The sequence below is a fragment of the Apilactobacillus quenuiae genome, from assembly GCF_002994005.1.
Classification (GTDB): Bacteria; Bacillota; Bacilli; order Lactobacillales; family Lactobacillaceae; genus Apilactobacillus; species Apilactobacillus quenuiae.
This window is the reverse complement of sequence record NZ_POSN01000003.1, coordinates 1-57,671: the sequence shown is the minus strand read 5'-3', so window position 1 is coordinate 57,671 and position 57,671 is coordinate 1. Positions and strand designations below refer to the sequence as shown.

The following is a 57,671-nucleotide window of genomic DNA, read 5'->3' as shown; positions in this document are numbered from 1 at the left end:
AATATGGCTAAAAAAAATACACTATACCAATATGGAACTTTAGCATTATTAGTTCCTGGATTATTTGACGGAACTTTAAAATTAAGTGAACTTTTAAAACATGGAGATACTGGAATTGGGACAGGAGATGGTCTCGATGGCGAATTAGTTGTTAAAGAAGGTGTACCATATCAAATTGACGGGGACGGAAACGTTAATCAATTAGATGGTGATTTTACGGTTCCATTTGCTGATGTGCATTTTGCTGATTATAAAAAGTTATTTGATATTGAATCTACAATGACGCCTGAAAAGTTGGAAGAAAAGGTTATGGAGATGAAAGATTGGCAAAATACTTTTTTCTCAATTAAGCTTCATGGAACTTTTGATGAGATTAAAACTAGATCAATTAATAGACAAGCAAAACCATATCCTAATTTAGTGAGTTGTGCTCATAAACAACATGAATTTAGTGATCAAAATGTGACTGGAACAGTTATGGGATACTATTCACCACAATTATTTAACGGTTCAGCAGTAGGTGGTTTTCATCTACATTTTATTGCTGATGATTTATCGATGGGTGGTCATTTATTAGACTTTTCCACTAATAATGGTGAAGTTTCAGCACAAGTGTTGGATCAATTAGAACAACAATTACCAGTTAATAATGAAGCATTTATGAAACATGATTTTTCTAAAGATGATATTGCTGGAGCTATTGGTGAAGCTGAATAAAAAAATAAGGACCTGCATAATTGCAGGTCCTTATTTTTTATAATTTTTTTTATAATTATTGTTTAGTATTAAATGTTCCCATATCAATCCAACCGTTCTTTTGAGCTGAGTATGAGAAAATCTTCATTTGATTATTTGGTAGGATTTGACGCCATTGACTATTGTCCTTAGGTTGATAATCCTTTGTAACCACGGCATTAGAGTCATCTGGTGCATAAAATGAACCAACATTACCATTTTGGAACGTGTATACATTATTTTGAGTAGCAAATTGATTATCTTTTACTTTAAGTGAATATTCTTTATCATTAACTTTGATTGCTTCAGTATTATCGTCGATTTTTTTAGCTTGAATCTTTTGTCCAGCTTGAGCAATTACTTGTTGATCATTACCAGATAAAGAACTAGATAGATATGCATCAGTATAATCGTTACCAATTTCACTACTATTTACAGTTTGGTAATTAGACTTAACAGTTTTTGGTTCTTGCATCCATTTTTGACCTTTGGTATAAGTTACCCAAACACCGTTATCTTTACCCTTAGGCATATTATTTCCGTAAACTAACCATTCATCATTATAAATACTTAATGGCTTTACTGATACTAACATGCCAGATTTAAGTTTATTTTTACTAATGATATTGTTTTGAATGGTATTGTTTTTAACACCTTTTTCAACAATGTTAATATTTTTAGTTAAATTAACTAACTTACTTTGTGCTTGTTTAGGAACATAGTTTTTCATCCATTTAGTACCTTTATTGTTAGTTATCCAAGCACCATTTTTACTAGTTTTAGGCATGTAACGTCCATAAACTAGCCATTCATTACCACCAAAACTTTTTACGTAAACAATTGATCCCTTCTTCAGTGTCGCTTTTTTCAATGTTTTATTTTGAATTTGATGATTCTTAGTTGCTTTTTCAGTAATATTTATTTTTTTAGTTAGAGTTACTAATTTAGATTGATCATTCTTAGGATTCATAGCTTTAGGTTGAGTATATTTACCCATCCAACTAGTATTCTTTTGATTTGTAGTCCAGATAGCATTTTTACTGCTCTTTAGACCTTGTAAAATCCATTCACCATGGTTATTTTTAATACGACTAACAGCTAGAACAGTACCTTTTTTGACATTCATTTTTTTAACTGCTTTTGGTTGAATTGAGTTATTCTTTACTTGTCTTTCAGTAGCAGCAATCTTTTTAGTAACTTTTACATATCTTGTTTGATTCCAATAATTAGCATTTTTATTAGGTAAACCACTAGCACTAGCAGTAGTTAATGGAAGTGAAGCTAATGTTAAACCAGCTAGCATGGTTACCATACCTTTTTTAATGTTCATCAAAAAGCTCCTTTTTTCTTATTATTTTGTTTACATTGTAACGTAAACCATTAATGATTTCTATTAATAAACATTTCAAATGATTGTTAAGCAAATATTAAGTAAATTTGAAATTTATATGCTACAGTTTGATATCAAGTAAGACTATATCTTACCAAATATATTTTTAGGGAGTCTTTATAATGAAAGCATCAAAATTATTGGCTACAACTTCAATGGCAGCATTGTCATTATCTTTATTTGGCGGAGTAAGTGCTAATGCATCAATGAATAATATGCATCACGCTGATAAATCATCAATGAAAATGATGCATAATAAAGGTAAAAATAAATCTATGCACATGATGAAAATGGATGGATTAGTTATGAATATGAATTCAGCTATGCCTAAAGGACTTAAAAAAGATACACATGCTAAATTTCATGTAGGTGAAAAGGTTATCTTAAAAGCTGATCATATGAAGGGCATGAAGAATGCTAAAGCAACGGTAGCGGGTGTTTATAAGACTAAATTATATAAAATAGATTTTAAGCCTACTAATGGTGGTAAAGAAGTTAAAAATCATAAATGGGTAGTTGCTAGTGAATTAAGTGCTAAGGGCGCATTAAAAGCTGGCGAATCAGTGACTGTCAAAGCTGACCATATGTATGGGATGAAAGGTGCCAAAGGTAAGATTGTTTCTACAAATAAGGGACCTGCTTACACTGTAAACTTTAAAGATAAACAAACTGGAATGAACATTAAAAATCATAAATGGTTGGTTCAATCGGAATTAGAAGCTGAATAAAAGATATTTCAAAAGAAGTTTATATTAATATAAACTTCTTTTTGTTTTACAATGAAATTATGCAAATGTATTTAAATTTTTAGCAAAAAGGTCTATATTTGTTATCATTAGGTTATAAAATAGATTCGAAAGGATACATAATTATAATGAATAAAATTATAAATTGGATAAGACATTGGTATCGTTATAAAACCGATGAACCATATATAATTGCGTTATCTTTTATTGCAGCATTCTGCTTATATGGTTCTATTTATTTGGATCACAAAAATAAATTAATGATATATGTTTTAGTATTAATCTTATTAGGACTTTGGACATTATTTAGAACGGTTACTTTTAAGAAAAACTATATTAATCAGTTTGTGGATAATCATGATTTGTCTACTGCAAAAAAAGGACTAGATTTAGGAACTGGAACTGGTTATGCGTTAGTTAAAATGGCTAAAGATAATCATTTAAAAGAGGTGTATGGAATTGAAGACATCTACCAATATAGTATTCAACGATTAGAAAAGAATTCTACATTGGAAAATGTAAAAGAAAAGGTCCAATTGAAAGATCATGATATTACTGCCATTCCATATGATGATAATAGTTTTGATGTAGCAACTGCGATTCATGGGCGTGATGATCAATTAAGCGATCGCAAAAAATCAGTTTATCAACCAATATCTGAAGAGCTTAATCGCGTTGTTAAATCAGGTGGAGTTATTTTTATGTTAAATACTCCGGGAATGATTAGACGTTTTAAAAAAGAATTTGAAGCAAAGGGTGCATCCGTTAAATATATGCACCGGAGATTTGAATTGTTCTTTAATGTAAGAGCAATTGTTATCACTGTTAAATAAAAAAACTCGAACTGTTAAAGTTCGAGTTTTTTATTATTTTAATTCATTTTTCTTTTGCGAAAGCCACGAGTTAAGAAGTAGAATGGCAATGCAATGACTAGAGCACCAAAACCAAATATTAATAAGTTAACCTTAGTATTAAAGATTAACCATAATGAGATTGCTAAAGCAATGATTGGAATGGTGTAACCTAAAGGTAATTTAAAGGCTCTAGGCTGATTTTTCATTGTCTTTCTAAATACCATAACAGCAATAATAGTAGGAATAAATTGAGCAAATCTTGAAATGGCACTAATTTGTGCTAAGTAAGTAAATGTTCCTGAATATGATAAAGCTAAAATTAAAATAGCATTTACAATAATTGAAATATAAGGAGCATTTTTTCTATTTTTCTTACTGAATGCTTTTGGCAAAATTCCATTATCTGCAAGGGCTTCAGTTGAGCGTGGTGTGATGAATGATGATGCAATACAAATTCCGCCAATTGATAGTACTGAGCCTGCAACTACGATGTAACTACCAACTTTACCAATCATAGCAGTTAAAGCAGCCTGTAATGGAACTGATGTTTGTGTTAGTTTAGTTCCTAACACACCAATACATACAGCCATAATTAAGATATAAATAATAGTTACCACTGATAATACGACCATAATTGCACGTGGTAAATTTTTCTTAACATTACTCATTTCACCAGCAGTTACCACTAGTCCTTCAACTCCAGTAAAAATATAAAACATTGTTAATGTAGCATCAGAAAAATTTGATACATGGGTTAATGATGGCACAAAAAATGGGGTAAAATTACTAGGATGAATAAAGAAGAGACCAATAATGATTATTAAAAAGATTGGTAATAATTTTCCGACAGTAATAATATTACTGAAAACTGATGCAGCTTCAATTCCTGATAAGTTTAAAATCATTAAGCCAATTGCCATGATTGTAACAATAATATTTTTAGCTAATGATGTATTTAAGGCAGGAAAGAAACCGCCCAAAGCAGTTGCAAATGCGACATACATAGTTGCTTCAGCAATAATTCTAACGGCCCAAGCAGCAATTCCCACTTCATAACCAATAAAATTACCAAAAGCATGTTTAGCATAAATATATGCACCACCGGATTCATCAAATAACCCGGAACATTCAGCAAAACAAAGGCCAATCATGAATGCTAAGAATGCATCAAAAACTAAAACTAAAATACTAGCTGGACCAAATATTTTCATTCCAGCTGTAGGTAATAAAAATATTCCAGAACCAATAATTGCATTGATTCCTAAAAGTACAATACTAAAGAAACTAAGTTTCTTTTTCGTGTGAGGCATTAAATATCACTCCTTATTTTGTATGAATACGATTAAAGAAATCTATAAATAATTGATTTTCATCTTTATAGTGGTCCCACATATTTTCTGGATGCCATTGAACACATTGAATAGATTTATCATCATTTTCAAGGCCTTCAATCATACCATCATCAGCTCTAGCTACAACTTTTAAACTAGGAGCAACGTCTTTAGCTGCTTCATGATGGAATGAATTAACAAATGCACGCTTACCAAAAGTTTTTTCTAATGATGAATCATTATCAATGTTAATATGATGAATAGGAGCATATCCAATTGCTTTTTGGGAATGTTGTAAAATTCTCATATTATCTTTGGGTGTAAATTGTGTATCAATATCTTGATATAAAGTTCCACCCAAGGCAACATTAACAATTTGTAGTCCACGACAAATAGCCAAAATGGGTTTCTTCATTTGAACAGCCTGTTTTACTAAAGCTAATTCAAATTGATCACGAGGTTCATATGTAGTGCCAATTTCTTTAATTGGTTCTTCACCATAGAAGGCTGGTAATACATCTGGACCGCCCGTTAAGATCACTCCGTCAACAGTTTCTAATAAGTCGGCTGCCATTTCTGGTTTAGCAACTGGCAAAATAACGGGAGTGATATTATTAGCCAAAAGGCAATTCATTAATGTGCGTTGTGCAAAATGGCCTTCACGTTGTCTGAAGGTTTGATTTTGACTTAAAATAATATCTGCGGTAACTCCGATTCGCATTTAAATCATTCCTTTTCGATTTTTTGTATAAAAATACATCGTACAATACACATTCTAACTATTTTTTAGATAAAGGTATAGTCAATTAGCTTAATGCTTTATTATTTCTTTAAAATTTAGATTCTTAATAAATGATTACTGGATATGAATTTGTAAAAGTTGTAAAATTGTGAAATATAATAAACGAGTTTGAAATAGGGGTATTTTATGGATCTGCGATTATGGAAGCAAAGGCCTGAATTAGAAAAAAGGTTAAAAAATATAGAAAGAATCATGAAACAGCAAGTTCAAATTGATGACGATGATTTCAAGAAAAGCATTAATGAATTAATTAATGGTAGTGGTAAAATGTTGCGAGCTGCTTTTTTGATGTTATTTACTGAATTTGGCACTCAAAAAGATGAAGATGATTACTTCGAAAAAGTTGCTGCATCAGTAGAATTAATTCATTTAGCATCACTAGTTCATGATGATGTTATTGATAAGTCTGACTTGCGCCGTGGGGTTACTAGTTTGAATTACAAATTTGGTGAACGCACTTCCATTTATTTAGGTGATTATTTATTCGTTAAATATTTTCATTTGGTATTAGACACGCTACCTAGTAAAAGCGACATTAAATATAATGTTAGTGGGATTGAAGGAATTATTGATGGTGAGTTGCGTCAGAATGAAACTAAATTTAATCCTAAAAGAACTGAAGAACAATATTTGGCAGCTGTGCAAGGCAAAACTGCAGATTTATTTAAAATAGCAGCTGGTAATGGAGCAATTATTTCAAAAGCAGATAAAAAAATTATTCAGTTATCTGAACAAATCGGTTCAGAATTTGGGATTGCCTTTCAATTGCGTGATGATTTAATTGACTTTGAAGACACTGAAGAAGAAGCCGGTAAACCAATTTTAAATGATATCTTAGATGGTGTTTATACTTTACCGGTGATTTATGCAATGCAAACGGTTTATCATGATGAACTTTTTGCAATTCTAAATAAAAAAGACCAACTCAAAAGAGCTGATCTAATTCAAGTTAAAGTTATTGTAAAAGAAAGTGGATCTTTGAATAAAACACATGCCAAGATGGATGAGTATCATCGGTCGATTGAAAAAATGATTAATCAATTACCAAATAACAATGCTAGAAAAGTATTATTAAAATTGGTTAATAAGTTGTTCAATTAATTTTCAATGCCTTGATCCATTTGATAAAGTTTACGGTATTTTTCATTATTCTTATATAACTCATCAGGGGAGCCATCCATTTGGATGGTTCCTTTTTGTAAGAAAATAACTTCATCCATGGTTGATAATCCTTGTAAATGATGAGTTACCCAAATAATGGTTTTATTTTTTAACACTCGATTCAAAGTATTAATCAAATTATTTTCAGTGATTGGATCTAATCCAACAGTGGGTTCGTCTAACAAAACAATCGGATTGTCTTGTAGCAAGATCCTAGCAATGGCTAAACGTTGACGTTGACCACCGGACAATTTAATACCACTTTCATCAATATCGGTATCATATTGTTTTGGCAGAGTTTCAATATAATCTGCCAATCCAACTTCAGCTAATGCTTGCTTAGCTTCTGCAAAAGTAGCTTGTTCGTTACCAATCATTACATTATTAATGATGGTGGTATCGAATAAGAAAGGTTTCTGATCTAAAACACTAAAAATATTAGAACGATTATTTTTGAGAGTAGTGACCTTAACATTATTTAACTTTACTTCACCTTTGGTTGGATTAATACTACCTAGCAATAATTGAAGCAATGTTGTTTTACCAACCCCACTAGGACCAATAATTGCTAATTTTTGCCCCTGTTTAACATTCAGAGAAATGTTATTTAAAATGGCTGAATTATCATCAGCATATTTAAATGAAACGTCATTCATGCTAATGCTGTTAATATTATTATCAAAATTGGCTTCGTTATCATTATTTTCTGCTTTATCCAATTTATTAGATAAACCATTTAAACGATTGACTGATTCTTTATAAATCGGCCAGTTTTCCATAGCCTGTGATACAGGAATAAATGTATCTAATAATGGGAAAACTCCTAAAACAAAGGCAGCAATGTAATTAGAAATCGATTGAGAATCATTTAGATAAAGATTACCCCAAATAATCGATCCAACAATGATAATTCCAATCATGCCACGTAACGCAAAGTCACGATTCCATTCAAAATGATCAACCTTATTTCTAGATTTAGCTAATTTTTGATCATTCTTAGTGCCTTCGCCAATAAAATCAGTTTTACGTCCTGAAATCATCCAATCGGTAACCCCTAAGGTAGCATCAGTTAAATTTTGATAATTATTAGCGACTAAATTTTTTTCATATTTTTTAGCTTTACCAAAAATAATGACTGAAATGATTGGCATTACTAAGAGGATGACTGCAAAGCAAACAAACATAAATAATGCGTATGGAATACTAACAATCCCTAATAAAATAATGATAATAATTCCAGTTACATATGAAGTGATAATGGGGAAAATAGTTTTTAAATATAGATCTTCTAGATGTTCTAAGTCATCTGATAAGACACCCAGTAAATTTCCTAATTTAAAACGCTCACCAACAAAGTCAGCCCCTTTTTCTAAAGTTATATATAAACGCTGACGTAGTTTAGAAACTACTCCTAACACCCAGTTATGGGATGTAAGTTGTTCTAAATATTGAAATACTGGACGACCAGTTCCAAATGCTTGCGCTAAAATGACTGGAATATAAACAATTAAAATATTGTATGGCCTAGTAGCCGAACGACTGATTAAATAGCCAGCCACAAACATTAGTCCAATTGAACAAATAATTGTAACAATTCCAAGACTAAAAGCAGTGAACAATAATTTTTTGTCCTTTTTTAAATATGGTTTAATCCATGTATCCTTATTAAAAAAATTACGCATTATTATTTTCACCTCCGATTTCATCAACTAATTGGCGATATTTACCTGATTGTTTCAATAAGTCTTTAGGCTTACCTTGTTCAACTAATTTACCATTTTCCATTACTAAAATATAATCCATTTCGTTCATCCAGTGGAGACGATGAGTAGCGAAGATTACTAAATGATTTTTAAAAATTGGTAACATCGTTTGTTTTAACTCGTATTCCGTTTCAATATCTAAATGCGCAGTAGGCTCATCTAGCAGTATAATTTCACGTTTATCATCTAATAGGACTCTGGCTAATGCAATTCTTTGCGCTTGTCCTCCAGAAACTCCACGACCACCACGGCCAATAATAGTATCAAGACCATCTTTTAATGAATTAATAAATTCTGATAATCCAGCACTTTCAGCAGCTTTTTTAATATCATCTTTGCTGGCATTAGGGGTGTAAAAAGCAATGTTTTCAGCAATTGTTCCAGAAAACAAATATGGATTTTGTGGAATATAACTAAGATGTTTTTGCCAAGCAAATTGTGCTAAACTATCAGTTTTTTCACCATTAATCTTGAAGTTATCTTTATCTTCTGGTTGTAGCCAGCCACCTAACAAGTTCAACATGGTAGACTTACCGGAACCAGATTGTCCGACAATCCCAACTTTTAAATTACCAGTAAGATTAAATGAGACGTCTTTTACCCCTTGATTATTTTCCTTATCATATTTAAAAGACAAATGATCAGCTTTTAACGTCGATTGTTGATTCCAACTATTGAAATTATTCAATTGTTTTTGAGCTGCTGGTGAAGTAGTATTTAAAATGCTGGTTAGATGATCTAGGGCATTTTTACCATCTAAGGTGGCATGATAATCATTACCATAATCTCTTAATGGTAAGAAATAATCAGGAGCAGTAATTAATGCGAATAAAGCAGGGAATAGTAGTACTGAACCGTTAATTAATCTAACTCCCAATATTACAGCTACAATCGCAATTGAAATGGTAGTCATAAAGTCTAATGTAAAAGTAGATAATAAGGCTATCTTTAGAACTTCCATTGTAGATTTACGATAATTTTCAGAAACCCGAAAAATGTTTTTACCATAAATTTTACTTAATCCAAACAACTTTAAGGTTTTTAGGCCACGAAGCGTATTGATAAAGTTATTCGACATTTTAGAAAAGTTTAAATATTGTTGATCTGATTTTTTACGAGCAGCGATACCTAAAATAATCATAAAGTAAATTATAATAGGGAATACTAATAAAAGAACCAATCCAGACAAAGCATTTACGAAGAATACAGCTACTAAAATGATCCATGGAATAATTGCCAAATTTAATGTTTTCAAAATAATTAGATTTAAATAATTCTTGATTTGATCAATTCCCTCAAGTGCAATGGTAATGATTTGACCAGAACCTAATTTAGCAACCGATTGTGGACCTAACTCAAAGGTCTTTTCTAATAAAGCTCTTTTTAAATCATTACTAGCTTTGTCTGAAAAATTATCAGTGATTTGATTTTCAATTCTAGTAATCAAATATCTAATTATGAAAGCAATAAAAAAGAACAGCATTGGATAAATCGATGCTGTTACTTTTTTAAGCATCCATGCATTAACTAAAGCTCTTGATAAAAACCATGCTTCAGCAATAATTGATAATGCTTGAATGACTGCTAATATGCTAATTTTAATAATTAGTTTTTTGATACCGGGAATTGTCATTAATTTTTTATTAAACATATGAAGATTCCTCCCGATATGGAATTCTAGTAGGCACCTTTGTCAGTGTTTTCGAATTCTGATAAATCATGACGCTTCCATTGAATTACATAACTCCAGATGAAGTATGCAGTTAGAATTGGTAGTAAAATACATAAAACAATGGTAACTACAGTTAAAGTAAGTGGAGAAGAAGAAACGTTTTTAATTAATAGTGAGTTAACCGGATTTTGTGCAATTAATACATGTGGGAATAAGCCAACAAATATTAACATAACTACAAACGTAATGGTTAATGAGTTCGCAATGTATGCTTGGACTTCCTTGTGTAATCCAGTTGATAAATGTCCCCAAGCAGTTGTTAAGACGATTAGTACTAATAATAATAATGTTCCTAATAAATGGTCTTCGAAGAAATTAGTTTCAAAGAACAATGCAATTGCGAATAATACTTCGACAGGATAAGCAGCCCAATATAAGTTACCTGCTAAACTAGCAGCGCGGTATCTCATAATTCCATTTGCATGTAGGGTAAAGAAATGTAGTCCTTGATATAAGCATAATGCAGTAACTGCAATGCCACCTAAAATTGAAAGGGGATTAATAACGTTGAATAAGCCTACGAAAATATTTCCGTGATTATCCATTGGAACGGGTTGAATCATCGCTGTAAATAACATTCCAAGTAAGAATGGAGCAGTAGTACTACTAATAGCGGTTGCCCACATCCATGCATTTTTACCCTTAGGAGTTTCAGCAACATTGTTGAATTCAAATGCTACTCCTCTAAAGATTAATGATACTAGCACTAAGAATAATAATAGATAGAATCCAGAGAATAGACTAGCATACCAAAATGGCATTGTAGCAAACATTGATCCACCAGCTGCAACTAGAAATACTTCGTTTCCATCCCAATGGGGACTAATTGATCTAACAATCATATTACTTTCAGCAGGACGAAATGCTAATAACTTAGCTGCCATCCCAGCACCAAAATCAGCTCCATCGAGGACTAAAAACATAATAAATAGGAAACAAATTACTGCATACCATAAAAATTGTAAGAAACTCATTTGTTAAAGGCCTCCTTAGAAAATGGATCATCATTATCGTAATCGATGGTTTTATCGATACTTTCTGGTCCTTTGTATAAGGATTTTTTGGCATAGAATACCATGCAACTAGCGAGCGTTACGAATAGTAAGAAGTAAACAATAATCGTAAAGATGACTGAAGCAGTACTTGTACTTGGTGAGACCGCTTTTGCGATTGGTAGTAAACCATAAACAACCCAAGGATCACGACCAAGTTCGGTAAATAACCAACCACCAGTATTAATAACGAATGGAGCAAAAGTAGCTAAGAATAAGATAAATGTTAACCACTTTTGTTTTATAATCGTATTCTTTCTTCTTCTTGAGAACCATAGTCCTAGTAGTGCAATAAATGTTAGACCACCAAAGCCAGCAGCCATTAATCTAAATGCAAAGAATAGCACATTTACATTAAGTGAATAGTCCATATTTTTACCAAATTTACCATCATATTGCTTGTGTAAAGCTCGGTTAGCTTCATCCATCCCAGCAACAGATCCGCTAAATTTATGATAAGAAAGGAAACTTAACATGTATGGAACTTCAATTTTTCCATATGCTTTATGTTCCTTGGTATTAGTTAATTGGAACACAGACCAAGGAGCAGGATTTTCGGTATGATTATAAATACCTTCAGATGCAGCAAACTTCATTGGTTGATCTTTAATTAGATAACCTGATTGTAAGTCACCAGAAGTAACGGCACCTAAACAACCCACAATTCCAAGGACTAAGCCAAGACGCATCGACTTTCTGAAAAATCCAACTGACTTTTTACGGAAAATCATCCAAGCAGAAGTACCAGCAACAATGAATGAACCAGTAACAATACAACTTGAGATAACGTGAGGAAATTCATACCATAATTGTTGATTAGTAAGCAAAGCTTTAAAACTAGTCATTTCTACATGCCCAGAAGAGGCTAATTTATAGCCAACAGGATGTTGCATAAATGAGTTAGCGGTTAGAATCCATAAAGCAGATGCGGTTGAAGCTAGGAAAACTAACCAAATCATTAATGCATGCCATGCAGGTTTGAATTTGTCCCATGTGAACATCCATACTCCTAGGAATGTTGATTCTAGGAAGAATGCTAATAGGGCTTCAATTGCAAGTGGTGCACCAAAAATGTCACCCATAAACCTTGCATATTGTGACCAATTCATCCCAAATTGGAATTCTTGAATTAATCCAGTAACAACACCTACAGCGAAAGCAAGTAGAAAAATTCTTCCCCAAAATTTCGTCATAGTTTGATAAATTTTGTTTTTAGTGATTGCATACATTGTTTCCATAATACATACTGACAAACCAATTCCAATAGACATTGGAATAAAGAAATAATGGAAAATAGTTGTCATTGCAAATTGAAAACGTGCAAACGGTAGAACGTTTAATGCGAAATCAAACATTATTTATATTTTCCCCCTTAATTTTGAATTGCGGACTTAGCGCCAGCAATTTCAAAAGCAGTGTTCATTCTAACTAAATGTTTTAATAACGCTACTTTGTGTCCTTTTAATTTTATTGTTTTCTTACCTAAAGGTAATTCAGCAATTCCAGTTGTAGGACCTAATGAACAAACAGTTCCTAGTGATTTATAACTAAATGGAACTTTCTTTGTATTATTTAAACGAGCCTTTAAATTAGCAACTGCAATTGAAGCTTCTTGAATCGAAATTTGACCAGTAGTTGGGTATGGACGATTAGTTTCTTTATCCATAACTGCTGAAACATCACCGATAAGATATTCATCGGGATATTTATCTAATGCCATAGTGTCGTTAACAACTACTCGATTACGTTTTTGATCGTACCCAGCTTCTTTAATTACATCGCTACCTTTAACTCCGGTAGTCCAGAAGGTTGTTTTAGCAGGTACAAATTTATTATCTTCACCATAATAAACACCATCAGCGGTAACCTTCTTAGCTTTAGCACCTTTATCGATAATAAAGGTTACACCTTTAGAATGTAAGTAATCTAAAGCAAAGTCGACTAATTTTTTATCGAACATTGGAATGCAGCCTGGAGCAATACAAGTAATAGTGAAATCATTAGTATCACAATCACATTCTTTTGCCCATTTTGGTAATTGATATGCAAGTTCACCTAATAATTCGATACCGGTGAAACCACCACCAATGACTGCAAATGAAAGATAACTTTTATCTTTTGATTTACGGTATTCTTTCAGATTATCTTCAATCTTTTGAATATTTTGAATACCACTCTTCATATTCCAAATTTGTAATCCATTTTCATCAACACCAGGGGTGCCAAATGTTTCTGATTCAAAGCCTAGTGCATTAAATAGATAGTCAAATTTAATTTGACCATTGTCTTTCAATGAAACAACTTTATTATCATGATCAATATTATTAACTGTATCTTTTATAAAATGAACTTTAGAGCTAATACAGTTTTCAATTTTCATTGTGATTTGCTCTGGTGCACTAGTACCAGCGGAAACAGTATGTAATGCTGTTGAGTCATAATGATAATCATTATTATTAACTAAAGTAATATTAATATCTAATTTGCTTTTAGCTAGTAATCTGCAGGCACGAAGACCAGCAAATCCACCACCTAATACAACGACTTCTTTCATGTTATCCCCTTCTTTATATTATAATTATCTACATCAATACATTATATGATAAATCAACAGCTTTTGTATAACAATTGTTGTATAATTTATAATATTATTTGAAATTTTATATAGGAGATGATTCATATTAAGGAATATTTAAATTTAATAGTATTGGGACCGCTGTTAACAACTATTTTCGCATTTTTATTAGGTATAATTTTTGTACTAGGTAATTTTGGCTCCATTAATATTTGGCATTCATTATTATTTTTGATTGTGGCATTGCTTATGCATATGTTTACTAATGTTACTGATAACTTAGAAGATTATAAAAAAGCAGTAAAACATAGTGCTCATGGCTTTATTGAAAACACACGAGTTAAGGGCTTATCAATTACTAAGGCCACTCGCTTAGACATTGCTTTAGCAATTTTAATTGCTATTTTGGGCATCTATTTAGTGTTTATTACTACATATTGGTTATTATTGATTGGGCTTTGGGGCTTCTTAGTGGCTTTTTTCTATTCAGCTGGGAAAAATTCATTATCCACAACTCGATTTGGTGATCTTGCTTCTGGTGTCACGATGGGAATTGGTATTACCTTTGCTTGTATTTTGATTAACGTGCCATTAAATGAAATCAATATTGAATTATTATTAACGGCAATCGTTGCATCAGGACTAACAATTTTTTCAATTACTAATATGGTGCTAGCTAATAATATTTGTGATGAGAAAGATGATATTGATCTGCATCGGATTACGATTGTGGCAAGAATTGGGAAAGACAATGCTTTAAAGCTTTATGCCACTTACTACTTTTTGATGTATGCAAGTATCGTAATTTCAGTGATTTTTCAGTGGTTACCATGGACAATGTTGTTAGTTTTAATTAGCATTCCAAAAATTTGGAATAATACAAAGTTATTCTTTAAAAAACAAGTTAAAGAAGAAACTTTTGGTTTAACTGTGCAGAATATTAACTGGTTTTTAACCTTAACTACAATTGCGTTATTTATTTATGCAGCAATTCTATACTTATAATCAAAAAATCCATCCTATAATTTTAGGGTGGATTTTTTATACGCAATTTTTAACCACTTATCGTACATTAAATACTACTTAACTAATTTATTGATACATCAAGTAAATTCATTGTTAGGATAGTAACAATTTATCAAAGGGGATGCTTAATCATGAATTTATTGTCTACAAATGGACTCACTAAGAAATTTAAGAGTCATTTAGCAGTTGATCATCTTAATTTGAACATTAATAAAGGTCAACTAGTCGCATTGTTAGGTCATAATGGGGCTGGTAAATCAACTACAATTTCAATGTTAATTGGTTTAATGCAACCGACCAGTGGAAATATTGAAATTGAAGGATTAAAAGTTAATGAATCTAAGTATCGTCGAAAACTAGGTGTAGTTTTTCAAAACAGTGTTTTGGATGATGATCTAACGGTTAAACAAAATATGAATATCAGGTCTAATATGTATAAAAACTTAGATTCATCATTTAAAAATAAAATATTAAACGATCTGGAATTAAATAGTATCTTAAATCAAAAGTATAAAACATTATCTGGTGGTCAACGTAGAAGAGTTGATATTGCAAGGTCATTGTTAAATAAACCGGAAATATTATTTTTGGATGAGCCATCGACAGGTCTTGATATTCAAAGTAGAAATAAAATATGGAGTGTATTAAATGAACTACGAAAATCGATGAAATTAACAATTATTTTAACTACCCATTACTTGGAAGAAGTAGAAAATGCTGATTTTGTTTATGTAATAGATAAAGGAAAATTAGTCGAAGGTGATACAGTAAATAATCTGAAAAATAAATACGCTAAGGATACTCTTATCCTATATTCTAATCATTTGAAAAATATAAAGGACAATTTAAATCAAAAAATTATTGAAGAAACCAAAAATTCAATTTCAATTAATCCAAAAGATCATAATGAAGCAATTAACATTTTATCTAAATTTAAAACGCTAATAACTACATTTGAATATCAGCGTGGCAGTATGGATGATATCTTTATTGCTTTAACTGGAAAAGAGGTAGAATAATGATTAGTTTGATAAAAAGAAATTTAATGTTGTATTTTAACAATCGACAAAGAGTTTTTTTCTCTTTAATGGGAGCTATCATTTCTTTTATATTATATGTATTGTTTTTAAAGAATGGAATTCAATCTGATTGGAAATCAATTCATGAAGGGACCAAATTATTAGATCTATGGTTAATTGGTGGAACTATGACAGTTACTGCAATTACGACTACGCAAAATGCACTTAATCAGAAAATAATAGATAAAGAAAATAATCGAATTGATGACTTAATGCTTACAGATACCTCTAAATTAGGCATTAATGCAGGCTATGTTTTTAGTTCAGTTATTATTGGAACTATTATGCAAGTAGCTGTTTATATTATCATGTCTTTTTACTTTTTGTTTGCTGATAAATTGGATGTTAGTTATGGAAGTTTGATACCCATTGTTTTAATTGCTATTTTAAGCAGTTTAGTTTGGACAATGGTTAACATGATTATTGATTTATTCTTTGATAATCAAGCTTCAATTTCTGGCGTAAATTCAATTGTGGGTACTTGTTCAGGATTCTTTGCCGGGGTCTATATGCCATTGGGAACTTTACCTAATATTGGACAAAAAATTATGGAATTCATTCCTGCTTCGTATAATTCAGCATTATATCGTAATCTTTTGATGAAGAACCAAATTAATGTTAGCTTTAAAAATGTTCCAACTAAATTTATAACATCTTTTAATAAAAACATGGGATTAAATATTAATGACGTTTCTACAATTATGGGCCATACATTTACCTTATTAATTTTTATAGTTATTTTAACTATAATTTTTGCTTTAGTATCTCTATTAAAAAGAAAATTAGTATAAGAATATGCTGTGTTAATATTATTTAAAAAGGAGAGTGGTAATTTATGGAAATTGATTTTCATCAAGATAATGATTTATCAGATGATGAAATTAAAGTTTTAGTTAGTGCTAGTAAGTTATCACCCAAAGTTATGGACTTATTGAAACGTTTAAATAAATTGAATGAAGAATTTAATGATAACCAAATGTTACCTGTTGCGACTAATGATCGGATTATTATGGTTCCTTTTGATGATATTATTGGAGTTGAAGTATATGGTAATAAGTTAACAATTTATTCTGTAAAATCAACTTATACTACTATTGGTAAATTAAAGGACATTTTGAATAAATTAAGTGCATATCATTTTATACAAATTAGTCGTTCATCAATCATTAATATTGACCATTTAAAATCAATGGAAACTGCTTTTTCTGGTAGTATGACTGCTTTTTTAACTAATGATTTGAAATTAAATGTTAGTCGTAAATATTTACCAGAATTGAAACGTAGTTTGAAGTTGTGAGGTGAGCGCTTATGAAAATATTTAAGAGATTATGCATCGAATTCTTTTATGGAATGTTATTTGGATCGATGATATGGGTTTTAACAGGACTTTTTTCTGGAGATATCAATTATAGAATCATTTATTTAATAATATGTGGATTAATTGGTCCGTTATCTGAATTATTTAACATTGATGATTTAAAACCTATTTATGCTTTTATAATACACTTTATTGTATCTTTTGCTTTAATATCAATATTAAATATTATTAGTGAAAATTTTGAAATTTTTGAAATGCCATATTTATTAAATTATTTATTTAACTTTATAATTATTTATGTGATTTGTTGGATAATTAGTTTTGCAATATTTAGAAAAAAGACTTCTGAAATTAATGATGCAATAAAGAAAAGAAATGAAAAATAATAAAAAGATTCCTATATAGTATATAGGAATCTTTTTATTATTATATTTTTTTGTTCTTAGATGGGAAAAATAGAAACGATAGTGTAGATAAAGCTACAAAAATTATTGAATATCTATATAAATTAATAAAAGCATTGCTATGTTCATTTAATGCATAGTTCTTTATTTTTGATATTACATGATTGATTTGTTTATTTATTTTTTTAATTTTGTTGTTAACTTTTTGTTGAACTTCAATATATATTTTGGACTTTATATTTTGAGGAATATTATAATTATACTTTTTCATAGTTTTATTATAGTTTAATCTAATTAATTTATCTTTTTCAGCTTTTGAAAAATGATTAGTAACGTTTTTATTGCTTTTATTTGATGATAATTCTTTGGTAGCTTTATTAATTATAATTTGCTTTTTTGACTGTGGAATATCCATTTTAATTACATTTTGTTTTATATAATTTACTGAATTATTGTTGGCAACAGCAATGTTTGATGATAAACCTGTTACATAAATTGCTACGGCAATTGAAATCCCAACTTGTCTAAGAACTCCCGCAACACTTTGAGAAGATGTTAATAAATATCCTTTAAAATTAGATGCGGCCAGTACAGTTATAGGTCCAGCTATTATTCCGTATCCAGTTCCTAATATTAAACATGATATTACAATATAATAAATATTATCCATATTTATATTTGCAAATAGTATATAAGAAATAGTCATTAGAATAAAACCAGTGCTAATAATTAGTCTTGGACCAATTTTATTTATTAATATTGCTGCAATTGGCGAGAATATAAAAATCATTCCAGTAATTGGTGTAATAAGAATAGCTGCTGTTAATTCATTTTTATTTTGAATCTTTGTAAAAAATGTGGGTAAAATAACAGTTACTGCAACTAAAAATAAGTTACTTAATATTATTGCTATTGAAGATCCAGTAAATTCTCTATTTTTGAATAGTTTTAGTGGAATCATTGGGCTATTTGCTCGATGTTCCCAAATAATAAATATTAATATTGATATAATAGTGGTTATTATTAATGAAATTATTATTTTACTATTCCATCCCCAACTTTTACCTTGGACCAACGTTAAAGTTAAAGACATCATGAATATTATTCCTAATACAGAACCCAAATAATCAATACCATTATCTTCACTTTTCTCTTTAAAATTAAATTTTATTAAACAAATTATCAGGGATACAATCATCAATGGAATATTAATAATAAATATCCATCTCCAACCTAAAAATTGAGTTAATGTTCCACCAATTGAAGGACCTAATGCTGCAGCTAATCCTTGAGTTATTCCTAAAATTGATATTATGCTTTTTCTTTTTTCCATGGGGACAGTATTTATCCCAATGGTCATTGATAATGGGAACACTATTGAGGCACCTATACTTTGAATTCCTCTTCCTAATATTAAAAAAGTTAGATTATTACTCATAGAAGAAATTAATGAACCAACTATAAATGATAAGATACCTAATATATATATCTTATTTCTTCCTAAATTATCTGCTAGTTTACTTAAAGGTATAGTTAATGAAGCAAATGTTATTGTATATATATTTAGAGCCCAAGATAAATTATTTAGGTTTATGTCTAAATCATTCTGTATCGATGGTAAAGCTATATTCATGACTGTTGTGTCTAACATACATAAAAATATACCAATACAAGTTGCTAATATTATAGCAACTTGTTTTTTTCTATTAATTGTCATCTAAATCATATCCTTTTTGTTTATATTAACAATGTTAATATAAACAAAAAGGATAATAAAGTCAAATGTCATTAATTTGATTGTTTTTTATTTTAAGTAGTAAAATAGCAATAATAATTATTGTTAAAGGGAGAAGTCATGAAGGGTAGAGACATTATTTTAGGTATTTTGAAAAACGGTGAAAAAACGGGTTATGAAATAAATAGCATTTTACAAAACCAATTATCATATTTTTATGATGGAACTTATGGAATGATTTATCCTACTTTAAGAAAATTAGAATCTGAAAACAAAATAATAAAGAAGGTTGTTAATCAATCTGACAGACCTAATAAAAAAGTATATTCTATAACAGATGAGGGAATAGAAGAATTTCATAAATATTTATCATCTCCAGTTATTAATGATGTATATAAATCTGATTTTTTAATGAGATTATTTTTTGGAGACGATTTATCTAAGAAAAAAATTGTATCTTTGATAAAAGAAGAAATAGGTAGAAAAAATTCAAAATTAAAAACTTTAGTTGATAATTATGAATTATGGAAATCGGAAGGAATTTCTTTTACACAGGAAATAACGGTAAAATATGGAATTTCTCAATATAAATCTATAGTTGCTATGCTAGAAAATGAGTTATCATCAATTCAAAATAAATCTGATAAATAAAAAATAACTTATTATGATAATATTGTCATAATAAGTTATTTTTTTAGGAGCTGAATTATAAATGAACGAATCAAACTTCTGGTCAGGAGATAAATTATTTGATCGAATAATTATCTTCATTTTATTATTTCTAATGATTATATTTGGTCCACAATTCTTACCAATTTTTGCTTTATCAAATCAAAATACTATCTATATGAAAGTTATTTTATCAGCATTATATTTTTTAATTTATTTATTAATGATTTGGGCTGCTTATTTTAGTTATAAAAAACATGGGCGAAATGATCTTAAACAGCCAATAACAAAATCCAATTGGAAATTAGTTATTATTGCCTATGTGTTATCACATGTAATTGAGGGATTTCTTTCATTTTTAAGTAATGTTACTTACCATGAAACGACTAGTGGTAATCAACAAGCATTACAAAATATGTTGTCGTCTAACAAATTGACAGTAGTTTTAATGCTATTTGGGATTGTTATTTTTAGTCCTATTCTAGAAGAACTGGTCTTTAGAGGATATTTAATGGATGCTTTATTTTCTCCTAAGTTCAAATGGTTACCCATTATTATTAGTGGATTGCTATTTGGCTTAGCCCATAATACAGGATTAAATATTTTCTTTTTCTTGGTATATGCTCAAATTGGTTTCTTTTTAGCATATGTTTATCAGAAAACAAACAATTTAAAAGTATCCATTGCTTTGCATATGCTGAATAATCTGATATCTGCTATTATAATGGTTAAGATGTTATTTTAAATTTACATACAGGAAGTGATTATATTTTAATCAAGAAAATTAATTCAAAGTGGCAATGGACGATGATTCCATTGATCTTGGCTTTAGAGTTTCTTTTTGATCAAATTATTTTGCCACTAATATATGGTTTTACGTATGAATTAATTTTTCATCAAGGTGTTCACACTAATTATATTTTGTTTTTAAATATTTTTAAGATATTATCTATTTTTGTGATTTTAATTTTAAACCATTATATTATTGGACAAAAATTATATTTAAAACCTGATTTTGCTGAGTTTGGTTGGCAAATATTTATTTTTATCTGTTTATTGATAATTGCGATTAGTGTAAAAGGTCAACATTTCTGGCTTGCATTAGACATTGGAATCATTGCTGCATTACCGGAAGAAATTATGTTTCGTGGTGTGATCATGGGATGGATTTTAGAAAAACTAGCAAGTGTTAAGCAAACCTATTTTAATGTTTATTTAGCTTTGGCAATTGCTTCAATTGCTTTTGGACTTATTCACTATGTTAATTTGGCTCAACAATCATTTGGGTTTACAAGTTTACAAGTATTAAACGCAATTGGTATTGGTGTTATTTTAGGTGCCATTTATATTAAAACTGGTAGCTTATTAATTCCAATTGCTTTTCACTTTGTTTATGATTTTGCAGCAACGTTGTCACAGGGAATGCCAGAAACGCATTATGTAGCTATTTCTACTCCTCAAGTAGTTTTCCAAATAGTTTGGTTTGTTGTTCAAGCTTGGATTGCATTTTCGATTGTTCATTACCATTTTGAAAATAATTTATTACTACAAAAGATAGAGAAAAAATAAAGATGTATCTCGTTTAGGGAACATCTTTTTTCATTAGGAAGGTTGATTTATGTGACATTTATACTATTATTTTTGGGTTTTATCATTGGTGGCTTTGTCATTATCATGGGCGGTGGTGGAGCCGCGCTTTATTTAGGAATTTTGACTTCTTTAGTTGGAGCATCGCCAGTTACTGCGGCAGCCACTTCATTATATACTTCGATTCCTTCATTATTGATTGGGTCATATAGCCATTATCGAACTGGGAATATGAAGTTTAAATATGGAAATCGAATGCTAATCACAGCAGTGCCATTCACAATTATAGGCAGCATTTTATCTAAATTTATTCCTGAAAGTGTTTATTCTTGGCTAATTTTTATCGTATTTTTTATTTTAGGAATTCAAGTTTTATATCAATCTTTTCATCCCAGTAAAAAACAAAAACACTTAAATCCAAAGGTAGCATATTTTTATGGAACATTATCTGGATTAATGGTTGGAATTGCTGGAATGTCTGGTGGTGGCCCCATCGTTAGTGGATTATTAGTAATGGGATTAACGATGCAAGAAGCAGCAGCAACATCTTCATATATCTTAATTATTACTTCAATTGTTGGCTTCTTATCACACGCTTCAACAGGACATGTTGCTTGGTATGCTGGCACAATGCTATTAACTGGAGCAATTATCGGGGCAGCAATTATGCCTTATTTATTATCAAAGTATGATCCAAATAAAGTAACTAGAGTATTAAGACCAATTATGGGAATTATTATGATTATTATGGCTTTTACTTCAATCTAAAAAAAGAGTTATAAAAATAACTCTTTTTTTATTAAAACATTATTGACTATTCAGTCAAAAAAGATAATATATAAATATGGGAAGAAATAAAAAATATAATTTATCAGAAGTTACAGAAAAGATGAAGAAAGTTTTTGTTGAAAAGGGTTATGAAGCTACTTCTATAGATGATTTAGTTGATGTTACTGAATTGTTAAGAGGAAGCTTGTATTCTCAATTTGGTAGTAAATTGAAAATGTTTTCAGCAGTTTTAGATTCAAGCTTAAAGATGAATGAAAAAGACATGGATTTAGATATAATCCTAATTGCTTTAATGGAATTATGTCCCCGTAATAACAAGTTAAGATTAAAAATATCTAATTGGTATAAAGATTTTCTACCAGCTAAGATTGATAATCTACTTATTAATAGGATCCTTGCCAGAGCAAAACTAAAAGATGAGGTGAATAATATTGAAAAATAGTATTAAAATCTTAAACAATGAATTATTAATAAAGTTAGGAGGCTTTAGTAAAATAACAAAGAACAGTTTTACTATTCCAATTAATAATGTTAATGGCGCAACAATTGATAAGGGGATTGTTTCAGATAGTAAAGGAATAAAAAATTTAGGAATAAGTATTAATGGTCTAATTAATGGCACTTTTATAAAAGATGGTCAAAAATCTTTTTGGAATATTTCAAAAAATGATGTACCTGTTGTAATTCGTCTAAACAATGAAAAATATGATCAGTTAGTTTTAGGAATTGATGATATGAGTATTGTATATGCAATTAATAATTTAGTATAAATAAAAATGGTCTATGAAATTTAAATATGAATTCATAGACCATTTTTCTATTTATCAATATTAGTCATATCGCGGGCAACTACCCATTGGTTAAAATCTTCTTCACTGACACCACTAGCTAAAGCAGCTGCTTTTAAAGTGGTGTTTTCTTTCTTTGCTTTTTGAGCAATTTTAGCACTACGTTCATAGCCAATATGAGGGCTTAAAGCCGTTACTAACATTAATGAATTTTGCAATAAATCATCCATACGTTCCTTATTAATAGTCATTCCGTCAACTAATTTATTAGTAAATGACGCTACCGATTCACTTAGTAAGTTGGCACTTTCTAAAAATTTAGTAATGATTAAAGGCTTATAGACATTCATTTCAAAGTTACCCTGACTATTAGCAAAATTAATGGTAGTATCATTGCCCATGACTTCAGCACTGACCATTGTTAATGCTTCAATCTGAGTAGGATTAACTTTACCTGGCATAATTGATGAACCTGGTTCATTGCTTGGAATATTTAATTCATTATATCCAGCACGGGGACCGGATGCTAAGAATCGAATATCATTACCAATCTTAATCAGATCAGTAGCAAGGGTTTTTAAAATACCGTGTACCATTGTAATTCCACTATGATTAGCAAGTCCCTGAAATTTATTAGGCGCTACTTTAAAATCTTCATTTAATTGTTTATTCAATTGATTTACCATATCTGAGTCAAAACTTTCAGGTGTATTTAGACCGGTACCAACAGCAGTTCCACCAATTGGTAATTCAAGCAGGGCAGTTTTATTAGATTCTAAGAAATCAATGTCATGTTGAATTGCAGACTTCCAACCACTAATTTCTTGGCCAAAGGTAATTGGCGTTGCATCTTGTAAATGAGTCCGCCCAATTTTAATCACGGTTTGATATGCAATTTCTTTTTCATTTAGCTTGTTAACTAGTTCTTTTAATACTGGCAATAAATTATTAATTGCATCAGTAGCCGCAATCATCATGGCAGTGGGAAAGGTATCATTAGAACTTTGTGATTTGTTAACATCATCGTTGGGATGAATTTTAATATCTGAATTTAATTTTTGCGATAAATGTGAAACTACTTCGTTCACGTTCATATTAGTTTGAGTACCGCTACCAGTTTGATAAACATGTAGTGGAAATTCATTACGATAATTACCATCTAAAATTTGATCAATTGTTTTTACAATCATTTCTGATTTAGCTTGATTTAAAGTTTTATCTTTAGCATTTACAATGGCAGCAGCTTTTTTAATTTGTAAAAGGGCATGAATAATTTGAATCGGCATTAGTCGACCAAAATTAAAATTAATGCGACTACGTTGCGTTTGCGGTCCAAAAAGAGCATTTTTTGGTACTTTGACATTGCCTAGAGAATCTTTTTCAATTCGATATTCCATTTAATCAAATCCTTTTGTTATGAATTAGTTACATTATATTATTTTATAATTCTAAAAACTATTAAAAGATAGCTATAACTTTGATAACATAGATAGATGAAGGGTAGGCGCATCTTATTGAAAATACTATGGCAGAATTTTTTGGCTAACACTATAGTTATAATTTACTTTTTAATCATGCTAGCTGCTTGGCAGATTAGTTTTATGATTTCGCTAATAGTGGCAATTATTTTAATGGTATTAATTTTGATACTTTTTAAACTATTCCCTAATTTTTATTTTTGGAAAATTAACAATGATAATAAAATGTTTTATAAGCAACATAAGATTTTGATTCCTATTTGTATTATAATTTTTTACGTTATTTTTGCGCTTATATCAATTAAATACTGGAATATTAATGATATTTTATACTTATTCATTATCTTTTCAGTTACTAATTTTATTTATTCACTAAAGAAAGAGTAGGAGCTTTATTATGCAAATTAATTGGAAATCATTTATTAATGGAATTATTTTAGTTTTACCGGCTTTTGTGATTGCTGGGATTATTGAACTGTTGATTGGCTGGTTATTAAGTTTAGTAGCCATTATTATTTATTTTGTTGTTCTATATATGTATTGTAAAAATCATCCATATAGCAAATTAGCACAAATGTTTTACTATGGTTTTGGCGTGCGTAACAATTCATTTTATCGCCAGCATCCAACAGTGTCATTACTTATCTTACTTGCAATATTATTGTTGATGAACGTATTATTTGGAGCTTTGCGACTTAATGGTTTCTTCTTCACATTGATTTATGTAGTTATTTTGGAATTATTCTACTCATTAGAGAATAAGTAGGGAGTTATGAATTGAATGAAAATTGATAAACAAAGATTGATTCTACAATCGATATTTTTCTATTTACCACTCATGCTTTGTTTAGTTAGTTTAGGATTGTTTAATAACTTCATACTTTTTATTTCACTTTTTACTTACTTAATACTTATGTGTGCTGTATTAAGTATTTTAAAAAAAATCATATAATAAAGTATCTATATGACAATATAATGGGTGATAGTCATTTGGCTAAAAATCGTCCCCCAATCATGTTTTGGGGTAACACTATAGTTATTATTTTAGTTATTTTTATGTTTTCTGGATGGCTTTTTAGCGATATTGGATACATAATATTTTTTGCTATTATATATATGGATTTGGTATGTTTATGCAATGTGTTAAATTTAATTTTGAAAAATGATTGGAGTCATTTCTTATGAAAACAAATTGGAAAATGCTAGGATTGGTATTCCTACTTTCATATGTACCTATTGTTCTATGGCTTATTTTCTATATTTTATTTAGTGATTCGTATTTGCCAATTTTAATTTTAGCCATCTATTTTATTATTCTTTACATAGTTACTAAGGTTATCGGTAAACGTAATGCTTCCATCAATGAAATGAATAAAGCATTATTTACTAGTAATTATTATATTAAGGATCGTATAACTAAAGTTAAAATCCTTTATTATATGCCTAGTTTGATTATGCTTTTGTTATTTTTTATTGTTGAATTTACTGGAAATATTGGTGATAAATCCATTGGGAATACAGGATTTATGTTAATGATTCTTTTATTACTAATGGTTATTTATCGACTATTTATTGAATTTACCAAATTTGATTTTGAGAATAAGCAATAAGGAGTTCTTATGAAAACAAATTGGAAATTATTTGGTTTAGAAATGTTATTTTTTGTATTACCACTTTTGATAATATTTACGGCATTCAACAGAGAACCAAATCAAAATAGTGAATTTATAAGATTGATTATTTGGCTAATTTATTGTTTGATATTTATATTTTTAACAAAACTCTTATCAAAGAACCACCCCAAAATTAAGCAGTTTTATTATGGTATTAATAATAGTGGTTTAAAAAATAAAGATTCAAGGATGCTACCAGTATATGTACTAGCTTTTTCATTATCAGTGGTTGTAGTTATGGTGATTGTCTTTATTCTAGGATTATATCTACCTAATTTTTATAATACTTATGGCATGCTTGTTCCAATCTTGGTTGTCATTATGGTGTTATTTTTCTTACAGTGCACTGATTTTAAGAATGTAAAATAATTAAATGCGAGGTCAGTATGAAAACAAATTGGGGTTTATTCATTTCGACAATATTATTACTTTATTTACCATTAACACTTATGTTTTACAACATTTTTTTCTTGCAAAATTCAAGCTTACAAGTGGCTATTTATTTTATATATATTCTATTTTTACAACTATTTTCATATTTATTGGGCAAAAAGTTTTCCAAAGTCGAATCTTTTTATCAACTGAACTATGGTAATTATTATTCATTAATCAAACGTAATAAAAAATTAAAGAAGATTACATATATCTTTGCTTTAATTTTATGCGCAATAGGATTAATAATTTTATTTTTAAATAATTGGAACGAAACGTTGTTTACCGTAACAATTTTATTTATTTTGATTGAGGTTTTTATAAGATTCATCCAATGTACTACTTTTAGTTTTGAGAATAAGAAAGGATAAATTTTATGAAAACAAATTGGAAATTATTTGGATTAGAAATGTTATTTTTTGTATTACCTTTGTTAATAATATTTATGTTTTTAAATTTTACTAACAATGTGACTATTTCCATTTTAGGAATTGTCATTTGGATGGCTTATTCTTTGCTGTTCATAATATTTACCAAATTATTATCTAAAAATCATCCTAGAATTAAAAAAATCTATTATGAATTGCAAAATAGTAATAATGATTTTCACAATAAAAGTTCAAGAATGCTACCAATATATGGATTATCTATTTTCGCAACAGCTTTTTTAGTTATGATTATTTTTTTCGTTGTAGAGTTATATATTCCTAACTTCAGTCTTACTTTCATAATATCTGCTATTATTTTTATAAATTCAACTTTTATTCAATGCACTGATTTTGAAAATTAAAAAATTCATGGAAAATTTTAATCAAAATTTTTAAAAAATAATATAGAGCCCGATATTACTAGTGAGACGACTCTAATATTTTTGATTCTCGATTGCAAAAATATTTCTACATGGTAATATATATAGTGTTGTTTTTTGAGAGAACACTATATGTTAACACAACATGTAGTAATCCTAGGTATGTTCTCCTTAAAAATTATATATTTAAATAGGGGAGAATTTTTAAATTGTCATCATACTTTAAATTCTTGGCTCATCAATTAAAAGGTTGGCCAAAACAAAATTATTATTTATTTTTCTTTAGTTTAGGTTGCCAAGTTATGACATTGGTAAATGCACCAATCACATGGCTTTCAATCTTAACTTTTATTGGAACCACTTTAGGGGTTCTATGTGTCCTTGCAATTAATGCTGCTAAATCTGTTAATGGTGTTTTAGGTATTTTATCTGGTATTTGTTTTATAGTTGTTGGATTTACTTCAAAGAATTATTTGAGTATTGGTGAACAAATTGCTTACATAGCCACACTTGATATTCCAGTATTGCTAAGTAAGAACTGGAACGTCAATATGGTTTCTAAAATTCGTAAATTTACTGCTAAAAGTTGGGTGATTTCTATTGCCTTTACTGCAGTTGTATTCGTTGGATCAGGTTTTGCAATTCAAGCACTAACTGATGATGGTCGTCCATTCTATGATGCATTTAGTTTCGCTGTTTGTTTAACAGCTGGAATTATTTGTTTCATGAGATATAACAACCAATACTTCTGGTGGTTAGCATCAGGTCTTGCTCAATTGGTATTATGGTTCATCACTTTCAAGGAAGGTTCTGCTACTTTAGCAATGTTTGTAAACAGTGCAATTTATGTTGCAAATGATGTTTTAGCATTTACTACTTCTCCTTGGTTCAATGAAAAAGAAAAACAACGTTTGATCAAAGAAGAACAAGCTTATGCTAATAAAGTGGAAGTTGAAGAATAGTTTTCTTAAAAGCTGGATTTTTATCCAGCTTTTTTATTTTATTTAAAATTATATATTGGTGACTATGTTAAGATTATTATTAGATAAATTATAGGGATGGATAAGAAATGAAAAACAAAGGTTTAGTGATTAGTTCTTTATTTTTAGCGTTAGTTTTAACTGGCTGTGGATCAAAAAATGCTGACAATCAAAACAATGTTAAAGATAATAATATCAATATAGCAAGTAAAGATGACAAGTTTGTGGATCAAAAATTAGATCAATTAGAATATAAGTCAGGTGACCAATCATATATTGAGGTCAATAATAATAAAGCTAATTTAAAAGCTACTGACTGGAAGTATAATCATGTTGTTTATGCTAATTTGGATCATTTAAATCGTACTTCTGCTGGTAACATTGCTTATTTGGAACATCGTAATCTAGCAAATGGTAGTTTAAGAAGTACTCAAAGAGTTGAACCTACTGCTTGGCACCAAAAATTTGTTGATGGTGCTGCCATTATTAATCGTGGCCATGAGATTGCTTATAGCGTTTCTGGTGGCATTAGCTTAGATGGTAGTTATAAACCAGGACTAAAATCTGGTGATCAAAATAATATAAAAAACTTATTTACCCAAAGTGCATTTAGTAATCAAAAAGTGCAAACTATTTATGAAACTAAAGTTAGGGATGCTTTAAAAGAAGGTAAAAAAGTAATTTATAAAGTTACGCCTATTTTTAAGGGTAATAATTTAATGGCTAGTGGTGTCCATATGCAGGCACTTTCCACTGATAATATTTTGAACTTTAATGTTTACTTATATAACGTTCAACCAGGAATTAAATTTGATTATGCTACTGGTAGATCAAGAATTGATAAAAGTATGAATGTACCTACTCCTGAAGGAGCACCTAACTTTAATAACAATCATCGTTCATATAGAAATAATCATCATTATGTACGTAACTATCGTCATTACAATAACTATCATAATTACCATCATTATAGATAAAGTAATAAAAGGATTGATTCGTAATGAATCAATCCTTTTATTTATAAGCTTTTTTAGACTGATAATATCCTAGATCATAGTCTTTCATTGCATTTTTGTGATAATGATTACTATACTGATTATCATAATATCCGTGTTCATAATTATATTTAACAAAATCATGAAGATTATTAAATTTCATATTTCTATGCCACTTCCTTTTTTATAAATTTAAACCAAATTATTAATAAAAATGGGATTAGGGTGATGATAAAAGTAATTATAAACATTGAGAGTGATTGGCAAATGCTTTGCTTATTTATAATCTCATTACTGATATCCATTACATAGTGAAGTGGGAAAATTCTTTGGATAATATCGATAATGTTAACGAATCCTCCTGATAACATTTGCTTGTAAGGTACAAACAAATTACCAACAACTAACATTAATGGAGTTGCGCTTGCATCAACAGTTTTGCTATCTAACATAATTCCCCAAAGAAAACCAATAACACTTAAGTATATGCCAATTAATATTGTTAATAATATTAACATTAATAATTGATAGTTCATTGCAAGTGAATTTGATACTAATCCAATAAAAGTTATGAAAACTACAATAATTAAGTTAAGAATAACTTGGGTAATAATATAATCTAGTAGAAAATTCCAAATGGAATAATTAGTTATTTTGCTTTGAAATGTATAAAAATTTTTAGTATTGCTTACGCGTTTTGAAAAAGTAACGATACTATTACCTACAATACCAATCAGGCAACCTATCATAAAAAGGGTATTTTGATCTAAGCTTTTGGTTACACCTTCATAACTTTTAGATAAGTATAATAACATTAGGTACCATAATACTGGAAATACTATAGTAAATAGTAGGAATCTTTTATTACGAAATACTTTTTTTAATTGAATTTTTAATATCATATGCTACTCCTTGTTCATTATTCGATACCATTGTTCAATGGTTTGATTATGACTATGAATTGTATCTACTGATGCATCTTGAGATATTTGCCCATTTTTTATTAAAATTACTCTTGAAAAGAATTTATCAATTTGATTAAAGTCATGGGTAATGGTGATTACTGCGCCACCAATATGATCAATATATCTCCAGAAAAAATCAATGGTGTCTAAATCCATGCCAACAGTGGGTTCATCTAACAACAGTAATTTTGATGGTCTAATCACGCTAATTAATAATGATAATTTTCTTTTTTGTCCACCAGACAAACTACTTACATAGTCATTTTTATTATTAAATAGATTAAATTTCTTGAGAAGATTGTTAGTTAATTCTTTAGAATAACTCTTATTAATTGCAGATGATAAGTTAATATGTTCATTAACTTTTAAATCATTGATCAAATTATCTTGTTGTGGCATAACATTTAAATTTTTATGTTTATTAAAGTTATAAGTGATTTTTCCTTTATCTGGTTGCTCTATTCCAATTAATGTTTTAAATAATGTAGATTTACCAGTACCATTACTTCCTAGTAGGGCTATTCTTTCATTGCCATGAATTTCTAAATTGATATTTTTTAATACTGGTTTATTAAATGATTTATATAGTGAATCAATTTTTAAGATAATTTCTTTGGATATTTTATTTTTACCTATTAACAGATAATTTAAATCAACATTGAACACATCTGATAAATCAATCAATTTATCAATACTAGGTTCACTTTCACCATTTTCCCATTTTGAAATTGATTGTCTTGAAACAAACATTTTATTTGCTAATGCGCCTTGAGAAAAATTTCTTTGTCTTCTTAGTTTAATTAATTGGCTACTAAAAACATTTTTCATAACTATGTCCTCCTTTGAACAATTTTTATTATCCTTTAAATTTTAATATAGTAAATGTTAATTGAATTATTTATGTATATTATTGACTGACAAGCTCGCAACTGTTAGTTGCAACGTTGATATAACAGCGATTTAAAGGCACAATAAAAAGGATTGGTTCAACTAAGAATCAATCCTTTTTATTCTTTATTAGTATCAATTAAAATTTCAACACGCGAATCTGCTAAATCAAAATCTTCATGTTTATCAAAGGTTTGATCAAAATTAGTATCTCGAATGCCCCAAATATGACTGTCAGCAATGTTATCTTCTGCTACATCATCTTCAAAATATTCTTTCGCAAGTGCCAAAACAAATGATCTCATTTCAGTATCACTGTATGAAACATTGGTTTTATAATTATCAAATATTGCTCTTTGATGATTATTTTTATCAGATATTACTTTTTCATCTTTGATTTCTAAAGGGCTTTTACCTGATAACAGTAAATATGAAATATGATTAGTTTTGTTATTGATTAATTTATAGAAATTAAATGTTAATTCTGGTGGGACGTTTACTCCACAAACATCATATATTTCAGCCCCTTGATCAATTAATGTATAATCTTCACCTAAAAGTATCGATAAATTATTTTGAACTTCAAATAATGGTAAGTTTGTTGGAAGAAAATCTTCAAAAGCTTCTTGCTTAAACCCATGATTAGAATTAAAATTACGAATTTTATTCAATAATTTTTTAGTATCTTCAGTAGGAAACAATTGAACACGGTCATCATATTTTTTTTCGATTTTGTCAAAATCCATTTTTTTAAAGGTTCCAATAGGGCTATTTAACATGGTATGTGATAAAGCTTGGCCAATTACGAAATCGGTTGCAAAAATTGGCAAATCTTGTTCCTCTTGATTATTAATATCGTCTAATGCTTCCTTAGTTGCTTCATATAATTTGTCAGTTTGATCAATATTATCTAAAACCTTATTTAAGTATAAATTAGCTTCATAAACATTCCCATTATTAAATAGTAATTTTCCTAAGTAATAGTTAGCTTCAACATCATTTTCATTATATATCAATGCCTGTTTAAATAAGTGTACACCAATTGGATCCAATTGATTACCATATTTAGTGAATAACATGCCTAGTTTAGTTAAAATGACATTACGATCAGGAATGTCACCATTAATTTCTTCGATTGACTTTGTATTAGCAGGGTAAATAGCAATTGCAGCACTGAATGCTTCAATCGCTGTTTGTTTTTTGTCATTATCATAATTTTCATTGCCAAAGTTAATAAGTTGGGCAATTTTTTGAGATTTATTTTTTCCCAATTCGATAGCTTCCATCTATAAAAACTCCTGACATAATTTTTATTCTTATGATATAACTAATTTCAAAATAAAAAAAGGATAAGACTAGTTATCCTTTTGATTGTTTTTTTAATTACCTAGTACTAATGCGACATTAGCAATAATAGTACAGATATAAGGAAACTTAATGTCTGGATTGATGAACCATAATGCAATTGTCAATACAATCATAATTATTGCTAAAAGAAAGTCAAATTGAGTATTTCGAATAAAAAATGCTGCTATAATTTGGCATATTAGTAATATAATTACAGCAATACCAACTACATCATATATGATTGTTGTCGTTGGTAATTCTGCTATTGGTTCAATTGGAATAATATCCAAACCAATAATCATACCTGCCATTACACTCAAAATGACGCTAATGGTTCTAAAAATAATTGAAATATATTTGTACATACATAAAGCCTTCTTTAATTATCTTCAATTCAAAAGTAGTCTAAAAAGATTTATTTTTCAAATTTTTAGCTAAGTTTTTCTTTACTATTTTATGCCAATCAATTAATATGCTCTTAAGAAGTAATTGCAAAGGTGGGATGAATCTACGAAATCTTTAAAGAGATTATTTTGCTTATTATTACCAGTATTTATACTTATGACAATTGCTAGTAGTATTAACTCACATGCTGAGTCGATTAATCCTACACCAACGAAAGAATATGTAGTTGATGATTATGCAAACGTATTGTCTGATAGTACTAAACAGGTAATTATTGATCAAGCAAAAAAATATCAACAAACAGCAGCTAAACCACAAATTGTTGTGATGACCGTTAAATCCACTGGTGGACAATCGATTGCTGATTACGCTGATAATGTTTTAGAAAATGCTCGCTGGAAATTGGGTAAAAAAGGTTTAGATAATGGAACGTTAATTTTATTTGCTCAAAATGGTGGTAAAAATAATGTTAGAATTAGTACGGGTTATGGAATTGAAGGAATTTTACCTGATGGTAAGACAAACCAGATTCTACAAAACAACAAGGCTTTACTAAAATCTAATAACCTTAGCGAAGTTGATAGTGGAATTAAGCAAACTTTTCAAGATGTTGCATCTATTGTTAGTAAGGAATATGCTAACAAATCTTTAAAAGATGCTAAGGCCACTAAAGACGCTAATCAGCGTAAAAAATATTTTTCATGGGGAACTTTATTATTTCTAATTTTGATTATTGGGATAATTGCTTATTACCTTAAGAAAAATAATAATGATGATGACCATCACAACCACTATGGTGGTGGTTCCGGCGGTGGAGATAACGGCTTCTGGACTGGAGCACTGCTAGGCGGAATATTAGGATCTGGAGGCTCAGGTTCTAGTGGTGATAATTTCGGTGGCTTTGGTGGAGACTCCGGCGGTTTCAGTGATTCCGGTGGAGGAGGAGACTTCGGTGGCGGAGGCTCTGATATTTAATTTATTAAACAAGGAGAACATAAAATGATAGAAAACAAACCTTTTTACAAACGTGGCTGGTTCATTACAGTCGTTGTGCTTGCAGTTGTATTAATCGGATTAATTGGTGGTTTTATCAAATCATCAAACAGTATGGCTACTAGCGAACAAGGTGTTGAAGAACAATTAGGGCAAGTGCAAACGGTACTACAACGTCGTGCTGATTTGATTCCTAATTTAGTTAATGCAGTCAAAGGTCAACAAAAACAAGAAAAGCAAGTTTACGGTGATATTAGCAAAGCTAGAACTGAATACTACAATGCTAAATCCAAATACAATAATGCTAATAATAGTTCTGATAAAGTTAATGCTTTAAGTGGTCAAGATCGTGCCCTAAATGTAATGGTTGGATCAATTAGAGAAGCATACCCTAAGTTAGAATCTAATAGTAATATGCAAACATTAATGGTTCAACTAGAGGGAAGTGAAAACCGTATTAGTGTTGAACGTAATCGTTACAACAAGACGGCTCGTGAATACAATAATAAATTAGTTAAGTTCCCTGGTTCATTAGTTGCAAGTATCACTAACCACAAGAAAGTTAACTATTTCCAAGCTGATGAAAGCGCGCAAAAGAATCCATCAGTAAACTTCTAATTAATTCTAATTAACGTATTTTATTAAATGGGGAGGATGGTTATTATGGAAACAATTTTTATAGATGCTATCAAAGAAATCTTTGAATTTATATGTTACATCATTTTTGAAGTTATACTTTCATCAATAGCTGAATTTTTCAAAAAAGTATATAGATCTATATTTGCTCGTTAATTTAAGCTTTTTTTAAGTTGAATTGCATATACTAATAATACTTCATATATATTATCCTCCCAGAATAACAAAAAGCCCACTCAATAATTTAATTGAGCGGGCTTTTTGTTATTCTTTTTTAAATTTATAAATGATTATTCCAATGATTGCACCAACGATATCTGGAATAATCCAATCCATTTTAATGTTGGCGAATGGTAAAATATTTTGTTCAATTTGAATTAGACTTTGAATAAAGTCGATATGACTAATCATTGGTGGAAGTGATACTAGCATGTCAAAGAATGCAGGTATCAAAGTGAAGATAATGGTAGTCATATAAACGGTTTTATCACGCTTGAATAATGGTGAAAAAATTGATAATAAAATTAATGTAATTGCGAATGGGTATAAGAACATTAATACAGGTGTTGACCAAATAATAATTAAGTTTAGGCCAGCATTAGCAATTACAAATGAAATGATACAGTTTAAAACTAACCATTGATGGTAACTTAACTTGGGAAAATGTTGATGGAAGTCTTGTGCAAATGCAGATGCTAGGCCAACAGCAGTTGTGATACAAGTTAAAGTCATTAATGTAGCTAATAGAGCATGTCCGGTTGCACCTAAATAATGACCCATAAATTGGTTAAAAGTAGTTCCACCATTGTCATTACTAACTTTAAATAGATTTAATGATGTTGCACCAATCCAGATTAATATAATGTAGATAATTCCCACTAAAGATTCAGAGATTAGGCCAGCTTTTGCGGTTGCATTGGCGTTTGACTTAGGATTAGTTTTACCTAAAACATTAACTGCACTTACAACCGCAACCCCAAATGCTAATCCAGCTAAAGCATCCATTGTATTATACCCTTCAAGGAACCCATTAAAAAATGAAGCATGTTGATAGGGGGTAGAGATAGGTTGATTGGCAGTGCTACCCATAGGATGAATGAAGGCTAATAAGAATGATAAAAATAACAAGCCTAAAAATAATGGATTTAATATTTTACCTAAGCTATCTAAGATACTACTAGTTTTATATGCTAATAAAAATGTAATGATGAAAAAGATTGCAGTAAAAATTAACATTCCAATTTGAAAATACTGATGCGGAATGAAGGACTGAATTCCAACAGTGAAATTAACACTAGCAGTTCTGGGGGTTGCAAATAAAGGTCCCAAAGTTGAATGTACTAACACTAAGAACACAATCGCAAATCCAGAACCTAAGGGCTTTGCGATGTCATAAACGCCTTTGGAACGAGTGATACTAATTGCTAAAACTGATAATAATGGTAATAAGACTCCCGAGATTAAGAATCCTAAAGCAGCTGGCATCCAATTAGCCCCAGATAATTGCCCTAGATGAATTGGAAATATTAAATTACCGGCACCAAAGAATAGTGCAAATAACATTGATCCAATGATTAAATATTGTTTGATGGATAATGGTTTATTATTAAGGTCTTTGATTTCTTCTTGCATGTTTTTTCCTCCAAAATATCGTGTATTGTTGTATTATTTATTTTATTATTTACTCACGACATCTTTCATAACCATCATCTCCAATCAATCTAAAAACAAATAAAAAAGCACCCTTAGTATAAAACTAAGGGTGCTTTAGGCACGGTACCACCTTGATTGCTATTTTTTATAATAGCCAACTTCACGTACTAACATACGCTAACACTTTAATGGGTGTACCCAATATACGTTACTCTCTGATGATTTCGGTATATAGCTCCAAAGATACTTTCATAATTTCTCCTCATGTCTTTTTCCAGAATACCAAGACTCTCTTGTTGAAGTTAAATTATTACTCTGCTTTTTCATCGCTTTTAATTTACTTGTATATTTAATACTAAGAAATATATCAGTAAATTTTTTAAAAGTCAAATTTTTAAATAATGTAAATATATTATTTGAAGCTATTATACATAATAATTGAAGTTAATATTTTTCATAGTTAGGTATAATAAATTTGTATTCAATATCAAAACAACTTAAAAGTTTTGATATTGAATATAAGCGTATTAGTGTTCAGTGTTCTTACTTAATGTTTTAACTCCTTATAAAAAAATATACACAATGTTTAAACCATTGTGTATATTTTATTTGATGTTAATTTACATAACAATTGAAGTTAATAGAATCTATAATATTGTAAAATAGGTATGTATTCAATATTTAATCCATTGATTGAATACAGTTGGTAAAATAAATGATGGGTATCGAGCTGCACTTCTGATAAGCATTAATCGGGTTCCTCTCTTTATTATTTATATGTTTTATTAGTTTCCTAACTCATCTATATTGTTAAATAAAAAGACAACAAATAAATTTTTTGTTGTCTTTTTATTCCCAAAGGATTTTTATTTAATATTTAATTGATCTAAATTGATTTCCTTTTTACCAACTAAATCAGAAAGGCTTTTTTTAGAAATATAATCTGGAATTTGCTTAGCAGTTTTTACAGATGTGTAGAATTTAAAGTGATTAAATTTCTTAGCATTACTTGTAACCATTGCTTTGTATTTTTGACCATTGTATGTGATGGTTGCAGGCCAATAAGTGTTAATTTTGTAAACTGATCTAATGAAAATGGCGTTAGTTTTACCATAACGTTCCATATTTAGTGGAGGCATTCCAGCCACTGGATCAGTAGGGTGGTCAGCCATAAACATATTATTTTGAATAATCATTTTGGCATTTAGTCCCTTATACCAATTACCTAAATAATTTTTAGTGATTGGTTTATAAATGGGATTTTTATTAACATCATTACCACTTTGGGTTGCTGCATTATCATAATTATCATTAATCTTTTTATGTTTTTTTAAAGATTTTTGATATTGGTCGTTTTCATTAATACGCTTCATTAAGTTATTAGAAGTGTTTGTGATTGTATCAGCCTTATCGGTATTATGACTGAAACTATTAAAAGCAATACCACCACCGACTGCGATAACTAGCACAGCAACTGTACCAAAAATAGTTTTTTGAAATTTCATTTGAATATGTCCTTTCAGTGAATCTAATAATAAGTATAATCTTAACACGAATGCTTTATAATACAAATTTTATAAATAAATATCCTTATTTGATAGGTTCTTTAAACATTCATCTAAGTATTCATCATTGTGTTCTGGGTAAATGGGAGCAGTCAATTTAACTTCTTTTAAATTATCATATGGTTCACAAGCTGTACCGCGATAATTTTTATTTTCCCATTTTTCATTGGGACGGTAGCCTCTTTTATGCATTTCATTAATTACTAATTCATGAAATTGAAATAGTTTATAAGGGGAATGCTTAAATACATAATTTACACTAGCGTGTTTTTTACCCCAACCATTACCACGTAGAGCACAAATTTCTCGATGCTGTCCTAATAGTTGTTGACGAGGAAGTTTGCTAATTAAACTTTGATGCCATAATCTCATTTTATTTGCTCCTTAATTTCAACAATGATTCTAGAATTTTGTAAGTATTTAACTTGATATTTATCAGTTAATTGCACTAAAAACGCACCTAATTTATCATTTTTTGGTGATAAATCAGCTAACAGTTTTAAATAGTCTTGTTTTTCTTCAGGAGTTGTAATCTTTTTAAAATATCCCCACACATGTTGATAAGCGGTAACTAGAGTAGCTTTAGTGGGAGATATACTTTCTAAATCTTTAACTATTTTTTGATACTGTTGTTCTTTATCTGTATCCCACTGATTATTTTTCGCTAAGGTTCTAATTTCATTATATGCATTTTGTGAACGTGCCATGACCCAATACTTGTTATATGCCCAATCACTTTGCCAAGACAAATTAATCACCTCGAAAGTTTTCTTTTTATTCTATGTATTTTATTAAAAAATGCAAGTTTTTATTTATTTTAATAAAAGGTATTGATTATTTAATTAAAACTTTTATAATCTAGGATACTTTAAGCAAAAGGAGGATAGTCTATGAAAGTTACAATCAAATTAGATGCCGTATTAGCAGATCAAGTGAAAAAAGCTGCTGATAATGAAAAATCTAGTGTTGAAGAGTACATAGTTAACGTGCTAAGTAATAATGTTAAAACCGGCAATTTTGAGCAACGTCAATTTGTTGGTAAAAAGATTACTGGCGATAAAATAGATAGTAAGAGTCGCTTAGTAATGATGGACGGAATTTATTATCGTTTTGATTTAATCAATGAAAAAGAACCCACATTAAATACTGATTACACAGTTGTAGGTAATAATGGAAATGTTTTATATCTAAAAAAATAAATGCAAAGGAAGATGAATTATGCCATTTGGAATTAAAGTTGTTAGACAAAATTATGAAGGTTTAGTAGAAAATTGGGGAAAATATAGAAAGACACTTCAATCGGGGCTACATTTTTATGTACCATTTATGCAAAAAATTAGGAGTGTAAGTTTGGCAATGCAACCTAAGACTCTTAGAAGATATTCAATTATTACTAAAGATAATGCTGAGGTCACTGCCAGCGTTACTTTGAATTATCACGTTACTGATGCCGTTAAGTATCAATATGAAAATACTGATTCTGTTGAATCAATGTCCCAATTGGTGCGTGGTCATTTGCGTGATATTATTGGAAGAATGGAATTGAATGAAGTATTGGGATCAACTGCTAAAATTAATCAAAATTTAGCCATCGCAATTGGTGATCTAACTAATACTTATGGAATTAATGTTGATCGCATTAATATTGATGAATTAACTCCATCAGCAGCCATTCAAGATGCTATGGATAAGCAATTAACTGCTGACCGTGAACGTCAAGCTGAAATTTCGAAGGCTGAAGGGGATGCTCAATCCATTCAATTAAGAACCAAAGCTCAGAATGAAGCCTTAATTGCGACTGCTAATGCTAATGCCAAAGCTACTAAATTAAAGGCTGATGCTGAAAAATATCGAATTGATACTGTTCAATCTGGTTTGAAGGGTGCCGATAATAAATACTTTGAAAACCAATCAATTAATGCTTTTGCTGAATTAGCCAAATCTGATAGTAACTTGATTGTTTCACCAACTGAAAAAGCGGATGAATTTGGTCAAATGGCAACTTTTAAAAAAGTCTTTAAGGGCAATGAAAATCAAAAATCATAATTATGAAAAGCTGATATAAAATCAGCTTTTTTATTTGTCTAAAAATCATCCTTAAAATGTTCTTAAAATTGGATTATAATTTAATTAAAAGGATTTGTTTAATTATGAAAAAAATATCTCCATCAAAGTTAACAAAGGGTAATGAAATCAGAATTATTGCACCTAGTGATTCATTGAAAAGAGTTGGTGGTTATAATGCTAATTTATCTTCTAAAAAGAAATTAGAACGTATGGGGTTTAAAGTGACATTTGGTAAGCATGTTAATGAATGTGATATTTTAAATACATCTTCTATTTCTTCTAGAATCAGTGACTTACATGCTGCTTTCAGTGATCCTCATGTTAAAGCAATTCTTTCTGTAATTGGTGGATTAACTTCTAATGAATTATTACCTTACATAGATTATGAATTAATTAGGTTGCATCCCAAAATTATTTGTGGATTTTCTGATTTTACAGCCTTAGCTAATGCTATTACTGCAAAGACTGGATTAATTACTTATTATGGTCCAGCTTATGCTACTTTAAAAATGAATGGAACTTCTGGAAAATATCAGGATAAATATTGGAAACAAGCTTTAGTTAATAATGATTATCCCAAAACATTAATTGCATCTGATAATTGGCAAAGTGGGCCATGGTATCAAGAAAATGCCAAATTAATTCAGCATAAAAATGAATGGAAAGTCTATAATTCGGGCAATGCTACAGGGAATACAATAGGTGGCAACTTAGATACATTTAACTTGTTACTGGGAACTCCTTATCAGCCTGACTTATCCAATAAAATATTGTTAGTTGAATTTTCTGAAGCAATGTTATGGGAAGAGTTTTCTCGAAACTTGGCTAATTTACTTCAATCAGTTGAAAATCCTAAGGCTTTATTAATTGGACGCTTTCCAATGGAATGTAATATGACAGAAGAAAAGTTAATTTATATATTAAATAAGTTTCCAATACTAAAGAGAATTCCGGTTATGTATGATGTTAATTTTGGACATGCTCAACCAATCTTTACAATTCCAATTGGAGCAACAGTTACTGTTAATACTGATAATAAATTGATTACTTATAATAATTAGATGCTTTAAAAAAAGTTCTTTAACAATTAAACATTATTTATAAAGAAAACCATAATAATAAAAATTTTCACTAAATGAAAGCAGGCGATGATATGTTTCCTTATAAGATTGATGATGAAATTAATTTGATTTTACCTAATCCTCAACTACATGCTAGCACTATATTTAATTTAGTAGAATCTAATCGTTCGTATTTATCTAAGTGGTTACCTTGGGCTAATAATCTTAATAATGTAAATGATGAAGTTGATTTTCTTAATGAAAATTTACAGCAATATCGTGTTGAAAAATCATTGAATTTATTAATTCAGTATCACAATCAAATTGTTGGAGCTATTAGTTTTAATAAAATTAATCATAATCGTAAATATACAGATATTGGATATTGGTTAGGACAAGAGTATTCTGATAATAATATTATGCATCGTTGTGTTTTGGGGATGCTTTCAATTGGATTTAAAAAATATGAATTTAATAAAATCATAATTAATGCAGCAGTTGATAATGTTGCTAGTAATAGAGTTGCTAAAAAATGTGGTTTCCATCTTGATGGTGTTTTACGGGAAAATGAGTTATTACTTGATGGCTTTCATGATGAAAATACTTGGTCAATGTTATGTAGTGAGTATTGATAAATTTTGTAACTTCATATTATTTAATGTAAAATTCTAACCAAGAAAGGTGATTTTACGTTATGTTCAAAAAGTTAAATATTTCTATTAAAGGCTGGATATTTGCTGCTATAATATTTATGCTTTCATTTTATTTTGGCTTCATTTATTTTCATTCTATCGGAGTTAAGACAATTGAAACTACTTTCTTATTTATGGATTTTAGTATGTATTTGAAAGAATTAATAATGGCAGTTTTCTTTTTAGTCATTTATTTATTATTTTCATTAATTCCATCAAAAAAATTTATGATGATTCCTAATTTATTTATATTAATGAGCGCCGGTCAAAGTTTAGTTCAATTTTATTATACCTTGCCTCGTTTAAATATTTTGGGATCCACTGCTGAGTTTATTATTACCTTATCATTGTTGGGAATGTCTTATTCGTTTTCTAATGTTTCATTCGAAGTGATTGATAATGTAAGTAACAGTAAAGGCAAAAATTTTTTTGAAAAATGGATTAATCAAGCTAATAATTCATTGCTTAATCATTGGAAAATAATTTCTACATTCATCTTAATATACGTTATTTTTATTTCAATCACAATTATTACTGTAGTATTTAAATAGCTGAAAAAATTTGGCATAATTATTTTATTGCCTATTTTAGTTATTTATAAAATATTCCAAAATTTAAATTTATATAAAAGAAGGATTAAATTATCGAAACATATGAAAAAATTCGATAATTTAATCCTTTTTATTATGTGTTTATATAACCATTGAATTATGAAAAAATAATTAAAAAACAATTTGTTTGATATCTTAACAGCTTAGCGTTAAGTTGAAATTGTTAGGTAATGATATTGCACATGATTTACTAACAAATTTTAGGCGATATATTATATTCTAATAATATAATTTCTAATTTATTTACATATCTATAATTGATTAATTTAATATTTATAGGAGATGTTGTTAATGCAATATAATAAATATAATATTAAAAAAATCAATGACAAAAAAATAATGAGAAAAGTAAAAAAGCAATGGGTTATTTTATCAATTTCTGCATTTGCTGCATTGGGTACAGCAGCATTTGAGATGTTAAATCCTAATGACGATGCACATGCTGATGAAAATACTACTTACAATATTCATTCAGATGGTAGCTTACACCAAAAATTGAATACTTCAGTTGGTAGAGATGTTAATAGTTCAGAACTAGTTGGTAAAAGTTTAAAAGTTCAACTGAATGCAGGACAAACTACTAATGATTCTGACAAAGCCCTAGTTAATTGGAATAACGGTACTAAAGATACTACTAATAATAATTCTCAGTATGAAACTACATATTCTAACTCAACACAAGGTTTCAAGGATGCAATGAATAAAGATCAACAAAATGTTGTTAAAAGTCAAAATAATAATCAACCTACCAATACGAATGCAGGAATTACTAGTGCTGGTTATCAAAATGGTGTACAACAATATGATCAATATCGGAATGTGATGAACGCTGGAGCTACAGATGCATATAATGGTAACAATGCCAATTCAGCTAATCAAAATTCTAGTCAAGCTAAAAATTATTATAATGCTGCTTATAATGGTTCCAATGATGCTAAAAATGCATATAATAATGCTACCCAAAACGAAGGAACTAACACTAATAGTTATACTTCATACAATCAATGGCTAGCAGCAAATAATAAAGACCAAACTGATACACCAAATAATAATCAAAGCAATGTCAGAGGATATCAAAAATCAATTGATGGCAGTTTGAATAATTCAAATAACAGTAGTGTACAAACAAATAATGGAAATATTCAAGTTACTAACAATAGTGATTCAAACCTATCTGTAAATCAAAAGAATTATCAAACTAAGCATAACTATGCTGATGGTTCTGCTTATGCATTAGCTTATCAATATGGATATAATTATTTCTTAGCTAACCAAGGGGCTGCAGATGCAAAGTCTGGTAAATGGAATAGTGCTAACAGTTCTAACGCTGCGAAAACATCTTATCAACCTAGTGGTTCGAATAATCCATATGACCAAGCATATCTAGGAGCTCAAGCTGCTATTAATGCACAAATTAATCAAACTCAAAATGGTAACAACATTGCTATTGGTAACTATAACGGCTCAGGTAATTCAGCAATATATCAAAGCGCATATAATGATGTTGCTAAAAATACCCAAAGTGGAATTGTTTATCTAGGTAATGCAACTCAAATGGATAATGTTTTACAAAATAATATGAGTAATGTTAATTCTTTAAATTTAGTTAATGATATTGGTTATTCTGATACTAATGATAACTTTTCAAATTACCCACAATACTCTTCACATGTATATTCCAATTTTCTAAATATAAATGGACAAAATCATATACTTGATATGACTAACAACAGTTACACATTATTGCCAGTTAAAGCTAATACCAAAATTAACATTTCTAATTTTAAAACTTTATATGGCTCTAATTATTATGGACCATTTGCTCTAGATAATAATAGTGCAAATTCTAATAATAACACTACTTCATCATTAACGTACACTAATTTAAATTACGTTGGATCTAAATTAGTATCCTCATATTACAGCTATGTTTATATTAATGGTAATGTAAATGTTGATGCTACAGATACTTACACTTCTCCATTTAATCAAAATATAACGACGCAAACTGATGGATTCTATGGTAATGGTAACTACCAAGAAAATCTGCAAGTTAATAGTATGATTTTAGGTGCTAATTCTAATTACTTTGGTAACACTTCACTTAGTTCTCAATCTGGTGGAACTGTTATTCAATTACAAAAACCTAATAGTAGTTTGACTTTAGGTAAAAATTCCACAATGACATTAATGCCTACTGGAGCTACTTCAGGTGAAAACAGTCCTGATAATGGACAAAATGCATATGGGATTAACATGAGTGATTCTAATCCAACTTTAAATATTAATGCAGGAGCCACTTTGAACATCTTACCTGATACAGATTATGGCAATCATGTTGCTGGTATTTATAATAGTGGAACTATTAATGTTAATGGTGGAATTATTAATACTGAAGCTAATACTTCATTTGATAGTGAGTCTAATCAAATGATTTATTCTAGTGGGCAAGTTAATGTTACTAATGGCGGAATGATTAATGTTAAAGTTTCTGGATTAGGTAATGATAATTCAGATGGATTAATTAATAACAAAAATAACATTAATATTTCTAATCGTGGTAACCTAACCGTTGAAGATCTAGATAGCGGTGGTGGAAATGTTAACTTAGTTGGTGGTAACTCAGTTAATGTATATAACGTTGGTCAGCAAGGAGCTACTTTTATTACGAATGGCAATGCTCAAAGCAAATTTGCTACTGGCGGTATTAATGCCTATACAGTCACTGCTTATACAAATCCAAATAATAAAACTTTAAATTGGTATTATAGCTTTAAATTGAATAATAATGGTCAAGCTAATTATGTAGACAGTAATGGTAATTCTTCTTCATATAATATTAACAGTAATCAGCTTTATATTAGAAGTGTCCCATCAGTATCATTCGTTGGTCCAGTCTACACCACAACTAATAATGGAGTAACTACAATTCGTGGTTATGCTAAAATAGATAGCTATAATTCCAGTGCCGGTCAATTATATATTCAGTATGCTTCCGGTAATTCAAATACTTACAATTATTTGACACCATTTAGTGGACAAAATACTACAAATCAATATTCAACAATTGATACTAATAAATACTATTCCAGTCAGAATGTTGATGGAATTAATTTAATCCCATTAAGTTTTACTGTACCATCAGCATCTAATAATGCTAACAATTACGGAATTAGATTAAGATATGGAGTCAGCGGTGTCAATGCAGTTGTTACTAACAATAGGGGACAACAAACATATACTGCTAATACAGAGGGTTATACTGTTAATCCAAACAAACAATTGATTGAAACTGATGCAAAATCAGCTAGTGGGAATACTAATAGTTCATCAGATGGTTCATCAGATGGAATTAGTGATGCTAGTACGAATAACAATGCAACTAAAGATTCAACTAGATATCAGAAGGACTTAGATTATACAAATGCCTATGATAATGCGAAAGCTGGATATCAAGCTTATTTAAATAATCCTAATAATCCAGCCGTTCCTGCAAATAGTTCGGATCCTAGTGCTTATAGTCAAGGTTCTAGCCAAGCTCAAAAGGAATATCAATCCGCATATAAAGATTCAATTAATAGTAATAATCCTAGTGGTCAACCAGATGCAAATGCAACGACTGCCCAAAAGGCTGGTTTTGCAAAAGGCCAAGAGATAGTTCAAGGAATTGCTGATTCCAATAATAATCCTGGTCAAGGTGATGCTTATCAAGGTAGTGCTGATCAAAAATCTGCTTATCAAGCTGCTTCAGCTGCAATTCAAGCAGGAATGAGTAACACATCTAAGCCAAATGATTTATCTTCACAATCTCAAGCCTACCAAGATGCATATAACAAAGCTTATGCAGATGCTCAACAAAAGGCACAAGCAATTGCTAATAATGGTGGTAAAACAGCTGGAATTAATTTAACAATTGCGCAACAAGATGCTCAAGATAAAGCACAATCTGATATGAATCAAGCTACGATTGATGCGCAAGCAGCTGACGGAAGTAAAGATAACAACTATCAAGGCAACACAAATGCTGATAAAACTTATCAAGGTGCTCAAGCTGGATATGCAAATGGCGGAACAGGTAAACCAGCATCTAGTGATCCGGTATATAGGAATGCATTTAATACTGCACAAGCTAAAGCCCAAGCGGCTGCAAGTAATGGTGCTAATCAATATATTGCAGGGCAATCAAACAATCCAACCGAAAACACGAAGGCAGAAAGAAATGCTGATAATTATGGTTATCAACAAGCTCAACAAGGATATGCTGATGCCAAAGCAACACCTAATCAAATCAACCAAGATAAATATAACAATGATCCATCTTACAAAGCTGGAGTCGATATGAATACAGCAGTAAATAATGGAATCAGTGATGCAAACAATGCAAATACTAAAGATCCTAACTACAATAATAATCATAATGCAGCTCAAACAGCTGGATACGATGGTACCTTTAATGGTAGTCAAGCAGGGATGAACAATGATCCTAAGCAACCAAACTTAGCTAATCAAACGCAAGCCTATCAAGATGCATATAATCAAGCATACGCTGCTGGTAAACAATTAGCAGCCCAAATTGCTGCAGGTAAAGTTGATCCAACTACACTTAAGCCGGGTCAACAAGCTGCTTATAATAATTCACCACAAGCTGTTCAACAAGCTACCACATTAGCAGCCCAAAATAATCCTAATAATGATAGCAAATATAATGGGACCGATAATGCATCTAGAGCCTATCAAGCGGCCAAAGCGGGATATGCAAATGGTGGAACTGGTAGTATGACATCTAATCAACAGAATGATCCCATCTATAAGAACGCATTTGATAATGCACAAACTGCTGCTCGCAAAGCTGCTAATCAAGGTGCGCAAAACTATATAAATGGTAGTAATACCAATACACCAAATGAAAATACCCCCTCAGAAAGAGCTGCTGATGATTATGGATATCAACAAGCACAAAAGGGGTATGATGAGCAAAGAAAAGGAGAAGCTACTAATAATGGTAGCAATCCATCATATCAAGCTGGGGTACAAATGGCTGAAGACGTAGATAATGGTGCTAAAATGGCAGATCAATTTACTGATAATACTTATCCAGGAAAACAAAATGATAGTCAGGCCCAAAAAGATGCCTATCAAGCAACTAAAGCTGCTTATCAAGCAGCAATGAATGGCACTGGCCAATCTGATAATAGTAGTCAATCGCGAGCATATCGCGATGCTTATGCAACTGCTTATCAAGATGCTAATAATCAAATTAATGCTATTAATAAAGGAAACATTACTCCAGACCGTTTAGTACCAGGACAAAGAGTGGCTTATGAGCAAGCGCAAGCAGCAATCAATAGTGCTATTAATGATGCCCAAAACAATCCAGATACTATTAATGATAAATATAATGGTACCGATAATGCATCCAGAGCCTATCAAGCTGCTAAAGCTGGATATGCTAATGCTGGTAATAATAATATTGATTCTAAGTATGCTGATGATCCAGTATATAAAAAAGTATTCAATCAGGCTAAAAGCGATGCCCAAGCTCAAGCAGCGCAAGCAGTGAAAGATTTTGCTGATGGCAAAGATAATCACAATCAAAATGATCATACTGCTTTCGGCAAATCTTATAATCAAGGCTACAATGAAATGCAAGCTGGTTATAAGGCTAATCCAGTGGATACATTAAATAATGATCCATCCTATCGGGCTGGTGTTCAAATGGCTAAAGATGTGAAAGCTGGAACCACTGATGCTTATACTAATCCTAAACAAGGGAATAATTATCAAGGGAGCTTAGCTCAACAAGAAGCTTATCAAGCAACTGTGGATGCTAATACTGCTGCTTCATCTGATGGTAAAATGCGTGATAATTTAACGAATCAACCACGAGCATATCAAGATGCATATAAACAAACTTACGAGCATGCTGCCCAAATGACTAGGGATGCCGCTGCCGGTAAAATCAATAAGAATGACTTGAATAATCAATTAGATCGAGAATCTTATACGCAAGGGATTAATTTATCGCAAAAAGGTTATCAAGCTGCTCAAGATAATGATCCAAATACTAATGATAATAAGTATCATGGACAAGGTATATCTGATTTGGCTTATCAGGGTGCCAAGGCTGGATTTAATGATGGAACTAAAAATGTAGACACAAAGTCTAATAATGATCCAGTTTATGTAAATGCATACAATACTGCTCGTGATGCGGCTCGAAAATACGCTAAAAGTGGTGCGCAAGATTTTGCCCAAGGAACCTTTAAGAAGGGCAGTGATCCTGATGAACATGATGATAAGAATCTAAAAGATGCTTTAAATCAAGCTCGTGATTATGGATATCAACAAGCTCAAAATGGTTATAATGATCAACAGTCTCAAAAGGACAAAGATTTAACTAAGAATGGTAATCCAGAATATGATGCTGGAGCAAAGATGGCTCGTGATAGCAATCTTGGAGCACAATTTGCTTTGAATGGTACTGGTACTAATCCAGAAAATAGTGATATTGCACAAAGAGATGGCTATCAAGCAACTATCAATGGGTATCAAGACGGAGCTAATGGCCATAAACAAAAGGATTTAAGCGGTCATTCACAGGCCTATAAAGATGCTTATAATCAAGCATATGAAAATGGTCAAAAATTAGCACAACAAGGTGCTTCTGGGAAGCAATCTAATAGTAATTTATTACAAAATAATGTGCCAGGGCAAAAGGCTTATGCCCAAGGTATTACTGATGCAAATAGTGGTTATCAAGCTGCTGCTAGTCAAGATAATATGAATGATGATGGCAATCATAATGATGTAAATAGTAATACAGATAAAGCCTATCAAGGTGCATTAGCTGGATTCAAAGATGGTGGTCAAGGACTAAATAATCCATCTAATACAGATCCGGTTTATGTGAAAGCCTATCAAGACGCTAATCAAGTTGCTCAAGCTGCTATTCAAACTGGAGTTAATGAATTTGCTCATGGGGATGATAGCAGTAGTACTAATAGTCAAACTAATCCAATTAGTACTGCACATAATCAAGGGTTTGACCAAGCAAAATCAGGTTATGAGGCTCAGTTAGCTGGTCATGCTGATTTTACTAATCATAATCCTGGTTATATAGCTGGTGTTAATATGGCTAAACAATATCAAGCTGCAATCAATGATACTAATAATGATCCAAATCAAGCTGGGTCAACTGATCCAGTTAGTCAAGCTACTCGTGCTGCTACTTTAGCTGGTTATTCGGACAGTATTCATAATATTGATAATTCAAAGGTCGTGCCAGCTCAGTATCAAAATCAAAGTAAAGTATATCAAGCAGCTTATGCTAAAGCTCGTCAGGCTGGAATTATTAATACTAAAGCTGGGGCAGCCGCTTTTAATAATAATGATGTTGCACCAACTGGAAATGATATTAATTCCATGGCTAAAGAACAAGGCTTTGCAGCTGCTCGTGATGCTTATAAGAAAGCTCAAGAAAATTCAACCATCAGCCAAAGCAATGATGGCAGTAATTATAGTGAAACTTATAATGGAGCTGCTAATGCCTTTAACAATGTTTTAAAGGGTAAATATGATGAACCAGATTCAAGTTCGGATATTTATAATTCCGCATATCGAAAAGCAATGAATGAAGCCAAACAATTAATTCATGAAGCTGCAATTAATCATATTAACAATGATAAAGGTAATGGCAGTAGTAATTTATCAACAGATACAATTTCAAGATTATCTGATTTGGGAATGAATGATGCTGCTAAAGCTTATCAAGCGGCCCAAGATAAAGAAAATCCATATCATTCCACAGACCCTAATTCTATTGATGTGTATAATGGTGCAAAAGCAGCCTTTGGTGATATTAATAATGGACATGTTAATACTAGCCGTAATGGCAATGATTTATACAATGCTAGTTATGATCAAGCATTAAAAGATGCACAATCATACGCTCAAAAGGGTGCTGATGGATACTCTAATGGTAAACATATTACTCCGCCCGTCAATATTTTAGGGAATTTAGTAAATCCAACAAATGCTGAAATTGATGCACTGAACGCTGGATATAATCAAGCTAAGGCTGGACATGATGATGCTAAGAATGGTGTAACTAAACCAAAACAAAATAATCCATATTATAATAATGAATTTAACGCTAAGGCTGATATTAATACTGGGACATCAGCAGCAATGCAAGATGCTACAAAAGGTAATCAAGATACTGGAGATAATAAGTTAGACCAAGCATATAATGGGACGGTTGACGCTTATAAAAATGCTGGAAAAACTGCTCGTGACATTAGTCAAAAGCCAATTGCATATCAAGATGCATATAATAAGGCAAAAGATGATGCCCAAAAGAATTATCAAGCTGGTGCAGATCAATTTAACAATAATCTTGCTAATTCACAAGTTAATGATAAGGGGGCTCGTGCCATTGCTTATAACAATGGTTATCAAGAAGCTCAAGCAGCTTACAATCAAGTTTTGAATAATCCTAATGTTTTGCCATCATCATTAACACCCGCTCAACAAGTTGGTTATGATAAGGCTAAACAAGTGATTGCTGGAATGAATGATTACACTAATGGCAAGCAACCTAATAGTAGTGATAGTAATTACAGCTTTGGTTATAATGTTGCTCAACAAGCTGCTACCAAGGCTTTAGCTGATGTCAAAGCTGATAAACCAAATGCAGTTACTAATGACGCCATTTTAGATATTAATCCGAATGCAACTAAGCTTTATCGCGATATCTATAATGATACTTATAACGGTTATCAAGCCGGATACAATGATCAAGCAGCAGTTAAAAATGCTAGTCGGGCTTATCTGAATGCTTATCAACAAGGTCAGGCTGATATCGTGATTCCTTCATATCCTGCATCTAATAATGAGCCGCTCAAACCTAATGTTAATCATTTAGTTAAAACGGCATATAATAAATCTAATCAAAATGATATGAATGCAGGTATGAGAACTGCCCTTCGTGAAATGAAACCTGCTAAACATCGTTCTAGTTACTATAATCAAGGCTATCGTAATGGTATTGATGGATTAGCAGGGATGAAAGCTGCAAGTAATGGTCTTAAATTAAAAGCTGGACATGATGATGCTTATAAGACAGGTTACAATGGCTATAAAGCAGGTGTTCGTGCAGCTGAAAGGACTATTAAGGCTAACCAACATATGAGTAAACGTGATTTGGCTGGCAAATCAAAACTTTATGTATATACATTTAAACAAGGGATGAAGCATGAAGAACGTCGTCAACATAATGTTGGTGCTATCAAGGGAATTAAGCAAGCTAAATCAATGCATGCAATACCAGCTAGCTTATCATTGACCCATTCATCGGCATACGTAAAATCATATGTGCATGCATATAAACTAATGATGAAACGTCACATGCCAAAATATGTATATAATATTCGTACCATCTTTGTTCATAAACAATTAAGATTTACTAACAAGAATCGGATAGTTCGTTATGTAAAAATGCCAAGGTATAAAGCAAAATTATTAAAAGTTACTGGAATTGCTTATTATAAGAATGGTATTCCAAGATATCGTGTTATCGGTGGTGGCATGATTGCTGACAAACATGGTACTGGTGTAATTGCTGCTAACAACAGCATTGTAGATGCATATTACCATCATAACTTTAAGACCTTTAGATTAATTAAACCTAGTGGGGCTTTGGTTCATACTGGTAAGAAGTTCAGTAATGGTAACGCTGTGCGCAAGTTATATCATGGTGAAATCTTTAAAGTTGATCGTGTTGTTAAATATCATGGGTTAACGAGGTTCTATATTGGCCATGGCTTATATGTAACTAGCAATAAAACTTATGTTAAAAAGATTGGTTAAATAATAAAACAGCTACAATTATCTAGTGATATTGTAGCTGTTTTATTATTTTATAAGCTAATTTTTTTAACTATTATTTTATAAGCTAATTTTTTTAACTATTAATTTAATAGTGATAATTTAAAGGTGTGGGTTGATTTATCTAATCCTTTTATAATATTTAAGTTATTTAAAGTTTTTATTAATTTGGAGATGTTTTTTTATGCAATATAATAAAAAACAATTTAAAAAAATAAATGATAAAAAAATTATGAAAAAGGTAAAGAAAAATTGGGTTGTATTATCTGTTTCTTCTTTAGCAATTCTTGGAGGATTTACGGTTAGTGGAACACTTTCTATGAATAAATTTTCGAATTATGCTAAAGCTGATGTTAATACTACATTAAGTGCGTCAGCAAAAACAGATGAAGTACAAAATAATTCATCAAATGATGCAGCAAAAACAGATGAGGTACGAAAGGATTCATCAAATGATGCAGCAAAAACAGATGAGGTACGAAATAATTCATCAAATGATGCAGCAAAAACAGATGAGGTACGAAAGGATTCATCAAATGATGCAGCAAAAACAGATGAGGTACGAAATAATTCATCAAACGATGCAGCAAAAACAGATGAGGTACGAAAGGATTCATCAAACGATACAACAAACAAATCTTCGGTTTTGCCACTTAATAAAGATAAATTAAAGCAAGTTATTTCTTCTAATAGCAAGTTAGAAACTATGTTAGGTGTTAATTTACAATCTAATTCCAATATTCAACAAAAACAAGCAGATGAAGGAGCTATTAAAGCTTGGAATACTATCCATTCTGATGATTCGCAATCAGAAGATGATTCTATTGATACTAATACCGATGCATATAAAGCAGGATATAAAGGTTTAGTGGATGCTTGGAATAACTATAATGAACTAAATAGCAAACGAGGCACCCAAGCAACTAAAAATTATGCTAATAAAGCTTATGCCCCATCAGATGGAGCAAAAACAGACTATAATAATCCACATAGTGTTGATTCAAACTTAAATAATGGAAATTCAAATTTTGATGGTACAAATAAAGCCCAAATTTTGAATGATCCTAATGCTAGTCAAAATCAAACTTCTGATGAATTACATAATATGGTTGATTCATCCAAAAATGGATTTCATAATTCAACTAATAATTATAATGAAAATATAACATTTGATGACAAAAATGATGTCACAATTAATGATGATAATGAATTTTATTATAATCAAGGAATTACAGATTTCTTGAAGTATCAAGGGGCATATGATGCAGAAACAGGTCGTTGGAATGACAATAATCAAAATGATGCTTATACGCCAGATGAAAGCTCTGCTAATGCTTATGATCAAGCATATCGCGGTGCTCAAGATGCTATTAGTCAACAATTCAATAATGATGATAAATTGAACTATGATGTAACTAAAATTGACTCTTTTAATCCTACTAATCATAATGATGTAAATACAGCTTACACACAAGGATTTAATGACGTAAAAAATCAAGTTAATTATAATAAGATAGCTTATGTAGCTAATAGTAATCAACTATTAAATTCAATTTCTACACGTTTAGCAGGTTATTATAGTGGTGATATTCAAAAAATTAACTTTTTGAATAATATGAATTTGGTAGATGTTCCAAAAATTATTTATTCAACTCCTTCTAATTTGGACTTAAGTTTTAATGGACAGAATCATATTGTTGATGCTTATAATTCATCTTATGAATTTTATCCAGCAAGTAAGTCTACACAAATAACAATTGAAAATTTTAGCGAATTATACGGAACAAATTATTATGGACCAGTTCACTTAACAAATTTATCTAATGCCGGCAATATTAACTATAAGAATGTTACTTATGTAGGGCCACAGTTAGTTAATGCTACGTATGCATCTGTAAATGTTTATGGTAATTTAAATGTATTTTCCGTTGGTAGTTACAATAGTCCTTGGAATGGAAAAGTCTCAACACTAGGTAGTATATATGATGGGGACAGTCAACAAAATATGGAGATATCTCAACTGACCATGCATAATGGAAGTAATTATTATGGAAGTACCACAGGTGGAAATGCAATTCAATTAAGCAATAACGGAAAACTTTTGGTATCTAATAATGCTCATATGAAAATTGTTCCTAAAAGTATGAATTTTGCTCCTGAAGATCCAGCTCCAATTTCTATAAAGCCATCTGGAATTTATATTATGAGTGGTACTTTGGAAATTGATAAAGGTGGTTTAGTTGAAATTAACCCAACTACCTCTACTAGCACAGGCTTAGCTAAGGGGATTTATGATGATGGATCAGTTAATATTCAAGGAGGAGAACTAGATATTAACGATAATGGTTCCTTACCAATAAATGATGATGCCAATTATATTGGTAGTAATATGAATATTACTAATAATGGTTGGCTAAAAATAAATGGTAGTAATATGAATGGAACCCAAAGTACTTATAAAGATGATCTATTAAGTGTTGGCGGTAAGCTAATGGTAACAAATGATGGTAATATGGCAATTCATACTGATGGGACAGGTAATGATGATTTAGTATTGATTGATAATTCAGGAACTTTCCATGTTGATAATCCTGGTGAAAAAGTTCAACTTCAAATTGATAATATTAATGGTAATCCTGGAAAAGGAAGATTGTTTACCAAGCAAATAAATGCTTATTATACTAGATATGCAATTGGTTATCAAAATAATCAAGATAATATTCCTAATACTCCTGAACTGGTTCCATATTCGAAAGTTATGGTTCCAGCTAGTGGAAAAATATCGTATAGAGGATTGGACGGCGAAGAAAAACAATCTAATGATGATACTACTGGAATTAAATATTTTTCATTTAATTCTAATCCACGTGCAGTATTTAAAGGTAATATTGATGCTCAAGACCAACGCAATGGTGAACATCAATTAACTGGTTCAATCATTTTAAAAAATCTTCCATCTAATGCAGGATTAGGTGACAATGGTAAGATAGCTATTAACGTAACCGTTGATGATAATCCAAACATTGTTGCTAAACCTGTATCAATGAAAATTGATAATGATGATATTCATCCTGATAATGGTACTGGAACTAATGGTTATGTAATTAACATTCCAAGCAATGCTAAAAATAATGATGTTATTAATTTTGTATATGATTTATCTGATACACCTAAAAAATCAGTTGACGTTACAACAAATTATTTTAATGGTATTCAAGAACAAAAACTCACTACTGATGGTAATAATTATATATCCCAAACTCCAGGATCTGATAAAAATATAAGTAATAATCCTGAAGATAAATTAAATCCAAGTGTTAATAATTTATTGACTACCCAAGATGCTATTAATGATGGTATTAAAGATGGAATAAACGATTCTTCTATTAAGGAAACAAAAAAAGATAACTATAGTAAGTATCAACAAAATAAGAGCTTATCTAAAACTTACATTAATAATTATAATGATGCTTATGATGGCTATCAACAAGGAATAAATGACTTAATTAATACTAATTCTGAAAATCAATCTTATAATCCTTCACAATATGATACTAAATCTGATGCTTATAAAAATGGATATAAACAATCAAATGATGATTATCAAAAAGGTTTTAAAGATAAGCTAGATAATAAAACTAAACAAGATTCTTTGAATAATGTTTCATACAAAGATGGTAGTGATGTTGCTAGTGGTGTTCAAAATACTATTAATGGTGTTTCAGATAATAGCAATAATGAACAATTAAATGGCCATAATGAATTTAATGCTGGTTTTAAAGCTGGAATGAATAATTTAAACAAAAACAAAAGTGCTAATTATGATCCCGCCTATAATTATGGAATTCAAGTAGCATCTGGTATTCAAAAACATGATGATAGTAATCAAGATGCAAAAGACATATATAATGGAATTCAAGATGCTTTACAAAAAAACAATCCATCTTCTCAATCATCTGCTGGTTACAATACTGCATATGAAGCTACAATTAATGGAATGAAAAATCAGAGCACTGATGGTTTCAATGCTCCTCAATCTTATGCCAATGAAATTGGTAAAGCTGCATTTAAAGGAATAAGTGATGGTGCTTCTGGTAATACAACGTCGATGTCTGATAGCATTAAAAATTCTACCTATTCCAATGCTAAAGCCGCTTTTAACGCAGGATTTAATGATAATAATTCAGACAATAAGAACTTAAATCCATATGCTTACCAAGCAGGTCAAGATACTAAACAAGGTATGGATGATGCTATTGCTGGTAAAAAAGCCGATCCTACTTATTCTAATAATGATAATTATAATAATGCTTATCAAGCTGCTAAAGATGGTTTTAATGGTCAAATCCCTAGTGATTTAGATAAACAAGAAAGAAAAGCATATAATCATGGTGAAAATGTTGAAGTAGCAGTTCAAGCTGCTTCTCAAGATATTGATAATAGGAAGAATAGTAGTGATGATAATAGTGCCTATAAAGCTAGTTTGCCATCAGATCCGTCGGATCAACAAGCTTATAAAGAAGCTTATACTGCTTACAAAGACGGTGCTAATAAATCAAACTCAGATAATCCAGCTGCACCAGAAAAAACGGATGATATAAATAATAAACAAGGTTTAGCTTATCAAGCAGGAACTACTCATCAAGCGACTGAAGATGGTGTCGATGATGCTCGTAATGAAAATGATGCTCATGCTAAAAATTATCAAAATAATGATAATAATAAGTCAGCATATAACAATGCCAAGGACGCTTATCAAGCAGGATTTAATCAACAATCTGATAGTAGTTCAATAGACAATAATCAAGGTGGATCATACAACTTTGGTCGTGCTGCTCAAGCAGCTATTCAAGATGCAGCTAGTGGTAAATATAGTGATGATCCTGAAAGCTCAAATAATGATTCACAAAATCATCATCGTGGTATACCTAGCGGTAGTGATGATAGTGCATACAGTAAGAACAATGCTGCATTACCATGGACCAATCCACAAAAACAAGA

50 protein-coding genes and 1 other annotated feature are annotated in these 57,671 nt (G+C 30.2%); of the genes, 31 read left to right on the top strand and 19 right to left on the bottom strand.

Annotation, left to right across the window (positions count from 1 at the left end):
* Positions 1-3: 3 nt before the first annotated feature.
* Entirely contained in the window at positions 4-717 is a 714-nt protein-coding gene (gene budA, locus C7N44_RS04415) for an acetolactate decarboxylase (protein WP_105956704.1), read from the top strand.
* Positions 718-772: 55 nt separating this feature from the next.
* Here budA and C7N44_RS04410 read toward each other — a convergent pair whose 3' ends face one another.
* Positions 773-2,065 carry a hypothetical protein gene (locus C7N44_RS04410; protein WP_105956703.1) on the bottom strand — a complete coding sequence of 431 codons (1,293 nt, stop codon included), beginning with the start codon at positions 2,063-2,065 and terminating at the stop codon, positions 773-775.
* A 182-nt stretch (positions 2,066-2,247) separates the two neighbouring features.
* Here C7N44_RS04410 and C7N44_RS04405 point away from each other — a divergent pair, with 182 nt between their 5' ends.
* Positions 2,248-2,853 carry a YdhK family protein gene (locus tag C7N44_RS04405; protein ID WP_225362944.1) on the top strand — a complete coding sequence of 202 codons (606 nt, stop codon included), beginning with the start codon at positions 2,248-2,250 and terminating at the stop codon, positions 2,851-2,853.
* A gap of 146 nt (positions 2,854-2,999) precedes the next feature.
* Positions 3,000-3,704: a class I SAM-dependent methyltransferase gene (locus C7N44_RS04400; RefSeq protein WP_105956702.1), complete on the top strand. Its 705-nt coding sequence runs from the start codon at positions 3,000-3,002 to the stop codon at positions 3,702-3,704.
* Between the two features lie 38 nt (positions 3,705-3,742).
* On the opposite strand, the gene C7N44_RS04395 is transcribed toward C7N44_RS04400, so the two are convergent.
* Entirely contained in the window at positions 3,743-5,035 is a 1,293-nt protein-coding gene (locus C7N44_RS04395; RefSeq protein ID WP_105956701.1) for an APC family permease, read from the bottom strand.
* Positions 5,036-5,048: 13 nt separating this feature from the next.
* Entirely contained in the window at positions 5,049-5,777 is a 729-nt protein-coding gene (locus C7N44_RS04390; protein WP_105956700.1) for a gamma-glutamyl-gamma-aminobutyrate hydrolase family protein, read from the bottom strand.
* 207 nt (positions 5,778-5,984) lie between these two features.
* Between C7N44_RS04390 and C7N44_RS04385 the strand changes: the two genes are divergently transcribed.
* A complete protein-coding gene (locus C7N44_RS04385) occupies positions 5,985-6,959 on the top strand; it encodes a polyprenyl synthetase family protein (protein WP_105956699.1) in 975 nt (324 codons plus the stop codon).
* On the opposite strand, the gene cydC is transcribed toward C7N44_RS04385, so the two are convergent.
* From cydC to C7N44_RS04360, 5 genes are read right to left on the bottom strand one after another with little or no spacing between them, the layout of a single operon-like run.
* Positions 6,956-8,701, bottom strand: coding sequence for a thiol reductant ABC exporter subunit CydC (gene cydC / locus C7N44_RS04380; RefSeq protein ID WP_105956698.1), 1,746 nt, complete (start codon positions 8,699-8,701; stop codon positions 6,956-6,958). The genes C7N44_RS04385 and cydC overlap by 4 nt on opposite strands.
* Positions 8,694-10,433 (bottom strand): thiol reductant ABC exporter subunit CydD, encoded by a 1,740-nt coding sequence (cydD, locus tag C7N44_RS04375; RefSeq protein WP_105956697.1) that lies wholly within the window; start codon positions 10,431-10,433, stop codon positions 8,694-8,696. The genes cydC and cydD overlap by 8 nt, the downstream gene beginning before the upstream one ends.
* A gap of 26 nt (positions 10,434-10,459) precedes the next feature.
* Positions 10,460-11,488 (bottom strand): cytochrome d ubiquinol oxidase subunit II, encoded by a 1,029-nt coding sequence (cydB, locus tag C7N44_RS04370; RefSeq protein ID WP_105956696.1) that lies wholly within the window; start codon positions 11,486-11,488, stop codon positions 10,460-10,462.
* Entirely contained in the window at positions 11,485-12,921 is a 1,437-nt protein-coding gene (locus tag C7N44_RS04365; protein WP_105956695.1) for a cytochrome ubiquinol oxidase subunit I, read from the bottom strand. Before C7N44_RS04365 ends, cydB begins: the two co-directional genes overlap by 4 nt.
* 17 nt (positions 12,922-12,938) lie before the next feature.
* Positions 12,939-14,120 (bottom strand): NAD(P)/FAD-dependent oxidoreductase, encoded by a 1,182-nt coding sequence (locus C7N44_RS04360; protein WP_105956694.1) that lies wholly within the window; start codon positions 14,118-14,120, stop codon positions 12,939-12,941.
* Positions 14,121-14,237: 117 nt separating this feature from the next.
* Between C7N44_RS04360 and C7N44_RS04355 the strand changes: the two genes are divergently transcribed.
* From C7N44_RS04355 to C7N44_RS04335, 5 genes are all read left to right on the top strand, one after another.
* Positions 14,238-15,146 (top strand): prenyltransferase, encoded by a 909-nt coding sequence (locus tag C7N44_RS04355; RefSeq protein WP_105956693.1) that lies wholly within the window; start codon positions 14,238-14,240, stop codon positions 15,144-15,146.
* Between the two features lie 152 nt (positions 15,147-15,298).
* Positions 15,299-16,186: an ABC transporter ATP-binding protein gene (locus C7N44_RS04350; RefSeq protein WP_105956692.1), complete on the top strand. Its 888-nt coding sequence runs from the start codon at positions 15,299-15,301 to the stop codon at positions 16,184-16,186.
* Positions 16,186-17,037, top strand: coding sequence for an ABC transporter permease (locus C7N44_RS04345; RefSeq protein WP_105956691.1), 852 nt, complete (start codon positions 16,186-16,188; stop codon positions 17,035-17,037). Before C7N44_RS04350 ends, C7N44_RS04345 begins: the two co-directional genes overlap by 1 nt.
* Before the next feature lie 44 nt (positions 17,038-17,081).
* Entirely contained in the window at positions 17,082-17,543 is a 462-nt protein-coding gene (locus tag C7N44_RS04340; RefSeq protein ID WP_105956690.1) for a LytTR family DNA-binding domain-containing protein, read from the top strand.
* Between the two features lie 11 nt (positions 17,544-17,554).
* Positions 17,555-17,950, top strand: coding sequence for a DUF3021 family protein (locus C7N44_RS04335; protein ID WP_105956689.1), 396 nt, complete (start codon positions 17,555-17,557; stop codon positions 17,948-17,950).
* A gap of 40 nt (positions 17,951-17,990) precedes the next feature.
* Here the strand turns inward: C7N44_RS04335 and C7N44_RS04330 are convergent, their stop codons facing one another.
* Positions 17,991-19,685 carry an MFS transporter gene (locus C7N44_RS04330; RefSeq protein WP_105956688.1) on the bottom strand — a complete coding sequence of 565 codons (1,695 nt, stop codon included), beginning with the start codon at positions 19,683-19,685 and terminating at the stop codon, positions 17,991-17,993.
* Between the two features lie 138 nt (positions 19,686-19,823).
* On the opposite strand from C7N44_RS04330, the gene C7N44_RS04325 reads away from it, so the two are divergent.
* The 6 genes from C7N44_RS04325 to C7N44_RS04300 all read left to right on the top strand — a co-directional run bounded on the left by C7N44_RS04325 (position 19,824) and on the right by C7N44_RS04300 (position 23,518).
* The gene (locus C7N44_RS04325; protein ID WP_105956687.1) at positions 19,824-20,354 is read left to right on the top strand and encodes a PadR family transcriptional regulator; all 531 of its coding nucleotides are present in this window, start codon (positions 19,824-19,826) and stop codon (positions 20,352-20,354) included.
* Positions 20,355-20,415: 61 nt separating this feature from the next.
* Complete coding sequence (locus C7N44_RS04320; RefSeq protein WP_105956686.1) at positions 20,416-21,117, top strand: CPBP family intramembrane glutamic endopeptidase; 702 nt, start codon at positions 20,416-20,418, stop codon at positions 21,115-21,117.
* Between the two features lie 62 nt (positions 21,118-21,179).
* A complete protein-coding gene (locus C7N44_RS04315) occupies positions 21,180-21,941 on the top strand; it encodes a CPBP family intramembrane glutamic endopeptidase (RefSeq protein ID WP_105956685.1) in 762 nt (253 codons plus the stop codon).
* A gap of 51 nt (positions 21,942-21,992) precedes the next feature.
* Positions 21,993-22,727, top strand: a complete 735-nt coding sequence (locus C7N44_RS04310; protein ID WP_105956684.1) for a sulfite exporter TauE/SafE family protein — start codon at positions 21,993-21,995, stop codon at positions 22,725-22,727.
* A gap of 76 nt (positions 22,728-22,803) precedes the next feature.
* On the top strand, positions 22,804-23,190 hold the full coding sequence (locus tag C7N44_RS04305; RefSeq protein WP_105956683.1) for a TetR/AcrR family transcriptional regulator: 387 nt from the start codon (positions 22,804-22,806) through the stop codon (positions 23,188-23,190).
* Complete coding sequence (locus C7N44_RS04300) at positions 23,180-23,518, top strand: hypothetical protein (protein ID WP_105956682.1); 339 nt, start codon at positions 23,180-23,182, stop codon at positions 23,516-23,518. Before C7N44_RS04305 ends, C7N44_RS04300 begins: the two co-directional genes overlap by 11 nt.
* Positions 23,519-23,565: 47 nt before the next feature.
* On the opposite strand, the gene C7N44_RS04295 is transcribed toward C7N44_RS04300, so the two are convergent.
* Positions 23,566-24,933 carry a class II fumarate hydratase gene (locus tag C7N44_RS04295; protein ID WP_105956681.1) on the bottom strand — a complete coding sequence of 456 codons (1,368 nt, stop codon included), beginning with the start codon at positions 24,931-24,933 and terminating at the stop codon, positions 23,566-23,568.
* Positions 24,934-25,411: 478 nt separating this feature from the next.
* Between C7N44_RS04295 and C7N44_RS04285 the strand changes: the two genes are divergently transcribed.
* The 6 genes from C7N44_RS04285 (at position 25,412) to C7N44_RS04255 (ending at position 29,884) form a co-directional block, all read left to right on the top strand.
* Positions 25,412-25,780 carry a hypothetical protein gene (locus C7N44_RS04285; RefSeq protein ID WP_105956679.1) on the top strand — a complete coding sequence of 123 codons (369 nt, stop codon included), beginning with the start codon at positions 25,412-25,414 and terminating at the stop codon, positions 25,778-25,780.
* Between the two features lie 415 nt (positions 25,781-26,195).
* Positions 26,196-26,624, top strand: coding sequence for a hypothetical protein (locus C7N44_RS04275; protein WP_105956677.1), 429 nt, complete (start codon positions 26,196-26,198; stop codon positions 26,622-26,624).
* Between the two features lie 9 nt (positions 26,625-26,633).
* Positions 26,634-27,056 (top strand): hypothetical protein, encoded by a 423-nt coding sequence (locus C7N44_RS04270; protein ID WP_105956676.1) that lies wholly within the window; start codon positions 26,634-26,636, stop codon positions 27,054-27,056.
* Positions 27,057-27,495: 439 nt separating this feature from the next.
* Positions 27,496-27,909 (top strand): hypothetical protein, encoded by a 414-nt coding sequence (locus C7N44_RS04265; protein WP_105956675.1) that lies wholly within the window; start codon positions 27,496-27,498, stop codon positions 27,907-27,909.
* A gap of 227 nt (positions 27,910-28,136) precedes the next feature.
* Entirely contained in the window at positions 28,137-28,889 is a 753-nt protein-coding gene (gene pnuC / locus C7N44_RS04260; protein ID WP_105956674.1) for a nicotinamide riboside transporter PnuC, read from the top strand.
* A gap of 107 nt (positions 28,890-28,996) precedes the next feature.
* Positions 28,997-29,884 carry a DNA/RNA non-specific endonuclease gene (locus tag C7N44_RS04255; RefSeq protein ID WP_105956673.1) on the top strand — a complete coding sequence of 296 codons (888 nt, stop codon included), beginning with the start codon at positions 28,997-28,999 and terminating at the stop codon, positions 29,882-29,884.
* 37 nt (positions 29,885-29,921) lie between these two features.
* Here the strand turns inward: C7N44_RS04255 and C7N44_RS08000 are convergent, their stop codons facing one another.
* The 5 genes from C7N44_RS08000 to C7N44_RS04235 form a co-directional block, all read right to left on the bottom strand.
* On the bottom strand, positions 29,922-30,065 hold the full coding sequence (locus C7N44_RS08000; RefSeq protein ID WP_157945038.1) for a hypothetical protein: 144 nt from the start codon (positions 30,063-30,065) through the stop codon (positions 29,922-29,924).
* A gap of 4 nt (positions 30,066-30,069) precedes the next feature.
* The gene (locus tag C7N44_RS04250) at positions 30,070-30,804 is read right to left on the bottom strand and encodes an ABC transporter permease (RefSeq protein ID WP_105956672.1); all 735 of its coding nucleotides are present in this window, start codon (positions 30,802-30,804) and stop codon (positions 30,070-30,072) included.
* A gap of 3 nt (positions 30,805-30,807) precedes the next feature.
* Positions 30,808-31,695 (bottom strand): XRE family transcriptional regulator, encoded by an 888-nt coding sequence (locus tag C7N44_RS04245; RefSeq protein WP_105956671.1) that lies wholly within the window; start codon positions 31,693-31,695, stop codon positions 30,808-30,810.
* A gap of 179 nt (positions 31,696-31,874) precedes the next feature.
* Positions 31,875-33,041: a tetratricopeptide repeat protein gene (locus C7N44_RS04240; protein WP_105956670.1), complete on the bottom strand. Its 1,167-nt coding sequence runs from the start codon at positions 33,039-33,041 to the stop codon at positions 31,875-31,877.
* A gap of 93 nt (positions 33,042-33,134) precedes the next feature.
* The gene (locus tag C7N44_RS04235) at positions 33,135-33,467 is read right to left on the bottom strand and encodes a hypothetical protein (protein WP_105956669.1); all 333 of its coding nucleotides are present in this window, start codon (positions 33,465-33,467) and stop codon (positions 33,135-33,137) included.
* 196 nt (positions 33,468-33,663) lie between these two features.
* Here C7N44_RS04235 and C7N44_RS04230 point away from each other — a divergent pair, with 196 nt between their 5' ends.
* From C7N44_RS04230 to C7N44_RS08140, 3 genes are read left to right on the top strand one after another with little or no spacing between them, the layout of a single operon-like run.
* Positions 33,664-34,482 carry a TPM domain-containing protein gene (locus C7N44_RS04230; RefSeq protein WP_105956668.1) on the top strand — a complete coding sequence of 273 codons (819 nt, stop codon included), beginning with the start codon at positions 33,664-33,666 and terminating at the stop codon, positions 34,480-34,482.
* A gap of 24 nt (positions 34,483-34,506) precedes the next feature.
* Positions 34,507-35,118, top strand: a complete 612-nt coding sequence (locus tag C7N44_RS04225) for a LemA family protein (protein WP_105956667.1) — start codon at positions 34,507-34,509, stop codon at positions 35,116-35,118.
* 45 nt (positions 35,119-35,163) lie between these two features.
* A complete protein-coding gene (locus C7N44_RS08140; protein WP_263851158.1) occupies positions 35,164-35,292 on the top strand; it encodes a hypothetical protein in 129 nt (42 codons plus the stop codon).
* Positions 35,293-35,400: 108 nt separating this feature from the next.
* On the opposite strand, the gene brnQ is transcribed toward C7N44_RS08140, so the two are convergent.
* The 4 genes from brnQ to C7N44_RS04205 all read right to left on the bottom strand — a co-directional run bounded on the left by brnQ (position 35,401) and on the right by C7N44_RS04205 (position 39,103).
* Entirely contained in the window at positions 35,401-36,756 is a 1,356-nt protein-coding gene (gene brnQ, locus C7N44_RS04220; RefSeq protein WP_404799038.1) for a branched-chain amino acid transport system II carrier protein, read from the bottom strand.
* Between the two features lie 135 nt (positions 36,757-36,891).
* Positions 36,892-37,125, bottom strand: a binding site (T-box leader).
* 530 nt (positions 37,126-37,655) lie between these two features.
* A complete protein-coding gene (locus tag C7N44_RS04215) occupies positions 37,656-38,294 on the bottom strand; it encodes a hypothetical protein (protein WP_105956665.1) in 639 nt (212 codons plus the stop codon).
* A 69-nt stretch (positions 38,295-38,363) separates the two neighbouring features.
* Positions 38,364-38,726 (bottom strand): TIGR02328 family protein, encoded by a 363-nt coding sequence (locus tag C7N44_RS04210; RefSeq protein ID WP_105956664.1) that lies wholly within the window; start codon positions 38,724-38,726, stop codon positions 38,364-38,366.
* The gene (locus C7N44_RS04205; RefSeq protein ID WP_225362943.1) at positions 38,723-39,103 is read right to left on the bottom strand and encodes a YbgA family protein; all 381 of its coding nucleotides are present in this window, start codon (positions 39,101-39,103) and stop codon (positions 38,723-38,725) included. The genes C7N44_RS04210 and C7N44_RS04205 overlap by 4 nt, the downstream gene beginning before the upstream one ends.
* A 141-nt stretch (positions 39,104-39,244) precedes the next feature.
* On the opposite strand from C7N44_RS04205, the gene C7N44_RS04200 reads away from it, so the two are divergent.
* From C7N44_RS04200 to C7N44_RS04170, 7 genes are all read left to right on the top strand, one after another.
* Entirely contained in the window at positions 39,245-39,553 is a 309-nt protein-coding gene (locus tag C7N44_RS04200; protein WP_105956663.1) for a toxin-antitoxin system HicB family antitoxin, read from the top strand.
* 19 nt (positions 39,554-39,572) lie between these two features.
* A complete protein-coding gene (locus tag C7N44_RS04195) occupies positions 39,573-40,400 on the top strand; it encodes an SPFH domain-containing protein (protein WP_105956662.1) in 828 nt (275 codons plus the stop codon).
* 104 nt (positions 40,401-40,504) lie between these two features.
* Positions 40,505-41,482 (top strand): S66 family peptidase, encoded by a 978-nt coding sequence (locus tag C7N44_RS04190; RefSeq protein ID WP_105956661.1) that lies wholly within the window; start codon positions 40,505-40,507, stop codon positions 41,480-41,482.
* Between the two features lie 92 nt (positions 41,483-41,574).
* A complete protein-coding gene (locus tag C7N44_RS04185; RefSeq protein WP_105956660.1) occupies positions 41,575-42,114 on the top strand; it encodes a GNAT family N-acetyltransferase in 540 nt (179 codons plus the stop codon).
* A gap of 62 nt (positions 42,115-42,176) precedes the next feature.
* A complete protein-coding gene (locus C7N44_RS04180) occupies positions 42,177-42,725 on the top strand; it encodes a hypothetical protein (RefSeq protein ID WP_105956659.1) in 549 nt (182 codons plus the stop codon).
* Positions 42,726-43,076: 351 nt separating this feature from the next.
* Complete coding sequence (locus tag C7N44_RS04175) at positions 43,077-52,652, top strand: DUF5776 domain-containing protein (protein ID WP_105956658.1); 9,576 nt, start codon at positions 43,077-43,079, stop codon at positions 52,650-52,652.
* Positions 52,653-52,854: 202 nt separating this feature from the next.
* Positions 52,855-57,671: hypothetical protein (locus C7N44_RS04170; RefSeq protein ID WP_157945037.1), on the top strand; the 4,817-nt coding region annotated here is incomplete at its 3' end.

Coding starts and splice junctions, on each gene's coding strand:
- budA (WP_105956704.1), top strand. CDS start 4: ATGGCTAAAAAAAATACACTATACCAATATGGAACTTTAGCATTATTA.
- C7N44_RS04410 (WP_105956703.1), bottom strand. CDS start 2,065: ATGAACATTAAAAAAGGTATGGTAACCATGCTAGCTGGTTTAACATTA.
- C7N44_RS04405 (WP_225362944.1), top strand. CDS start 2,248: ATGAAAGCATCAAAATTATTGGCTACAACTTCAATGGCAGCATTGTCA.
- C7N44_RS04400 (WP_105956702.1), top strand. CDS start 3,000: ATGAATAAAATTATAAATTGGATAAGACATTGGTATCGTTATAAAACC.
- C7N44_RS04395 (WP_105956701.1), bottom strand. CDS start 5,035: ATGCCTCACACGAAAAAGAAACTTAGTTTCTTTAGTATTGTACTTTTA.
- C7N44_RS04390 (WP_105956700.1), bottom strand. CDS start 5,777: ATGCGAATCGGAGTTACCGCAGATATTATTTTAAGTCAAAATCAAACC.
- C7N44_RS04385 (WP_105956699.1), top strand. CDS start 5,985: ATGGATCTGCGATTATGGAAGCAAAGGCCTGAATTAGAAAAAAGGTTA.
- cydC (WP_105956698.1), bottom strand. CDS start 8,701: ATGCGTAATTTTTTTAATAAGGATACATGGATTAAACCATATTTAAAA.
- cydD (WP_105956697.1), bottom strand. CDS start 10,433: ATGTTTAATAAAAAATTAATGACAATTCCCGGTATCAAAAAACTAATT.
- cydB (WP_105956696.1), bottom strand. CDS start 11,488: ATGAGTTTCTTACAATTTTTATGGTATGCAGTAATTTGTTTCCTATTT.
- C7N44_RS04365 (WP_105956695.1), bottom strand. CDS start 12,921: ATGTTTGATTTCGCATTAAACGTTCTACCGTTTGCACGTTTTCAATTT.
- C7N44_RS04360 (WP_105956694.1), bottom strand. CDS start 14,120: ATGAAAGAAGTCGTTGTATTAGGTGGTGGATTTGCTGGTCTTCGTGCC.
- C7N44_RS04355 (WP_105956693.1), top strand. CDS start 14,238: ATGATTCATATTAAGGAATATTTAAATTTAATAGTATTGGGACCGCTG.
- C7N44_RS04350 (WP_105956692.1), top strand. CDS start 15,299: ATGAATTTATTGTCTACAAATGGACTCACTAAGAAATTTAAGAGTCAT.
- C7N44_RS04345 (WP_105956691.1), top strand. CDS start 16,186: ATGATTAGTTTGATAAAAAGAAATTTAATGTTGTATTTTAACAATCGA.
- C7N44_RS04340 (WP_105956690.1), top strand. CDS start 17,082: ATGGAAATTGATTTTCATCAAGATAATGATTTATCAGATGATGAAATT.
- C7N44_RS04335 (WP_105956689.1), top strand. CDS start 17,555: ATGAAAATATTTAAGAGATTATGCATCGAATTCTTTTATGGAATGTTA.
- C7N44_RS04330 (WP_105956688.1), bottom strand. CDS start 19,685: ATGACAATTAATAGAAAAAAACAAGTTGCTATAATATTAGCAACTTGT.
- C7N44_RS04325 (WP_105956687.1), top strand. CDS start 19,824: ATGAAGGGTAGAGACATTATTTTAGGTATTTTGAAAAACGGTGAAAAA.
- C7N44_RS04320 (WP_105956686.1), top strand. CDS start 20,416: ATGAACGAATCAAACTTCTGGTCAGGAGATAAATTATTTGATCGAATA.
- C7N44_RS04315 (WP_105956685.1), top strand. CDS start 21,180: ATGATTCCATTGATCTTGGCTTTAGAGTTTCTTTTTGATCAAATTATT.
- C7N44_RS04305 (WP_105956683.1), top strand. CDS start 22,804: ATGGGAAGAAATAAAAAATATAATTTATCAGAAGTTACAGAAAAGATG.
- C7N44_RS04295 (WP_105956681.1), bottom strand. CDS start 24,933: ATGGAATATCGAATTGAAAAAGATTCTCTAGGCAATGTCAAAGTACCA.
- C7N44_RS04285 (WP_105956679.1), top strand. CDS start 25,412: ATGCAAATTAATTGGAAATCATTTATTAATGGAATTATTTTAGTTTTA.
- C7N44_RS04275 (WP_105956677.1), top strand. CDS start 26,196: ATGAAAACAAATTGGAAAATGCTAGGATTGGTATTCCTACTTTCATAT.
- C7N44_RS04270 (WP_105956676.1), top strand. CDS start 26,634: ATGAAAACAAATTGGAAATTATTTGGTTTAGAAATGTTATTTTTTGTA.
- C7N44_RS04265 (WP_105956675.1), top strand. CDS start 27,496: ATGAAAACAAATTGGAAATTATTTGGATTAGAAATGTTATTTTTTGTA.
- C7N44_RS04255 (WP_105956673.1), top strand. CDS start 28,997: ATGAAAAACAAAGGTTTAGTGATTAGTTCTTTATTTTTAGCGTTAGTT.
- C7N44_RS08000 (WP_157945038.1), bottom strand. CDS start 30,065: ATGAAATTTAATAATCTTCATGATTTTGTTAAATATAATTATGAACAC.
- C7N44_RS04250 (WP_105956672.1), bottom strand. CDS start 30,804: ATGATATTAAAAATTCAATTAAAAAAAGTATTTCGTAATAAAAGATTC.
- C7N44_RS04245 (WP_105956671.1), bottom strand. CDS start 31,695: ATGAAAAATGTTTTTAGTAGCCAATTAATTAAACTAAGAAGACAAAGA.
- C7N44_RS04240 (WP_105956670.1), bottom strand. CDS start 33,041: ATGGAAGCTATCGAATTGGGAAAAAATAAATCTCAAAAAATTGCCCAA.
- C7N44_RS04235 (WP_105956669.1), bottom strand. CDS start 33,467: ATGTACAAATATATTTCAATTATTTTTAGAACCATTAGCGTCATTTTG.
- C7N44_RS04230 (WP_105956668.1), top strand. CDS start 33,664: ATGACAATTGCTAGTAGTATTAACTCACATGCTGAGTCGATTAATCCT.
- C7N44_RS04225 (WP_105956667.1), top strand. CDS start 34,507: ATGATAGAAAACAAACCTTTTTACAAACGTGGCTGGTTCATTACAGTC.
- C7N44_RS08140 (WP_263851158.1), top strand. CDS start 35,164: ATGGAAACAATTTTTATAGATGCTATCAAAGAAATCTTTGAATTTATA.
- C7N44_RS04215 (WP_105956665.1), bottom strand. CDS start 38,294: ATGAAATTTCAAAAAACTATTTTTGGTACAGTTGCTGTGCTAGTTATC.
- C7N44_RS04210 (WP_105956664.1), bottom strand. CDS start 38,726: ATGAGATTATGGCATCAAAGTTTAATTAGCAAACTTCCTCGTCAACAA.
- C7N44_RS04200 (WP_105956663.1), top strand. CDS start 39,245: ATGAAAGTTACAATCAAATTAGATGCCGTATTAGCAGATCAAGTGAAA.
- C7N44_RS04195 (WP_105956662.1), top strand. CDS start 39,573: ATGCCATTTGGAATTAAAGTTGTTAGACAAAATTATGAAGGTTTAGTA.
- C7N44_RS04190 (WP_105956661.1), top strand. CDS start 40,505: ATGAAAAAAATATCTCCATCAAAGTTAACAAAGGGTAATGAAATCAGA.
- C7N44_RS04185 (WP_105956660.1), top strand. CDS start 41,575: ATGTTTCCTTATAAGATTGATGATGAAATTAATTTGATTTTACCTAAT.
- C7N44_RS04180 (WP_105956659.1), top strand. CDS start 42,177: ATGTTCAAAAAGTTAAATATTTCTATTAAAGGCTGGATATTTGCTGCT.
- C7N44_RS04175 (WP_105956658.1), top strand. CDS start 43,077: ATGCAATATAATAAATATAATATTAAAAAAATCAATGACAAAAAAATA.